Here is a 41352-nt window from a genome sequence, read left to right on the forward strand (position 1 = left end):
ATCGACTGGGGATCTCAGTCATGCCGGGCCCGGAGGCCGGGAGCCCCATTGCGGGGCCACGAAGAAGGTAACGGGATCCGAGGCCACCGGCCCGAACACGGCCGGCTCGGCGCGCAGCATCGCGATGTCGGCCAGGCAGTCACCGCCCAGCGTGGTCGCCAGAGCCAGGTCGAGCAGGATCTTGCCCGGATCGTGCACTGCCCTGGGCTTGCGCCACGGCGCGAGAGCAGCGGACAGCGCCGCGTCCAGCCCGGCCCGGCGGGCCGTTTCGACCAACAGCACCCCGCCGGCCTGCCCAACCACCCCGCAGCCGCCGCCCGACATCAGCACACGCGGGTACGACCCGATACGCTTACTCACCTGAGAAGTGCCTCCGGCGAACGCGTGAACAAGGGCCTAGACCAATCCTTATTCTCGCTGGTCAGAGGCATTTTTCGTATAGGTGATCACCTATCGGACAGTTCACCTCTTGGAGCTCGAGGTCAGCAGAGGGGAATGGGTGGGATGACGTTGCCAGGCTCTCAAGAAGCCACCACACGGGCCCGGCCGGTGTGGGTGCTCACCCCGCTGGAGAGCGTCGGGCCGTTGCAGTTCGGCATGAGTATGGATGAGGCAGCGATGGCGCTGCCGAAGACCGCTGAGCTACGTCGGTTCCAAGCCGAGCCCTATTTTCCAGAGGTCGTGGGTATACAGCTGGGGCTCAGCCCGGCGGAACCGACCGTCTACGAGTACTTCGACGGCTCCGGCCGACTGTTCTGCATTGCCATTGATGCCGTTCGCGGGCCGCAGGTGACACTGGACGGGGTGGAGCTGGTCGGTGGCAGCCCGGCTGAGCTGGAGGAATGGCTGTTCGATCTGCCCGACTCGATGGGCGGCGTGTCCTATGGGCCGCGTGGAAACCCCGGGATCAACGACCTGGGTCTGGTCCTGCGAGTGCAGAACGCCGCAAACGGACTGCTGACCCGGCCGGTGCTGGTAGGCCGCGACTACGCCGACCGCTGCACCGACGACTGGGAGGGTGCGATCCCAGAATGCGAATGGGTGGGCCACGTGTGGCCCCACCCGTCGTTCCCACAGGACCCCGTTTGGCCTCCAGCCGGGAATATGCCGACCTGGGCAGGACGTTGGTCGCCGCCGTTCTAACGGCTCGGCCCGCTCGCGCGGCTGTGCAAGTCCGGGCGTCATGCCAGCTACTCACCCGAGAAGTGCCTCCGGCTGGTGCAGGAAGCAGGACCTCGGCAATCCTCATTCTCGCTGGTCAGACACTCTCTTCAGAGAGCTGATCACCTACCGGACAGCACCTCGTGAAAGCGCGAGGCTAGGGCCTTGTGGGAAGGCGACGCCCGTGCCCGTCTCGTTCACACCTACGTTGTTGCCCCGAGAAGTCGGTGAGGTTAGGCACTTGCGTATGTCCACCAGCGATCCACGAAATGTCAGCCCTGAACCGAGATCGAGAAGGGTTGAGGGGTCCCTTCTTCGTACTTCATCCCTTCCTGATACATATCGAGGACGCTATCGGGGCCCTCGACTTCGAGGGCGATATCGACTGTCTTCCCTTCAGGCAATCCTTGCAGGACGAGCGTCGCGGTGTTCACAGCCCCAGAACCTCTTCGACTCCCAAGCGCAAGCCCCGATCCACAGTTACCAACCGCGTTTCGGGTGTAGTACGTCACCCCTTCGGGGACGTCCTTGATGGAAATCGTGACGGTATCGGGGTCGAACTTGCTGGAATCAACTTCCCAGCGTGGATCGTTTGTATTGATGACTTCGAATGTCACTGGAACAATCGACTTTCCAGGAAGAGCCCTCAGTCCGCACGTGTCGTCGCTTTGGGTGGGCTGACCAACCGTTGCGGTTACCTTCCCCCGAGAACGGTAGACGGTTTTATCGCCCCCGAGGTTGGTCCAAGTCCCCTGTATGTCGAAGTTGACTGTCTTGGCCTCTGGTGCTTTGGCGTCACCGACAGCAGAACTCTGCGGGTCGTCAGTTTCCCCTGAAACGGACGACTGGTCGTTCGCCTTGGTCCCGCCATCGCTGCCGGCCCACTGCGTGACTCCGTAGCCACCGAGGACGACAACAAGGAGGGCGAACGCTCCTAAGCCGATGCGGATGTTGCGCTTCTTGCTGTTGTCGATCTTGCCGATGCTGCCAGCAGCGATGCCCCCGCCGTTGGCAGTGATGGCCGTGTTACCGGCAGCGTCGTACGGTCTGGCATTCGGGCCTGCGGTAGCGCCGGGTACGGTCAGCCCTGATCCGGACCCGGCTGCTGAGGGTTTCCAGTGGACCCGAGCGTCACGTTCCCCATCGTCAGAGCGGCTGCCGAACCGCCCTCGGCGCGGATGTCCACGTTCCCGCCGATGGCCTGCCCTTCACTCGACGCCGACACTCCGCCTCCGGAACCGCTACTGACCTGAAGCTCCTTGACCAGCTTCTCCAACGCTTGGGCAAAGGCCCCGTCTCGTTCGGCGGCGTCCTCCAGGGAGTCCGCCAGCCGCCGCCGCGTCCGCTCCGAGGGCTCCGTCTGCCCGGCCTCGGCCTCCTCGCGGGCCCGCTCCAGCGCAGGGTCCTGCCCGAGTTTGCGGCTGACCAGGTCGTGCAGTCGGTCCATTCCGGTGTCCAGGCCGCGGTCGATCTCCGCATCGGCGCGACCTGCCACCCGGCGGCCCTTGGCCATCAGCCAGGCGAACACGTATCCAACCGCGATTTCCACACCCATCACCGCAACCTCCTGAAAACCGCCGTGCCATTGTCGATACGCCCGTTCCGACGGCCTGCACTCCCGCAAGCCCGCCACGGCATGACGAACAACGTCAACTCCCCTTCCGGTACACTGTTCTGCCCCTGTCAGAGACGGTCTCGCGAGCACAATCCGGTTGGACACGGAAGCAGGACGCGGCGCATTGGCCCCCTCGGGCGCCGAGGACTCGGACTGCTCCTGACCTTCAGCCAGACGTTCGACCGATACGGGAAACACCCAGCGCGCGCCCAGGCTCAGACACTCCTGCGTCGCACATCCCGTGAGCCGACCAACAACCGTGCTATCGGCTGCCAAGTCCGAAGTGGTCCTTGACTCCGTCGTCCTTGCATCCATGACCCCGTGGTCTCCGTCTCCTACTCGTGAAGTTTCCCTGCGGACAGCCCGACGGCCGTCATCCGCACATGCCTCTGCCTGCCCTCCCTGGGCCGGTAGAGCAGCCGCATCACGGCAGCGCGCGACAATTCCGACGCACCCCGCCTCGACCTCGGCTGCTCAGCGGAGCGATTGACCTTGAGCATCGGAGACGGCGAGGGTTGTTCGCCACTCTGCGAGAGCAGCCATAATCAACCAATCAATCTGAACTCCGGGGAGGTGGGCAGAGTTGGCAGGCAGGCCGGGGCGTCGGGAACAGCCGCTCGATCCACATGCGGGTCCACTGGAACGCTTCGCGCTGGGGTTGCGCTCACTCCGTGAGGGGGCCGGACTCACCTACTCGGAGATGGCCGATTCGGCTCATTTCTCTCCCAGTACCCTGTCTCAGGCCGCCGCTGGGCAGCGGCTGCCCACCCGAGAGGTACTCCGTGCCTACGTCCGCGCCTGTGGCGGGGATTCACACTCGTGGGACGAGCGCTGGGAGCAGGTGCGGCGTGACCTGCACGAGTCTGAGACGCAAGGGACTGCCGCCCATGTCATCCCGCATGGCTTCGGTGACGTGGAAGGCACCAGTTTCGTGGGCCGCGAATCTGAGCTGGCCGCCGGTGGTGACCTGCTGGAGCGATGCCGGCTGGTCACGCTGGTCGGGATCGGCGGTGTGGGTAAGACGCGGTTGGCCAAGCGAATCGTCCGTGAGGTGGCCGAGCGATTCACGGATGGTACGTACTGTGCGGAGCTGGCCGACCTCGGCAGCGACCAAGCCGTCGTCGAGGCGGTCGCCTCCGCAGTTGGCGTGGTTGCCGGGGCGAGGCAGGACCCCTTGTCCGCGCTTGCCGGGGCGCTGCGGGGACGTAGTGTCCTTCTCCTCCTCGACAACTGTGAGCATGTGCTGGACGGATGCGTGAGCACCGTCCGTGACTTGCTTGCGCTCTTGCCGGAACTGCGCGTCCTCGCCACCAGTCGGCAGCCCCTCGCTATCGGTGCCGAGCATGTGCTGCAGGTGAGACCGTTGGGCCTGCCTACCTTGGTGAATGGGCGCCTGTACGAGACAGGCGCCGTGGACGAGGGGCCCGTGACCTCACCGGCCATGGCCCTCTTCGTGGACCGTGCCGAGGCTGCCGCCCCCGGTTTCCGGGGCACCGAGGTGAACCGGCACACCGTTGCTCGTGTGTGCCAGAGGCTGGACGGCCTGCCCCTCGCCTTGGAGATCGCCGCACGAAGGCTGCGCACCCTGACCGTCGACGAGCTTCTGGAACGGCTCGACCAGCGGTTCCGCCTGCTCGGCCCCGGCGGCGGCGACCGCGCAGCGCACCCTCGCCATCAGGCGTTGCGCGCACTCTTCGACTGGAGCTACGAGTTGTGCACCGAGGCCGAGCGAACGGCCTGGCAGCAGCTGTCGCTGTGTTCCGGCGGTGTGCTGCTTACCGATGCCGAGCAACTCTGCGGACGTGCCGAAGAGGGCGAAGTGCTCGATGCCGCCGTAACCGATGACGCGTTCGAAGCCTTGGCCGGGCTCGTGGACAAGTCACTCCTCACCAGGGTCGAGACAGGCGGTCGCACCCGCCTGCACATGCTCGAAACCGTTCGTGCATACGGGCAGGAACGCCTGGCGGAGAGCGGTCGAGCGCAGCTCGCCCTGCGTCGCCATCGTGCGTGGTATCTCAATCTTGCCGCACAGGCCGGAATCGCTTACGGCTCCTCTGCACAGGCCGAGTGGCTGCGTCGCCTGCGCGCCGAACACCCCAACCTGCGGCAGATCGTCACCGCACCGCCGCCGACCGGTGAGCCCGCGGAGGCCGTGCTACGCGCGTCCCTCGGCTTCTGGCTGCACTGTCTGACATCGGCCAATGTGGGCGAGGGCGCACACTGGATGCGAACGATCCTCGAACGGCACCCGCAGCCCCCCTCCCCCGAGACCACCGCCGCATGGTGCCAAGCCGCATGGGTGGCCGGCTTCTTGCTGCTCCTCCACGGAGACCACAACGGCACCCACGAGGTGATCAACCGCAGCGAACAGGCCCTGGCCAACATACCCGCCGCTTCCGGCACTGCAGACCCCTCGGCTTACCGGGCGACCAGGGCCGAACTCACCGCTGCGTTTCTACAGCTGCGGAGCTTGGCTGCACTGGTCACCGGTGACACGGAGACCGCAGCACGGCACGCGAACTCTTCCCTGGCAACCGGGCATTGGTCCGCTCCGCTGTTGACACAGCAGCAGTGCATTGCCCAACTCGGCTTCGCCGCCGTTCTCCAGGGTGAGCGCACTCGCTCCACCACCCTGCTCGAAAAGGCCCTGGCGATGTCCGAGGCCCAAGGAAACACGTGGCACCAGTGCTACCTGCTATGGGCCCTCGCCGTCGACTACGGTGAAGCCGGGCAGCCGGAGATCGCCCTGCAACTCCTCCACCGTGCGCTCCGGCACACTAGGAAGATCGACGAACACCTGGGAGAAGCAACCCTCAGCGAGACTCTGGCCTGGGTGCTCTCCTTCTATGGCGACGCACGCTCGGCGGCGGTCTTGCTGGGAGCCGTGGACCGCGTGTGGCACCCGTCCGGCACTCCGCGGCTCTTCGGCTTCGCCCTCCTGACCGCCCACCGGGAACGCGGTCTCGAAAATGCCTGTAGGTCACTCGGCGAAATCGAGTACACCCGTGCGTACCAGGAAGGCCAGCGCCTCGGTCTACGCCACGCGCTGGAGAGGGCGATCCGAGACAATGAGCATTTCCACCACGGCGCTGATCCAGGGACGGCACATCGTGATGACTCGAAGAGAACAGAGCCGGGCACACAAGAGTGGGGCGGCGACTATGCCCCCTGAGGGGCGATGGCGCCCGTCGGTCCGACTCCCACCTCACCCGCTCGGCTGACGGGATCTGGAGTGCCGAAAGTGCGGACCGAGGCGGAAGTGGCTGAGGCCTTGGACATGCCGCTGCACACGTGGCGGTGAAAGCAGTGGGCGACGTTCAGAGCGTGCGTGACCCGGGTCGATGCGAGCGAAGGCCGTCTGTTCCTGCACGACGCAGAGCACGCTGACGCCCCTCCCAGCCGTTGCTCGGCGCTGTGACTCCGGGGCCCAGGCGATTGGCGACTTTCCGCGTGTAGTCGGAGAGGGCCCTGCGACGTCTTGGACTCGGTCGGGTGGGCAGGCGATGGCCGTGCTGACGTGCACGAGCTTGTCGCTCGCTTCCCACTCTCGCCAGCGTTGTTCCGCCTTCTTCTGGTCGGCGATCGCGTTGCGGGTGCTGTGCTCGATGCAGGCGACGTCCAGCCGGTCGGCGAGATCGGTGAGGGCCTGGGCGAGCGCCTGGGGGTGCAGCTCCGGGAGTCGTGTTGTGCATTCTGGTGCCGAACTCGATTGCCGAGAGCACCTTCGTGTGTGCTCCGAAGGTGCCTGGCGGTAGCTGGTCTCGACCTTGGCAGCGGCTACATCCTTCCTTGGCACGGACCGCCGAGGCCCGCATCGCGAGTGGCTCGATGGATGGTGGATAGTCAAGCAAAAGGACGCTGGCTCTGCAGATCGAGCACAACCGCTCCGCGCGGGGCCTCGTCGGGATGATCTTCACCCGGAGCGACCGCGCGGGCGAGGGCAAGCTGTCCTCGCGGCTCGGCCTGGTCACCGACGCCGTGGAGGTCGCGGACGACCAGGATCTGTACGCCTACCTCGTGGAGCACCTCTCCCAGGGCCGCCGGGCCGACTATGTGATCGCGGACGAGGCGCAGTTCCTCGCACCCGAGCAGATCGACCAGCTCGCGCGCGTGGTGGACGATCTCGGCCTGGACGTGTACGCCTTCGGGATCACCACGGACTTCCGCTCCAAGCTCTTCCCCGGCTCCCAGCGGCTGGTCGAGCTTGCCGACCGCATCGAGGTGCTCCAGGTGGAGGCGCTGTGCTGGTGCGGCGCCCGCGCCACGCACAACGCCCGCACGGTCGGCGGCGAGATGGTGGTCGAGGGCGCCCAGGTCGTCGTCGGCGACGTCGACCAGTCCACCGGCGAGGTCGGCTACGAGGTGCTGTGCCGCCGCCACCACCGGCGCCGGATGACCGCCGCATCGGCCCGCGCGGCGGCCCTGTCCCCGGACGTCCTGCCGGTCTCGGCCGACTGAAGCCCCAGAGCCGGCTGAAGCCCCGGAGCCGGCTGAAGCCCCAGTGCCGGCTGAATCTCCAGGGCCAACTGAGTCCCAGCGCTCAGCGCGGGTCCTGGAGCACCGAGAACACCGCGCCCTCCGGGTCCGCCACCGTCGCCACGCGCCCGTGCGGGCTGTCGTGCGCCTGCCGGACGACCCGGCCGCCCAGCTCCGTCACCTGGCGCAGCGTCAGCTCGGCGTCGGCGACTTCGAAGTACGTCTGCCAGTGCGGCCCCCGGTCCCGGGGCAGGCCGTGGCCCACGCCGTGCAGCCCGGCGACCGGACGGCCGTCGAGGTGCAGGGTCATGTAGTCGAAGTCGGCGGACACCACCGGCTCCGCCTCGTAGCCGAACACGGTCGTGTAGAACTTGGCGACGCTCTCCGTCTCGAACGTCACCAGCTCGTTCCAGGCCGGCGTCCCGGGCACACCGGTGATCGCGGTGCCGAGGTGCGCCGAGCCCTGCCAGATCCCGAACACCGCACCGGAGGGGTCGGCGGCGATGGCCATCCGCCCGGCCTCGGCGGCGTCCAGCGGGCCGACCGCCACCGTGCCGCCGCACTCCCGTACCGTGTCCGCCGTACTGTCCACGTCGTCCGAGGCGAAGTACGGCGTCCAGGCGATCGGCAGTCGGCGGTCCGGCGGCAGCTGGCCCATACCGGCCACCTCCTGCCCGTCGAGCAGCGCCCGCACATACGGGCCGAGCTGCTGTGGGCCCGGCCGGAACTCCCAGCCGAACAGCTCGCCGTAGAACTCCTCGGTGGCGGTCAGCCCGTGCGCCATCAGACTCACCCAGCAGGGCGTGCCGGGCGCGCGCCGCGCGCGCGGACCGGCCGACTCCCGTGCCTCGGTCATCGATCACTCTCTCCCCGGCCCCCTCACGGTGGCCGTGTCGCTTCCCCTCCCCCGCGGGGGAGGGGTGTCCACGCCGGCGCGGCGGGTACGCCCGTGCCGGTGCCCGCATCCTCCACGCCACGGCGGGCCATACCGCGCCGCCGCTCGGCGACACCTCCGGGAGGATGCCCGTTCTGCCGACTTTCGGCGCTGCCTCGCGGTGGCCGGTGGGTGTCCGTCGGCGGTACAGCACGTGCTCGATCCCCTACGCCTGGTGATCGAGCGTGTCCGGCCGAGCAGAGTAGCCGGACCTGGACGCCGCGGCCACCCCTGGCGTATCCATGGACGCCATGAACGCCATCATCACCGCAACCGATCTCGCACACGAGCTGACCGGCGACCGCCCGCCGGTGCTGCTGGACGTGCGCTGGCAGCTGAGCCTGGCGAAGGCGGCCAGCGCGCCGGCCTTCGACGGGCGGGCCGAGTACGCCGCCGGGCACATCCCCGGCGCGGTCTTCGTCGACCTGGACCGGGAGCTCGCCTCGGAGCCCGGGGAGAGCGGCCGTCATCCGCTGCCGGACATCGAGGAGTTCGGCGCCGCGATGCGCCGTGCGGGTGTGTCGGCGGGGCGGCCGGTCGTCGTGTACGACGGTGGCCAGGGCTGGGCCGCCGCGCGCGCGTGGTGGCTGCTGCGCTGGACGGGTCACCCGGACGTGCGGGTCCTCGACGGCGGGTTGCCGTCCTGGGAGGGCGAACTGTCCACGCAGTCCCCGGATCCGGCGGAGGGCGACTTCCGGCCGGAGCCGGCCGCCGGCGGGCTGCTGGACGCGGACGCGGCCGCCCTCCTGGCTCGTACGGGCGTGCTGCTGGACGCGCGCGCGGGGGAGCGGTACCGGGGCGAGGTGGAGCCGATCGACCGGGTCGGCGGGCACATCCCGGGCGCGGTGTCGGCGCCGACGACGGAGAACGTGGGCCCCGACGGCCGCTTCCTGCCCGCGGCCGAACTGCGTGACCGGTTCAAGGCCCTGGGTGTCGCAGCGGACGCCGAGGTGGGCGTGTACTGCGGCTCGGGCGTCTCCGCCGCCCACGAGGTCCTCGCGCTGGCCGTGGCGGGCATCCCGGCGGCCCTGTACGTCGGCTCCTGGTCCGAGTGGTCCGCCGACCCGGACCGCCCGGTGGCGGTGGGGGCGGACCCGCAGTAACGGCAGCCGGAAGCGGGGGCACGCACGCGTGCCCCCGCTGTCCATTTCTGGACGGCCGGTTACTCCTGTTTCTTGCGGCGCGTGCCGAACACGATCTCGTCCCAGCTCGGGACGGCGGCGCGGCGGCCGGGACGGACGCCGTCGGCCTCGGCCTGGCGGTCGGTGGCACCGATGAGCCGGTCGCGGTGGCTGCCGACGGAGCGGGGCATGAGGACGTCCGCGTAGGCCGAACCGGCCGAGGCGGCGGGTGCCGGCGGCTCCTCGGCCGCCGGTTCGTCGACGGGCTCTTCCACGGCCTCCGCCGGGCGCTCCGGGACCACCAGGTCGCCGCGGAAGCTCGGCACGGCCTCCAGGAGACTGGTGAGCGAGTCGCGTTCGCTCGTCGTCTCCTCGGGCGGCTCGGACGGCTGTGCGGGCAGGCTCGGTCGCTCGCGCTCACCGCGGTCGAGGGCGCGGTCCATCGAACGCTCGCGCGGCAGCCGGGCGATGCGTGGGACGAACGGGAAGCTCGGCTCGGGCACGGCGAGATCGTCGGACTCGCCGATCAGCGAGCGTGCCTCGGCGTCCACGGCCTGCACGAGCCGCCGGGGCGGATCGTACGTCCAGCTCGCCGAGTGCGGTTCGCCCGCGACCCGGTAGACGAGGAGCACCTCCCAGGTGCCGTCGTCGCGGCGCCAGGAGTCCCACTGCACGGTGTCCTTCTCGGCGCCGCGCAGCAGCAGCCGCTCCTGGACGGCCTCGCCGAGCAGCGGGCCGGAGTTCTCGCCGGGGCGGCGGACCGGGGTCTTGCGGGCGCGCTCGGCCATGAAGGCGCGCTCGGCCAGCACAGGACCCTCGAAGCGGCGGACCCGGTCCACGGGGATGCCGGCGAGTTGCGCGACCTCTTCCGCAGTGGCACCCGCGCGTATCCGCGCCTGGATGTCACGCGGGCGCAGATGGCTCTCGACCTCGATCTCGATCTGGCCGAGGCGGGGCCGGTCACCGCGTACGGCGGCGCGGAGCCGTTCGTCGATCGGAAGGGTGTACTCCGTCGCGTCGGCAGCTTTGAGCACCAGCCGTGTGCCGTCATTCGAGACGGCCACGACACGCAGTTCGGGCATGGGGACCTCCCGGGTGGTGCCTGCCGACGTCACGTGCGTCGCTGCTTCCGCTAGTCGAGTGTGGCCTGCCCGGGTGCAGCCTGCCACAACCTTGCCGAGTTGCCCGGCGTGTCGGGCACGGGCCCTGGGCCGCCGTTATGGCACGGTTACCTGTTCGCAACGCTAAGTGACCAACTCCGTCACCCTGTGCAACTAGCCCCCTCCCGGCGGTCCTGCAAGGCCCCGGACACCCTGGTGGGAGACCGGGCCCAGGGCTCGCAACAGTACTCCATTTGGACCATGTGCGTGGATGGGCGCGCCGCCCAACTTCTGGCAAGGGCCGCGACTTGGGGCCCGGCAAGCGGTTCCGCTGATCATGAACGTGGCGAACTTCACGCAATCCCCAGAAACGGAACTAATGGTTTCTGCTCTGCGTCCCTTCTCGTGTGGTCGGCCGGTCAATGTCGATCAAGTACGGGAAAGGCAGGCAAGTTCCGGGTATGCGTGAGACGCCCGATGCGGGTCGCAAGCGGATCGACCTGAGCGTGCCCCAGGTCGCGGGCAGTGCCCTGGCGGCGGTTGTGGCGGCCAAACTGGCGTCGTACTTCGGGGTGTACGGCACGATCCTCGGCGCGGGAATCGTCAGCGTCGTCGCCACCTGTGGCGGTTCGCTGTTCCAGCACTTCTTCAAGAGGACCGGGGAGCAGTTGCGGGAGGCGACGGTCGTGGCCCGTCCCAGGGAGCAAGTGGCACCGGCTCTGGGGGAGTTCACCGCGGGGACCGTCTACCGCGCGCGCGTGAAGAAGAGCTGGCGGCGGCCGGTCGTCGCGGCCGCACTGGTCTTCGGCGTCACGATGGCCGGCATCACGACGTACGAACTGGCCTCCGGCAGCAGCTTCAGCGGCGGTGCGGGTACGACGGTCAGCGACGCCGTTTCCGGACGGGGCGGGTCCTCCTCGACGTCCGGCACGCCTTCCCGGACCGACGAGGCACCGGCCCCCTCGGACACGCCGTCCCACGAGCACACACCGGGTTCCGGCGGTGCCACGACGCACAGCACGGCGCCGGTGCCCGGCGACTCCCCGAGCGGGCGGCCGAGCGAGTCCCCGGCCACCCCGACCCCGACACCCAGCGGGTCCGCCGCGACGCCTACGCCCCCAGAACCCTCCGCACGTAGTCGTTCTGGAACAGCCGATCCGGGTCAAGCCGGTCTCTCAGCGCAGTGAACTCGCCGAAACGCGGGTACACGCGCGCGAAGTACTCGGCGTCCCGGGTGTGCACCTTGCCCCAGTGCGGCCGGCCCTCGTGAGCAGTGAAGATGCGCTCGGCGGCGGTGAAGTACGCCTGGTAGGGCGTGCCCCGGAACATGTGGACGGCGATGTAGGCGCTGTCCCGGCCGGAGGCGGTGGACAGGGCGATGTCGTCGGCCGGGGCCGTGCGCACCTCGACGGGGAAGCTGACGCGCAGGCCCGAGCGGTCGACCATGGACTTCAGCTCGCGCAAGGTCTCCCCCAGGGCCGCGCGTGGCACGGCGTACTCCATCTCCACGAAGCGCACCCGGCGCGGTGAGGTGAAGACTTTGTAGGGGATGTCGGTGTACGTCCGCGCGGACAGGGCCTTGCTGGAGATCCGCGCGATGGTGGGAACGGTGGCGGGGACGGCGCGGCCGACCCACTGCGCCACCTGGAACACGCCGTTGGAGAGGAACTCGTCCTCGAACCAGCCGGCCAGCTGTCCCACCGGCTGCTCCGGGCCCGCGCTGCGATTGTTGCGCTTGGTGTTGGTGTTGCCGGTGTGCGGGAACCAGTAGAACTCGAAGTGCTCGTTCTCGGCCCACAGTTGATCGAACTCGGCGAGGACCCGCTCGAACGGCATCGGCTCCTCGCGCGCGGTGAGCAGGAAGAGGGGCTCCACGGCGAACGTGATCGCGGTGATGATGCCGAGGGCGCCGAGGCCTATTCGGGCGGCGGCGAAGACATCGGGGTTCTTCTTCTCGGAGCAGGCGAGCACCGAGCCGTCGGCCGTGACGAGTTCGAGCCCCTTGATCTGGGCGGCGATCGAGGCGGACTCGCGGCCCGTGCCGTGCGTGCCGGTGCTGGTGGCCCCGGAGACGGTCTGCTCCATGATGTCGCCCATGTTGGTGAGCGACAGGCCCTCGCGCGCGAGAGCGGCATTGAGCCTCTTGAGCGGGGTGCCCGCCTCGACCGTGACGGTCATGGCTTCCCGGTCGATGTTGCGGATACCGGTCAACAGTTGAGGGCGGATCAACACACCGTCGGTGGCCGCGATCGACGTGAAGGAGTGGCCCGTACCGACCGCCTTGACCTTCAGGCCGTCCTCCCGGGCCCGGCGTACCGCCTCGGCCAGCTCCTCCACCGAGGCCGGCTCGACCTGCCGGGCGGGCCGGGCGGTGACGTTCCCGCCCCAGTTACGCCAGGTGCCGTTCTTCCCGCTCGCTGTGCTGCTCAACGGTGCCTCCCCGACCCGCGGCCGGCCTGCGCAGCCGGCGGTACCCGAGGAAACCGACCGCGACCGCGACGGCCCCGGACACTGCCGGAACCCCGTACCCGGCCCGCGCCCCGGCTGCGTCGATCACCGAGCCGGCCACGGACGAGCCGAGCGCGACACCGACCGCGAGGCCGGTGCTCACCCAGGTCATGCCCTCGGTGAGTTTCGCGCGAGGTACGTGCTCTTCGATGAGGGACATCGTGGTGATCATCGTCGGCGCGACGGCCATCCCTGCAACGAACAGCGCCACGGCCAGAAGCGGCAAGTTTCCGACCAGTAGGAGGGGGATCATACTCACGGCCATCGCCGCCACGCCCAGCAGCCAGCGGCGTTCCGGTGCCCCGGCGAACCGCAGCAGCCCGAAGACCACCCCGGCCGCACAGGAACCGGCCGCGTACACCGCCAGTACGACGCTGGCCGCGCCCTTGTGGCCGCGCTCGTCGGCGAAGGCGACGGTGACCACGTCCACAGCGCCGAAGATCGCGCCGGTCGCCACGAAGGTGGCCACCAGCACCTGGAGCCCCGGCGAGCGCAGGGCCGTGCCACCGCCGTGGTGCTCGCGCGGATGCGGCTCCGGCTCGGTGGCGCGCTGGGCCGTGAGCCAGAAGACGCCGGCCGCCAGGAAGCCGGCTGCCAGCAGCGGAGCGGCCTCCGGGAACCAGGCCGTGGACAGCCCGATGGAGATGATCGGGCCGAAGATGAAGCACATCTCGTCCACGACCGACTCGAACGAGTACGCCGTGTGCAGCTTCGGGGTGCCCCGGTACAGGACCGCCCAGCGGGCCCGGATCATCGCGCCGAGGCTCGGCACGGAGCCGATCCCGGCGGCGCACACGAACAGCACCCAGTCCGGCCATCTCAGGTGTGCGGCGAGCAGCAGCCCGGCCGCCGCCGTGAGCGCGACCAGGGTCGCCGGGCGCAGCACCCGGCGCTGCCCGTGCCGGTCGACCAGCCGGGAGATCTGCGGGCCGATCGCCGCGGCGGACAGCGCGATGGTGGCCGAGAGCGCGCCGGCGAGGCCGTACCGGCCGGTCAGCTGGGAGATCATCGTGACCACGCCGATGCCCATCATCGACAGCGGCATCCGGCCGAGGAATCCAGCGGCGGAGAACGCCTTCGTGCCGGGCTCGGCGAACAGGGCTCTGTAGGGGCTGGGCACGTGGTCTCCGGCGGCTCGGTAAGGCGCGAATGCGGCCGATACAGATTACGAGTTAGGGAACCCTAAGCGCACCTCGATTACCGAGCGGGAGGGGCTGCGGGACAGGCGGCGGAGTAAAACGTCATAAACCCCCTGGAACCCGACTCGTCACCCGGCTGTTTCCCGGCCGTCAGCGGCGGGTGGGAGGATCGGGTCATGCCAGACGCGCTCGATGCCACCCCGTACGACGCCCTGCTCCTGCTCTCCTTCGGCGGCCCCGAAGGCCCGGACGACGTGGTCCCGTTCCTGGAGAACGTCACGCGCGGGCGGGGCATCCCGAAGGAACGCCTGAAGGAAGTCGGGCAGCACTACTTCCTGTTCGGCGGGGTCAGCCCCATCAACGACCAGAACCGCGCCCTGCTGGACGCCCTGCGCAAGGACTTCGCCGAGCACGGCCTGGACCTGCCGGTCTACTGGGGCAACCGCAACTGGGCGCCGTATCTGACGGACACCCTGCGCGAGATGGTCGCCGACGGCCGCCGCCGCATCCTCGTGCTCGCCACCAGCGCCTACGCCTCCTACTCGGGCTGCCGGCAGTACCGCGAGAACCTCGCCGACGCGCTGGCCGCCCTCCAGGCCGAGGGCCTTGAGCTGCCGAAGATCGACAAGCTGCGGCACTACTTCAACCACCCCGGCTTCGTCGAGCCCATGATCGACGGCGTGCTGCGCTCCCTCGCCGACCTCCCCGAGGACGTCCGCGCGGGCGCCCACATCGCCTTCACCACGCACTCCATCCCGACCTCCGCCGCCGACACCTCCGGTCCCGTCGAGGCCCACGGCGAGGGGGGCGCGTACGTCGAGCAGCACCTGGACGTGGCCCAGCTGATCGCCGACGCCGTCCGCGAACGCACCGGCGTGGACCACCCCTGGCGGCTCGTCTATCAGTCGCGTTCCGGCGCCCCGCACATCCCGTGGCTGGAGCCGGACATCTGCGACCACCTGGAGGAGCAGCACGAGGCGGGCGTCCCGGCCGTCGTCATGGCGCCCATCGGCTTCGTCTCCGACCACATGGAGGTCCTCTACGACCTCGACACCGAGGCCAAGGCCAAGGCCGAGGAGCTGGGCCTGCCGGTGCGCCGCTCGGCCACGGTCGGCGCCGACCCGCGCTTCGCCGCCGCCGTCCGTGAGCTGATCACCGAGCGTGCCGCCGTGGAGCGCGGCCAGGAGATCACCGCCTGCGCCCTGGGCGCGCTGGGCGCGAGCCACAACCTCTGCCCGGTCGGCTGCTGCCCCGCCCGCGCACCCCACCCGGCCGCCGCCGGTGCCGACAGCCCCTACGCGTGAGGAGCCCCGTGACCGACCCCCTGCACCGGGACCTGCTGGAACTGGCCCTGGAGGCCGCCCGCCGCGCCGGAGAGCTGCTGCGGGACGGCCGCCCGGCCGACCTGGCCGTGGCGAAGACCAAGTCGAGCCCGATCGACGTCGTCACGGAGATGGACATCGCGGCGGAGAAGCTGATCACCGACCTGATCTCCGGCCTGCGGCCCGACGACGGCTTCCTCGGTGAGGAGGGTGCCTCCGCCGAGGGTACGAGCGGCGTCCGCTGGGTCATCGACCCGCTCGACGGCACCGTCAACTACCTGTACGGACTGCCGACCTGGGCGGTCTCCATCGCCGCACAGCAGGACGGCGAGACCGTCGCCGGGGTCGTGGCGGCGCCGATGCGCGGTGAGACGTACCACGCCGTGCGCGGTGGCGGCGCGTGGGCGACGGGTGCATGGGAGGGCGAGCGGGCGCTCGCCTGCCGCCCCGCGCCCCCGCTGGACCAGGCGCTGGTCTCCACCGGCTTCAACTACGTCGCCGAGGTCCGCACCCACCAGGCCGAGGTGGCCGCCCGGCTGATCCCGCTGCTGCGCGACATCCGGCGCGGCGGCTCGGCGGCGATCGACCTGTGCGACGTGGCCTGCGGCCGACTGGACGGGTACTACGAGCGCGGGCTCAACGCGTGGGACTTCGCCGCGGGGGACCTCATCGCCCGGGAGGCGGGCGCGCTGGTGGGCGGGCGGCCCGGGGACGGCCCGTCGCGGGAGCTGACCATCGCCGGGTCACCGGGGGTCTTCGAGCCGCTCCAGGGGCTGCTGGAGGACTTCGGGGCGTGGCATGACTGAGCCGGCCTGAGGCCTCGGATGCGCAGGTAGGACAGACGGGACCCCCGGCGCTGGATTCGCCGGGGGTCCCGTCCTTGCGCTCAGGGTCGATCAGACGCGTGACGCGCCGACCTCCACACCGTGTTCGGCGGCGAGGCGTCGCAGGTCGTCGAGCTCTGCCTGCTCCACCTCGACGAGGAAGTCGTCGCCCTCGTCACGAGCCCGCGACAGGTCGGACTCGGTCGCCTTTATGCGCTGCAGAAGTCCTGCGGTGAAAGCGTCCATGCTGCGCCCCCTCGTCCTGGGTCGTGGGTCGGTGGCACGGGGGTGTGCCGTCGGGAAAGGGGCGATCACGGCTCTCGCGGGTGCCCAGCGCTGCCCTGCCGGGCGGCGACGGTGCCGGACACCCACGCCCACTCTGCGAGAAGCGGCGGCCGGGTACCGCATGGTGCTGCGGCACATGCAGAGCGTGATCGCGGGGTGTACCAGCCGTCCTCCCCCCGCTCCCTCACCCGGAAACCTCAACCGGAGGAGAAAATCTCGTATTCCCGCCCCGGAACGCCGGTCCCTGCGGTCCGCAACCCGCCTTACAGCCGACTTACGGCCGAAAAGGGCAGGATGGAGGTCACACCCCACGAACACTCCTGCCCGCACGCGCCCACGGCGCGCTACGCGGGTGGACATGAGGAAGGACAAGCGACGTGCGCGTACTCGTCGTCGAGGACGAGCAGCTGCTCGCCGATGCGGTGGCCACCGGACTGCGCCGGGAGGCCATGGCCGTCGACGTCGTGTACGACGGTGCGGCCGCCCTGGAGCGCATCGGCGTCAACGACTACGACGTGGTCGTCCTCGACCGCGACCTCCCGCTGGTGCACGGCGACGACGTCTGCCGCAAGATCGTCGAGCTGGGCATGCCCACGCGCGTGCTCATGCTCACCGCGTCCGGCGACGTCAGCGACCGGGTCGAGGGCCTGGAGATCGGCGCCGACGACTATCTGCCCAAGCCCTTCGCGTTCAGCGAGCTGATCGCGCGCGTGCGCGCCCTCGGCCGCCGTACGAGCGTGCCGCTGCCGCCCGTTCTGGAGCGCGCCGGTATCAAGCTCGACCCCAACCGCCGCGAGGTCTTCCGGGACGGCAAGGAGGTTCAGCTCGCGCCCAAGGAGTTCGCGGTCCTGGAGGTTCTGATGCGCAGCGAGGGCGCGGTCGTCTCGGCCGAGCAACTGCTGGAGAAGGCGTGGGACGAGAACACCGACCCGTTCACCAACGTGGTGCGCGTGACGGTGATGACGCTGCGCCGCAAGCTGGGCGAGCCGCCGGTCATCGTCACCGTGCCCGGCTCCGGCTACCGGATCTGATCCCCGTGGCCGCGACACCCGCGCCGCCTCAGGCGCCACCGAAGCCCACCTGGGACCCCAGGAGACCGCAGCCCCCGTTCCCCTGGCTGCGCCCCACCATCCGCATACGGCTCACGCTGCTGTACGGCGGCATGTTCCTGATCGCCGGCATCCTGCTGCTGTCGATCATCTACCTGCTGGCCGCGCAGGCGATCAGCACAGGCAACCAGCCGCTGTTCAAGATCGTCAGCTTCGACAAGCTCCAGGTCTCCAGCGGCAAGTGCCCCGCGATCAACACGACCAGCCTGCCGCTGTCGGACTTCAACGACGCGATCGCCCACTGCGTGGACCAGCAGCGCCAGGCGGCCTTGGACGACCTGCTCAGCCGCTCGCTGCTGGCCCTGCTGGGCCTCGCCGTGATCGCCTTCGCGTTCGGCTACGCGATGGCCGGCCGCGTGCTGTCCCCGCTCGGCCGCATCACCCGCACCGCCCGTCAGGTGGCCGGTTCGGACCTGTCCCGCCGGATCGAGCTGGACGGCCCGGACGACGAGCTGAAGGAGCTGGCCGACACCTTCGACGACATGCTGGAGAGGCTGCAACGGGCCTTCACCGCCCAGCAGCGCTTCGTGGGCAACGCCTCCCACGAGCTGCGCACCCCGCTCGCGATCAACCGCACGCTCCTCGAAGTGCATCTGTCGGACCCGAACGCGCCGGTGGAGCTGCAACAGCTCGGCAAGACCCTGCTCGCCACCAACGAGCGCAGCGAACAGCTGGTCGAGGGCCTGCTGCTGCTCGCCCGCAGCGACAACCAGATCGTCGAGCGCAAGCCGGTCGACCTGGCCGAGGTGGCCACCCAGGCCATCGACCAGGTGCACGCGGAGGCCGAGGCCAAGGGCGTGAAGATCCGCGGCGAGCGCAAGCCGGCCGTGGTGCAGGGCAACGGCGTACTGCTGGAGCGGATCGCGCTGAACCTGGTGCAGAACGCGGTGCGATACAACGTGCCCGAGGACGGGTGGGTCGAGGTGGCCACCGAGGTCCAGCACGGCCAGGCGGTGCTGACCGTCACGAACACCGGGCCGGTGGTGCCGGCGTACGAGATCGACAACCTCTTCGAGCCCTTCCGGCGGCTGCGAACGGAGCGCACGGGCAGCGACAAGGGCGTCGGCCTCGGCCTGTCCATCGTCCGGTCCGTGGCCCGCGCGCACGGTGGCCACATCGCGGCCCAGCCCCGCGAGGGCGGTGGCCTGGTGATGCGCGTCACGCTGCCGCTGTGACAGAGGACCGACACACGCGGAGGATGTTCGCTTTACGCGGAATTTTCAGGACCTCTCACGAGGTTCTTGCTGTGTGATCAATCACATGGGCGGATTTTCAGCCATGTACTCTCTGTGATCATGACACAAGGTGGAAAGCCGGGAAAGTCCTGGTTTTCGGGGGTCTTGATCACGGGAAGTACACGGTGAGGCGCCTTTGAGGTGCGACATTCGAACCGTGTACGGTCCTCACCGCCATCCAAGCCGATCACTCTTGAGGGGTCGGGTTGGGTGTCGATTGAGTAACAGACCTTGATGTGAGGCAAAATCTCCGCCTCAGGTCGGGCACAAGTCCGGCCTCTCACGCGTTACGTGCGCTGGAGACACCGCAGACACCCAGAGGGGGAGAGCGATATGGCAACCGATTACGACACTCCACGCAAGACCGACGACGACGTCGACTCGGACAGCCTGGAAGAGCTGAAGGCCAGGCGGAACGACAAGTCCACCTCGTCGGTCGACGTCGACGAGTTCGAGGCCGCCGAGGGCCTTGAGCTGCCCGGCGCCGACCTCTCGAACGAGGAGCTGGCCGTCCGGGTGCTGCCGAAGCAGCAGGACGAGTTCACCTGCATGAGCTGCTTCCTGGTGCACCACCGCAGCCAGCTGGCCCGCGAGAAGAACGGTCAGCCGATCTGCCGCGACTGCGACTGAGGACGGGTCGGCCATGACTGGCTCGACCCCTCCTCGGAAGCGCCGCTTCCGGGAGCGGAAAGCGGACCCAGGGCCGTCCGGCGGCCCGCACGGCACGCGTGAACAGGAGCGGGGCTCGTCCGGCAGGGGAGCCTCGCTCGCACCGATGGATGACCGGGAGGACATCCCGGCACCGGACGTGCAGTCCGCGCCCGTCGCCCGGACGGGCATGCCCGCTGCCCACGCGGAGCCGGGAGCCCGGGGGAGAGTCGTGGTGATGCGCGACAAGGCCGGGGACATGGCTCGGGAAGGGGCCCGTAAGGGCGCCAGCCGCGCCCGCGAGGGGCTGGCGTACCTCGCGGACCGGATCGTCGAGATCGCCCCGCGTGTCCCCGTACGCGACCTCGCGGCCCTGCGCCGGCAGTTCCCGGGCCTCGGCCCCGAGGAACTCGCCGACAAGCTCGTGGCGGGCGCAGCGGCCGGCACCTCGACGGTCGGGGCCGGGATCGGAGCGGCGGCGATGCTGCCCGTGCCGCCCGCCATGCCGACCGAGCTGGCCGCGGAGATCACCGGGGTCGCCGCGATCGAACTCAAGCTCGTCGCCGAACTCCACGAGGTCTACGGCGTCCGCCCGCCGGGAAACCTCGGCACCCGCAGCACCGCGTATCTGTCCTCCTGGGCGGGGGAGCGCGGGATCGACGTGATGAAGCCGTCGACGTACGACGCCGCCCTCGGCGTCCGCATGAAGCGCGAACTGCGCCAGCGGATCATGAAGCGCATGGTCCGGGACCTGCCCAACCTCATGCCGTTCATGGTGGGTGCGGCGGTCGGCGCGGTCATGAACCGCCGGGACACCAGAAGGCTCGCCGCCCGCATCCGCACCGACCTGCGCAAGATCCAGGTGCCCTGGGAGGAGCTGCCCGAGCAGCCGCCCCTGGAGCAGCCGGCGGAGCCCCTGGAGCTGCGCGACCTCCCCGACGAGCTCCGGGGAAGCAAGCCCTAGGCGTGCGCGGTGCGCGCCGCCTCGATCGCCGCCGCCAGCCGCTCCGGCTCACGCGTCGACAGGTACAGGTACGGCGTCGGGTCCTCGGGGTCGGTGACCTCCACCCGCAGCGCCGTGGGGATGTAGGCGCGCAGCAGCAGGAACGCGCGCGTGTCGGCCTTGTACGTACGCCAGGCGCGGGCCTCCTCCGGGTCCAGCACCTCCGACTCGCCGAGCGCCGCCACCGGGATCTTCGCCTCGCCCGCGATCAGTGCGTCGCCCACGACCCGGATGCGCGGCGAGCCGTACGCGCTCGCCACCACCGCCGCGGCCGCCGTACCGCCGACCAGACCGCCGAGCAGCGGCAGCGTGCCGAACGGAAGCAGGATCAGGGCGAAGGAAACGCCTACGAGGAAGCTGACGAACCACCACGAGCGGGGGGCGGTGAGGCGTTCTTCGTACGGGGTGGCGGAGAGCTGCATGAAGCCAAGCTTGGCACGGGATCCGTATTGCGCCGACGCGCGGGTAAGGTCTGCGCCTGTGAGTGGTAGTTCCGCAACCCTTCAGCCTCCCGCCGACGCGGTGAAACCGGTACGGCACCCCGACGCGCCCGCACCCGGGGAGCTCCTCGGTGCCCACTACGAACACTGTTTCGGCTGTGGCCCCGGGCAGCCGCACGGACTGCACCTGGAGGCGCGGGCCGGCGAGGACGTCTCGCTGACCGCCGAGTTCACCGTCCAGCCCGCCCACCAGGGCGCGCCGGGCCTCGCGCACGGCGGAGTGCTGGCCACGGCCCTGGACGAGACCCTCGGCTCGCTGAACTGGCTGCTGCGGACCATCGCCGTGACGGGACGCCTGGAGACCGACTTCGTGCGGCCCGTTCCGGTCGGCACCGTGCTCCACCTTCAGGCCGAGGTCACCGCCGTCGCCGGGCGGAAGATCTACTCCACGGCCACCGGACGCATCGGCGGCCCCGACGGGCCCGTCGCCGTCCGCGCCGACGCCCTCTTCATCGAGGTGAAGGTCGACCACTTCACCGACCACGGCCGCCGGGAGGAGATCCAGGCCGTCATGAGCGACCCGGACCAGATCCGGCGCACCCGCGCCTTCGAGGTGAACCCGTGAGCCGTAGCCCCCTCGACGTACTGATCCGCCGCGTCGACCCCGACGTACCGCTTCCGGCGTACGAGCACCCCGGGGACGCCGGAGCCGATCTGCGCACCACCGAGGCGTGCGAGCTGGCGCCCGGCGAGCGGGCCGTGCTGCCCACCGGGGTGTCGATCGCCCTCCCGGAGGGGTACGCGGCCTTCGTGCACCCACGTTCCGGTCTGGCCGCCCGCTGCGGTGTCGCCCTCGTGAATGCCCCGGGGACGGTTGATGCCGGGTACCGTGGGGAGATCAAGGTGATCGTGGTGAACCTCGACCCGCGCGAGTCCGTGCGGTTCGAGCGCTTCGACCGGATTGCCCAACTGGTCGTCCAGCAGGTCGAGAGGGTCCGCTTCCTTCCGGTGGCGGAGCTTCCCGGCTCGGCGCGGGCCGAAGGGGGCTTCGGGTCCACCGGTGGCCATGCCGCGGTGGGCGGCGAGAGCGGCACAAGCGGTCAGGCCGCCGTAGGCGGTCCGACGGGTGGGAATCGATACGCTTCGGTCGTATCCGACCGGGAAGGACAGTGACGTGTTCGGACGTCGCAAGAAGAAGGGTGCCGCCGAGGACGCGGCCGGCGAGGCCGAGCAGGTCGTCGACAGCGTCGACACCGAGGCGGACGAGGAAGAAGAGGCCGAGCGCGAGCGCGTCCGGCTGGAGCCCGGGCCCCGCCCCGACGGGCCCTGGGACAGCACCGAGGTGCGCGAGCCGGCCGAGGGCCGGGTGGACCTCGGCGGTCTGTTCGTCCCCGGCGTGGACGGCATGGAGCTGCGGGTCGAGGTCGCCGGTGACGCGATCGTCGCCGCCACGGTCGTGCTGCGCGACAGCGCCATCCAGCTCCAGGCCTTCGCCGCGCCCAAGCGCGAGGGCATCTGGGGCGAGGTCCGCGAGGAGATCGGGGCCGGCATCACCCAGCAGGGTGGCATCGTCGACGAGGTCGAGGGCCCGCTCGGCTGGGAGCTGCGCGCCCAGGTGCCGGTGCAGCTGCCCGACGGCACCGGCGGCTTCCAGGTCGTGCGGTTCGTCGGCGTGGACGGCCCGCGCTGGTTCCTGCGCGGTGTGATCTCCGGCCAGGGCGCGGTGCAGCCGCAGGCTGCCGGGCTGCTGGAGCAGATCTTCCGCGACACGGTCGTGGTCCGCGGCGAGGGGCCGATGGCGCCCCGCGACCCGATCGTCCTCAAGCTGCCCAACGACGCGCAGATGGTCCCCGAGGGCGTGCAGCAGGAGGAGTCCCGCTTCTCGGGTGGCATGGGGCAGCTGGAGCGAGGGCCCGAGATCACCGAGGTGCGGTAGGCGGCGTGGCCGACGAAGGGCCGTACCCCGGGGTGCGGCCCTTTCCCGCGTGTTTTCGCACGCGTGGACGGCGAGACGCTCATCAGAGTTACGTCAAAGTTGCCCGCTGCCGACCTTCCTGTCCTGTTTGCCGTGATTGTTGGCCGTAAGGTCGACGCTGCGTATGCGGCAGTCACCGGAAGACAATGGAGCCATGGCACGCGGCAAGCTTCGGATCTACCTCGGCGCGGCACCGGGTGTCGGCAAGACCTACGCCCTGCTGTCCGAGGCACACCGCCGTGCGGAGCGTGGCACCGACTGTGTCGTGGCCTTCGTGGAGCACCACGACCGGCCGCGCACCGAGGTGATGCTGCACGGCCTGGAGGAGATCCCGCGCAAGCGCCTGCGGTACCGCGACGCCTTCTTCGACGAGATGGACGTCGACGCCGTGCTGCGCCGGGCGCCCGCCGTCGCCCTGGTGGACGAACTCGCCCACACCAATGTCCCGGGCTCGCGCAACGCCAAACGCTGGCAGGACGTCGAGGAGTTGCTGGCGGCCGGGATCGACGTGATCTCGACTGTCAACATCCAGCACCTGGAGTCACTCGGCGACGTCGTGGAGTCGATCACGGGGGTCCGCCAGCGCGAGACCGTCCCGGACGAGGTGGTACGGCGGGCCGACCAGATCGAGCTGGTCGACATGTCGCCGGAGGCGCTGCGGCGCCGGATGGCGCACGGGAACATCTACCAGCCGGACAAGGTCGACGCGGCCCTGTCCAACTACTTCCGCCCCGGGAACCTGACCGCGCTGCGGGAGCTGGCGCTGCTGTGGGTGGCGGACCGGGTCGACGAGTACCTGACCGCCTACCGCAGCGAGCACCGGGTCTCCAAGATCTGGGGCTCCCGGGAGCGGATCGTGGTCGGCCTGACCGGCGGCCCCGAGGGGCGCACGCTGATCCGGCGGGCGGCCCGGCTCGCCGAGAAAGGCGCCGGCGGCGAGGTGCTCGCTGTGTACATAGCCCGCAGCGACGGGCTGACCTCGGCCTCCCCGAAGGAGCTGGCCGTCCAGCGCACCCTCGTGGAGGACCTGGGCGGCACCTTCCACCATGTGGTCGGCGACGACATACCGGCCGCTCTGCTGGACTTCGCGCGCGGTGTGAACGCCACCCAGATCGTCCTCGGCTCCTCGCGCCGCAAGGCCTGGCAGTACGTCTTCGGACCCGGCGTCGGCGCCACGGTCGCCCGGGACTCCGGCCCCGACCTCGACGTCCACATCGTCACCCACGAGGAGGTCGCCAAGGGCCGGGGACTGCCCGTGGCCCGGGGCGCCCGGCTCGGGCGGGCCCGGATCATCTGGGGCTGGGCGGTGGGCCTGGTGGGCCCCGCCGTGCTCGCGGTGCTGCTGAACACCGTCGACCTCGGCCTCGCCAACGACATGCTGCTGTTCCTGAGCGTCACCGTCGCGGCGGCACTGCTCGGCGGCCTGCTGCCCGCCCTCGCCTCGGCGGCCTTCGGCTCGCTGCTGCTGAACTACTTCTACACCCCGCCCCTGCACCGGTTGACCATCGCCGACCCCAAGAACATCGTCGCCATCGCGATCTTCTTCGGCGTCGGCATGTCGGTCGCCTCGGTGGTGGACCTCGCCGCCCGGCGTACCCACCAGGCCGCCCGGCTGCGCGCCGAGTCGGAGATACTCTCCTTCCTCGCCGGGAACGTACTGCGCGGCGAGACCAGCCTGGAGGAGCTGCTGGAGCGGGTCCGGGAGACCTTCGCGATGGAGTCGGCCGCGCTGCTGGAGCGGGCGGGCGACGTCGAGCCGTGGACCTGCGCCGGCCGCGCCGGATTCGGGCGCCCGCTGGAGCGGCCCGAGGACGCCGACGTCGACATGCCCGTCGGCGACCACATGGCGCTCGCGCTCACCGGCCGCGTGCTGCCCGCCGAGGACCGCCGGGTCCTCGCCGCCTTCGCCGCGCAGGCCGCGGTCGCCCTGGACCGCCGGCGCCTGCAGGAGGAGGCCGACCAGGCCCGCGCGCTCGCCGAGGGCAACCGCATCCGCACCGCCCTGCTCGCCGCCGTCAGCCACGATCTGCGCACCCCGCTGGCCGGCATCAAGGCCGCCGTCTCCTCGCTGCGCTCCGACGACGTGGCCTGGTCCGAGGAGGACCGGGCGGAGCTGCTGGAGGGCATCGAGGAGGGCGCCGACCGCCTCGACCACCTCGTGGGCAACCTGCTGGACATGTCCCGCCTCCAGACCGGCACGGTCACCCCGCTGATCCGCGAGATCGACGTGGACGAGGTGGCCCCGATGGCGCTGGTCGGTGTGCCCGAGGACAGCGTCGAGCTGGAGGTCCCCGAGACGCTGCCCATGGTCGCGGTCGACCCCGGGCTGCTGGAGCGGTGCATGGCGAACCTGGTGGAGAACGCCGTCAAGTACAGCCCGCGCGGACGGCGCGTGCTGGTCACCGCCAGCGGCATAGCCGACCGGGTCGAGGTGCGCGTGGTGGACCGCGGGCCGGGCGTGCCGGACGAGGCGAAGGACCGGATATTCGAGCCGTTCCAGCGGTACGGTGACGCCCCGCGCGGCGCCGGGGTCGGGCTCGGTCTCGCCGTCGCCCGCGGCTTCGCGGAGGCCATGGGCGGCACCCTCAACGCCGAGGACACGCCCGGCGGCGGACTGACCATGGTGCTCAGCCTCCGCGCGGCAGGATCACGTCCCGAGGCCCTCGACACGGGCCGGGACCTCGTAGAACCAGAAAGGCAGACGACTCTATGACCCGGGTGCTCGTGGTCGACGACGAGCCGCAGATCGTGCGCGCCCTCGTGATCAACCTCAAGGCACGCAAGTACGAGGTGGACGCGGCCCCCGACGGCCGTACCGCCCTCGAACTCGCCGCGTCCCGCCACCCCGATGCCGTCGTGCTCGACCTGGGCCTGCCCGACATGGACGGTGTCGAGGTGATCAGGGGCCTGCGCGGCTGGACCCGCGTGCCCATCCTGGTGCTGTCCGCCCGCCACTCCTCCGACGAGAAGGTCGAGGCGCTGGACGCGGGCGCCGACGACTACGTCACCAAGCCCTTCGGCATGGACGAGCTGCTGGCCCGGCTGCGCGCCGCTGTACGCCGGGCCGAGCCGGTCGGACCCGGCGAGGACGACCTGACCACCGTGGAGACCGAGGGCTTCACCGTCGATCTGGCTGCCAAGAAGGTCAACCGCGCGGGCAAGGACGTCCGGCTCACCCCGACCGAGTGGCACCTGCTGGAGGTCCTGGTCCGCAACACCGGCCGCCTGGTCGGCCAGAAGCAGCTGCTCCAGGAGGTGTGGGGGCCGTCGTACGGCACCGAGACCAACTATCTGCGCGTGTACATGGCCCAGCTGCGCCGCAAACTGGAGACGGATCCCTCGCACCCGAAGCACTTCATCACGGAGCCGGGGATGGGGTATCGGTTCGAGAAGTGAGCGGTCCTGCGGTTTCGAGGTGTGATCGGGGCTACGGCGGTGTCGGTGTGCCCCGGTACGCTTCAGGTATGAGTGCTGTTCCCCGTTCCGAGAAGCCGGCCGGCCGGTTCCGGCGCATGCTCGACCGGCTTTCCTCGTCGCAGGAGGACCTGGAGTCCGCGGAGCTGCGGGAAGACGCCGAGACCACGGGCTGCACCAGGATCGGCGACTGCCAGGACCGGCAGATCGTCACCGTAACTGGTACCTTGCGCACGGTCACCCTGCGTCCGCGCGCCGGAGTCCCGGCCCTGGAGGCCGAGCTGTTCGACGGCTCCGCGGCACTGGACGTGGTGTGGCTCGGCAGGCGTTCCATCGTGGGCATAGAACCGGGACGCAAGCTGATCGCATCGGGCCGGATCTCCATGAGCCGAGGCCGCCGGGTGCTGTTCAACCCCAAGTACGAACTGCGACCCCTCGGACGGGAGTAGCCGGTGACGTCCCTCGACAAGCCGACCGAAGACGCCGGTCAGGCGCAGACCGACGACGCCCGGGCGGTGACCGAGGCCGCCCTGTTCGAGGCGTTCGGCGGGGTCCGCGGCATGGTCGAGACGGTCGTGCCGGGCCTGCTCTTCGTCGCGATCTTCACGATCGACAAGAACCTGCACGTGTCGGCGATCGCCGCGCTGATCGTCTCCCTGGTTCTGGTCGTGGTCCGCCTCGCCATGAAGGACACCGTCAAGCACGCCTTCAGCGGCGTCTTCGGCGTGGCCTTCGGCGTCGTCTTCGCGATGTTCACCGGCAACGCCAAGGACTTCTACCTCCCCGGCATGCTCTACACGCTGGGCCTCGCGGTGGCGTACATCGTCACGACCCTCGCCGGTGTGCCCCTGATCGGACTGATCCTGGGCCCGGTCTTCAAGGAGAACCTCTCCTGGCGCACCCGCAACCTCGACCGCAAGAAGGCCTACGCGAAGGCGAGTTGGGCCTGGGGCCTGATCCTGCTGGCGAAGTGCGCGATCCTCTTCCCGCTGTACTGGTGGTCCGACACCACCAAGCTCGGCTGGGTCCTGGTCGCCCTGAAGATCCCGCCGTTCCTGCTGGCGGTCTGGCTCACCTGGGTCTTCCTGGCGAAGGCGCCCGCACCGATCGACGTCTTCGCGGAGATGGAGGCGGAGGAGAAGGCGGCCGAGGAGAGGAAGGCGGCGGCCACGGAGGCGGCCGGCCGGCATCGCCGGGACGCATAGCGAGCCGTCTACGACGCATAGCGAGCCGTCGTACGACGCGAAAAGGGCGCCCTTGGCAGCAAGGGCGCCCTTCGTCGTGCGCGTCAGCTTTCTTCGCGCCGCACCGACAGCAGCTCCTCCAGCTGCTCCTCCCGGGCCTGCGCGGCCACGAACAGCAGCTCGTCGCCCGGCTCCAGGGAGTCCTCCCTGGAGGGGGTGAGGACGCGGGTGCCGCGGATGATCGTGACCAGCGAGGTGTCCTCCGGCCACTGGACGTCGCCGACCTGGGTGCCGGCCAGGGCCGACTCCTCGGGCAGGGTCAGCTCCACGAGGTTGGCGTCGCCGTGGCTGAAGCGGAGCAGCCGGACCAGGTCGCCGACGCTCACCGCCTCCTCCACCAGGGCGGACATCAGGCGCGGGGTGGAGACCGCCACGTCCACGCCCCAGGCCTCGTTGAACAGCCACTCGTTCTTCGGGTTGTTGACGCGGGCGACGACGCGCGGGACGCCGTACTCCGTCTTGGCGAGCAGCGAGACGACCAGGTTGACCTTGTCGTCGCCGGTCGCGGCGATGACGACGTTGCAGCGCTGCAGCGCCGCCTCGTCCAGGGACGTGATCTCACAGGCGTCGGCCAGCAGCCACTCCGCCTGCGGCACCCGCTCCACCGAGATGGCGGTCGGGGCCTTGTCGACGAGCAGGACCTCGTGGCCGTTCTCCAGCAGCTCGGCCGCGATCGAGCGGCCGACGGCGCCGGCTCCGGCAATGGCGACCCTCATCAGTGACCGCCCTCCTCTTCCGGGCCCTGGGCGAACGACGCCTCGACCTTGTCCACGTCGTCCGTCCGCATCATCACGTGCACAAGGTCGCCCTCCTGCAGCACCGTCTGCGAGGTCGGCAGGATCGCCTCGCCCAGCCGGGTCAGGAACGCCACGCGGACGCCCGTCTCCTCCTGCAGCTTGCTGATCTTGTGGCCGACCCACTTCGGGGAGGCGTGCACCTCGGCGAGCTGCACCCCGCCGGTGGGGTCGCGCCAGAGCGGCTCGGCGCCCGACGGCAGCAGCCGGCGCAGCATCTGGTCGGCGGTCCAGCGGACCGTCGCCACGGTGGGGATGCCCAGGCGCTGGTAGACCTCGGCGCGGCGGGGGTCGTAGATCCGGGCCGCCACGTTCTCCACGCCGAACATCTCGCGGGCCACGCGCGCGGAGATGATGTTGGAGTTGTCACCGCTGGAGACGGCGGCGAAGGCACCGGCCTCCTCGATGCCCGCCTCGCGCAGGGTGTCCTGGTCGAAGCCGACACCGGTGACCCGGCGGCCCCCGAAACCGGGGCCGAGCCGACGGAAGGCGGTGGGATCCTGGTCGATCACGGCGACTGTATGGCCCTGTTGCTCCAGGGTCTGGGCGAGAGCGGAACCCACTCTTCCGCAGCCCATGATGACGATGTGCACGACCGTCCTTCCGGTGTCCAAAAGTTACTGCTCAGCATCAGGGTCTCAGACCGACGCCCAAAGCTACACAGCGGCGCCACGGGGTGGGCACCCCCGTGCGGGGGTTCGCCATGATCACCGTCCGCGATCATGCGCGCGAGCAGGGTCAGCGAGCATGTGGATGCGCGGGGAGTGATGATCAGGGCGGTGCTCAGGGCGATGGTCCGAGCGATGGCCAGGGCGGTGCTCAGGTGCGACGGTCGGGCGTACGCGCTTGTCGATGATCCCGCGTGCGGGTCGCGGATCACTCGCGTGCGGATCGGTGACCGCTCGCGGCCGGGGCGCGTGGATGCGCGTACCGGGCGCGCGGTCAGGTGTGTACAGGTTGCCGTTCCACCTCAGCGATCGCCGGGTGCGGGCGCCGGCGAGTGATGCTGCGCACGCTGCACAGGGTGAGGATTCCGACGCCGAGGAGGGCGAACGTCGCCCCGATCAGCTCCGCGGTCGCGGGCATGCAACCTCCGAGGTGTGATGACAGGCGGGGTCTGCCATCTAGGCACGGGGAGCGCGCGGACCACGGAATCCGCAGTCGTTCGCGCCTGTGATTTCACTCATGAGGCAGATCCGTGACACCGGGTGGGCGGCTGCCTGTTCGAAGGCCTACGATCCTCTGTCGTGTCCAAACTGACCGACGTGCCCAAACGGATCCTGATCGGGCGCGCACTGCGCAGTGACCGGCTGGGCGAAACCCTGCTGCCGAAGCGCATCGCACTCCCCGTCTTCGCCTCCGACCCGCTCTCCTCCGTCGCCTACGCGCCGGGCGAGGTCCTGCTGGTCCTGTCCATCGCGGGCGTGTCGGCGTACCACTTCAGCCCCTGGATCGCCGTCGCGGTCGTCGTGCTGATGTTCACGGTGGTCGCCTCGTACCGGCAGAACGTCCACGCGTATCCGAGCGGCGGCGGCGACTACGAGGTCGCCACCACCAACCTGGGTGCCAAGGCCGGCCTCACGGTCGCCAGCGCCCTGCTCGTCGACTACGTCCTCACCGTCGCCGTCTCCATCGCCTCCGGCATCGAGAATCTCGGCTCCGCGATCCCCTTCGTGGTCCAGCACAAGGTGCTGTGCGCGATCGCCGTGATCGTGCTGCTGACGCTGATGAACCTGCGCGGCGTGAAGGAGTCGGGCAAGCTCTTCGCGATCCCGACGTACGTCTTCGTCGGCGGCGTCTTCATCATGATCGCGTGGGGCGCCTTCCGCGGTCTGGCCCTCGGCGACACCATGCACGCCCCCACGGCCGACTATCACATCAAGGCCGAGCACCAGGGCCTGGCCGGCTTCGCGCTCGTCTTCCTGCTGCTGCGCGCCTTCTCCTCCGGCTGTGCCGCGCTCACCGGTGTCGAGGCCATCTCCAACGGCGTCCCGGCCTTCCGCAAACCGAAGTCGAAGAACGCGGCGACGACGCTCGCGATGATGGGCCTGCTGGCCGTCACCATGTTCTGCGGCATCATCGCCCTTGCCATGACGACCAAGGTCCACATGGCCGAGAACCCGGCCACCGACCTGATCCACAACGGCGTCCCGCTCGGCTCCGGTTACGTCCAGAACCCGGTGATCTCCCAGGTCGCCGAGGCGGTCTTCGGCAAGGGCAGCTTCCTGTTCGTCGTCCTGGCGGCGGCCACGGCCCTGGTCCTCTTCCTCGCGGCGAACACGGCGTACAACGGCTTCCCGCTGCTCGGTTCGATCCTCGCCCAGGACCGCTACCTCCCGCGCCAGCTGCACACCCGCGGCGACCGTCTCGCCTTCTCCAACGGCATCGTGCTGCTCGCGGGCGCGGCGGCCATGCTCACGATCATCTACGGCGCGGACTCCACGCGGCTGATCCAGCTGTACATCGTCGGTGTGTTCGTGTCCTTCACGCTCAGCCAGACCGGCATGGTCCGGCACTGGAACCGCCACCTCGCGGTCGAGAAGGACCAGGCCAAGCGCCGGCACATGATCCGCTCCCGCGCGATCAACGCGTTCGGCGCCTTCTTCACCGGCCTGGTGCTCGTCGTCGTCCTGGTCACCAAGTTCACGCACGGCGCCTGGGTCGCCCTGCTGGGCATGTGCATCTTCTACGCGACGATGACCGCGATCCGGAAGCACTACGACGGCGTGGCCGAGGAGCTCGCGGCTCCCGAGGACCCGGCGGACGACGACATGACCCGGCCGTCGCGGGTGCACTCGGTGGTGCTGATCTCGAAGATCCACCGCCCGACGCTGCGCGCCCTGGCGTACGCCAAACTGATGCGCTCGGACGGACTGGAGGCGCTCACGGTCAACGTCGACGCGGCCGAGACCAAGGCGCTGCGCGAGGAGTGGGAGCGGCGCGGCATCGACGTACCGCTGAAGGTGCTCGACTCGCCGTACCGCGAGGTCACCCGCCCGGTCATCGAGTACGTGAAGAGCCTGCGCGCGCAATCGCCCAGGGACGCGGTGTCGGTGATCATCCCCGAGTACGTCGTCGGCCACTGGTACGAGCATCTGCTGCACAACCAAAGCGCCCTGCGCCTGAAGGGCCGCCTGCTCTTCACCCCCGGCGTGATGGTCACCTCCGTGCCCTACCAACTGGCCTCCTCCGAGGCGGCCAAGCTGCGGGCCCGCAAGCGGCAGGAGTGGAACGCGCCCGGCGCGGTGCGGCGGGGGCCGACGGCGGAGCGGGCCAAGGAGCCGTCGCCGGCGAAGGACTGAGCGCGAGGACCGGGAGCTCGGCTCCTGGGCCTGGGTTCGGGGCTTGGGGCCTGGGCCTGGGGCCTGAGCTCGGCGACTGAGCCGGGGTTCGGCCTGTGGTGAACGGCCGGGTGGCAGCCACGTAGACTGGTGGGCTGTTGTCCGGCCGTTTCCCGTTCCCGATCTGGAGTCACCCCGCCATGCAGGCAGAACCGAAGAAGTCGCTGGTCGGGGAGGAGTACGAGGTCGAGATCGGCCCCGTCGCCCACGGCGGCCACTGCATCGCCCGTACGGCCGAGGGCCAGGTGCTGTTCGTCCGGCACGCGCTGCCCGGCGAGCGGGTGGTGGCGAGGGTGACCGAGGGCGAGGAGGGAGCCCGCTTCCTCCGCGCGGACGCCGTGCGGATCATGGAGCCCTCCAAGGACCGCGTCGAGGCCCCCTGCCCCTTCGCCGGCCCCGGCCGCTGCGGCGGCTGCGACTGGCAGCACGCCAAGCCCGGTGCCCAGCGTCGGCTGAAGGGCGAGGTGATCGCCGAACAGCTGGAGCGGCTCGCGGGCCTCACGCCCGAGGAGGCCGGCTGGGACGGCACGGTGATGCCGGCGGAGGGCGACAAGCTGCCGGCGGGGCAGGTCCCGCAGTGGCGCACGCGCGTGCAGTACGCGGTGGACGCCGCGACCGGCAAGGCGGGCCTGCGCAGGCACCGGTCGCACGAGGTCGAGGAGATCGACCACTGCATGATCGCGGCGGCCGGGGTGTCCGAGCTCGGCATCGAGCGGCGGGACTGGACCGGCATGGAGTCGGTGGAGGCGATCGCGGCGACGGGTTCCCAGGACCGCCAGGTGATCCTGACCCCGCGCCCCGGCGCCCGCCTCCCCCTGGTCGAACTGGACAAGCCGGTCTCGGTTCTCCGGGTGGACGAGAAGTCGGGCGGCGTGCACCGCGTCCACGGCCGCCCCTTCGTCCGCGAGCGCGCTGACGGCCGTACCTACCGCGTCGGAAACGGCGGCTTCTGGCAGGTCCACCCGAAGGCGGCCGACACGCTGGTGACAGCCGTGATGCAGGGCCTGCTGCCCCGCAAGGGCGAGATGGCTCTCGACCTCTACTGCGGAGTGGGCTTGTTCGCGGGCGCGTTGGCCGACCGACTCGGCGAGAAGGGCGCGGTCCTCGGTATCGAGTCCGGCAAACGAGCGGTCGAGGACGCCCGCCACAACCTCGCCGACTTCCCCCGCGTCCGCATCGAACAGGGCAAGGTCGAGTCGGTCCTCCCGCGCACGGGCATCACCGAGGTCGACCTGATCGTCCTCGACCCGCCCCGCGCCGGCGCGGGCCGCACCACGGTCGCCCACCTCGCATCCCTGGGCGCCCGCAGGATCGCCTACGTCGCCTGCGATCCCGCCGCGCTGGCCCGGGACGTGGCGTACTTCCGGGACGGCGGATACCGGGTGCGGACGCTTCGGGCGTTCGATCTGTTTCCGATGACGCATCATGTGGAGTGCGTGGCGATTCTTGAGCCCGCAGCAAAGGGCGTCTGACCTGCTGTTCTTCTGGTTTCCCAGGGTGCGCGCGGGTCGTGCCGACATGTTTCCGTAGGTCCACCGCGTGGAGCATGATGCAGGTTCCTGCCACGTGTCTCACCTGCGGTTTCGCAGCGAGCATTCCGATCGCGAGGTCGCCGCCAGCACGGCGGCGACCCGGGACCGTCAACGATGTCCTTGCGGAGGGGCGGGAGAAGCCGCACCGTGGGCTGTCACGGCTTCACCCCTTCGTTTGTGGCAGGCCCCTCAGGTACGGGTCCAGAGTTGGTTGTTGCCGTTCGAGCAGGAGTAGAGCTGGATCAGGGTGCCGTTGGCGGTGCCGCCTGAGACGGCGTCGAGGCAGAGGCCGGACTGGACGCCGACGATGGATCCGTCGGAGTTGAGGCGCCATTTCTGGTTGTCGCCGCCCCAGCAGCTGTAGATCTGGACTTTGGAACCGTTGCCTGTGCCGGCGGCGTCAAGGCATTTGTTGCCGTAGACCTTGAGCTCGCCGGCGTCGGTGTACGTCCACTGCTGGTTGGTGCCGCTGTGGCAGTCCCACAGCTGGAGCTGCGTGCCGTCGGTGGTGCCGGCTCCGGGCACGTCCAGGCAACGGCCCGAACCGACGCCCTTGATCTGTCCGCCATCCGCGGGGGGTGTCGTGGAGCCGCCGTTGAGTGCGTTGAGGACGGCGGTGTAGGCAGGCTTCTTGCTGCCGTCGCCGTTGAACAGCAGCGGCGTGTCCCCCGATCGCCAGGAGTCGGTGTCGCGCACACCCCAGACGGTGATGCCGAGGCAGCGCGAGACGGCCAGGCAGTCGTTGGTCACGTTGGCGTAGGTCGAGGCCGAGGCGCCCTGTATGTCGAGTTCGGTGATGGCCACGTCGACGCCGAGGGCGGCGAAATTCTGCAGGGTGGTGCGGAAGTTGCTGTCGTAGGGGCTGCCGCTGTTGAAGTGCGACTGGAACCCGACGCAGTCGATCGGCACGCCGCGCTGCTTGAAGTCCCGGACCATGGCGTACACGGCCTGCGTCTTGGCCCAGGTCCAGTTCTCGATGTTGTAGTCGTTGTAGCAGAGCTTGGCCGCCGGGTCGGCGGCGCGCGCGGTGCGGAAGGCGACCTCGATCCAGTCGTTGCCCGTGCGTTGCAGGTTGGAGTCCCGCCGAGCTCCCGAATTGCCGTCGGCGAAGGCCTCGTTCACGACGTCCCACTGGGCGATCTCGCCCTTGTAGTGGCCCATGACGCCGTTGATGTGGTCGATCATCGCTTGGCGCAGTGAGCTGCCGCTGAGGCTCTGCATCCAGCCGGGCTGCTGGGCGTACCAGGCCAGTGTGTGGCCACGCACCCGCTTGCCGTTCTGCACCGCCCAGTTGTAGACGCGGTCGCCGGCGCTGAAGTTGAACTGGCCCCGCTGTGGTTCGGTGGCGTCGATCTTCATCTCGTTCTCGGCCGTCACCATGTTGAACTCACGGCTTGCGATCGTCGTGTACGCCGAGTCGCCCAGCCTGCCGGAGGCGATGGCGGTGCCGAAGTAGCGGCCGCTCTGTGCCGCCGCGGCGCCAAGCGTGTTCTCGGCGGCGTGTGCGGTCGGCGGTGCGGCCAGTGCGGTGACCGCACCGAGGACGCCGACGACCAGCGCCAGCAGCAGGCTGCGGATCTTCCGGCGGGTAACGGATCTGGGAAGGGCATACGAGCCCATGACGGTGCCTCCGAGGTAGAAGTCGCTGATCGACTGAAGCGCAGGGGATTGCGGCGTCCGGCCCCGTCCGGCAGACGGAGGGGGCAGGTCGGAGCCCGGGCAGGACGGAATCACCGGACACCGCAGTCATGGGGACCGGGATGACGCCAACGGCACGGGCGCCGCACCCGGTCGGCCGTCGGGCGACGTACGGCGGGCGGCGGGCGTGTTCCACGTCTCGACACAGGCATGGGGTACTCCAGCGCGGCTCAGCCGGGGGATCGTCACACGGCGTCGCATGCCTCTCCAACTGCGGGAAGAGCCAGGATGCGCTGGTGCGAACCTCACCGGAACGGAACGGGGTTGCGCAGGTGATGTGGTGCGCGGGTCTGCCGTGCAGCTGGTCGCTGATCTGCCGTGCAGCATGGATTGCCCAGGCCGATACAGCCCGGAATCGCGAACCAGGCCCGGTTTCTCAGACAGGGATGATTGAGGCGTGACCGTGGATCGTCAATACTCTCGGGCGAAGAAATTTCCGATTGTCGGACGAAACTTTCGGTAAGTAGGCGGGCGGCGGCCCCCGGTGCTGGCGTCGGCGGCGTGCGGATTTCGTTGTCAGGGACGTTGGGGCAGGGTCGATCGAGTGTCTGCACCGTCCGCACATCGCTCCCTTCTGGGGTCAAGTCGCTTACGAGCCAGCCATTTGACGGTGTGGCGTGCGCTGGTCGGCGCGTGATGGAGCGAATGTTTCGACGTTTGATGCGATACATGCGAGAGGTATTGACGGTGTTCACCGGTTCTCTATCATCGGGTTGCTCGATGGTTCGACCTTTGTTCGACATGACGAACACTTCGGGCCGCTCCATCGCACCGTAGGACCATGCCGGGCAGCACCGGCTGAAGTCGGAATCGCAAGGGCCATGCCGCATGTGTATGTAACGCATGCATATGTCATGGACTCATCAACCGCCAGGGTCTAGGGAGTATCCATGCGCAGAGGAAGTTCCAGCCGCAGGCATCCGTCAGTGGTGCTCGCCGCCGTGGTTGCGGCCCTGGCCGCGTTGGCGGCGATGCTCGTCGCCGCCCCGGCTCAGGCGGCTTCCAGCGGCGCCTTGCGCGGTGTTGGTTCGGGCCGGTGCCTCGATGTTACGGGCTCCGGTACGGCCAACGGCACAGCGGCCCAGATCTGGACGTGCAACGGGGGCAGCAACCAGAAGTGGACCGGCCTGTCCGGGACGACCCCGCCGGGGGACGGCACGTGTTCTCTGCCGTCGACGTACCGGTGGACGTCGACGGGTGCGCTGGCGCAGCCGGCGAACGGGTGGGTCTCGCTGAAGGACTTCACCAACGTGACGTACAACGGCAAGCACCTGGTCTACGCGTCGAACGTGTCGGGGTCGTCGTACGGCTCGATGATGTTCAGGCCCTTCACGAACTGGTCGGACATGGCGTCGGCCGGCCAGACCGGGATGAGCCAGTCCGCGGTGGCTCCCACGCTGTTCTACTTCGCACCCAAGAAGATCTGGGTGCTGGCGTACCAGTGGGGTGCGTGGCCCTTCATCTACCGCACTTCCAGCGACCCCACCAACCCCAACGGCTGGTCCGCGCCGCAGCCGCTGTTCACCGGCAGCATCCCGGGCGCCGCCCCGATCGACCAGACCCTGATCGCCGACGGCCAGAACATGTACCTGTTCTTCGCCGGTGACAACGGCAAGATCTACCGGGCGAGCATGCCGATCGGGAACTTCCCGGGCAACTTCGGCTCGTCGTACACCACGGTCATGAGCGACACGGTGAAGAACCTGTTCGAGGCGCCGCAGGTCTACAAGGTCCAGGGCCAGAACCAGTACCTCATGATCGTCGAGGCCCGGGGTGCGAACGAGCAGCGCTACTTCCGCTCGTTCACCGCCACCAGCCTGAACGGTTCCTGGACCCCGCAGGCCGCCAGCGAGAGCAACCCCTTCGCGGGCAAGGCCAACAGCGGTGCCACCTGGACCAACGACATCAGCCACGGTGACCTGGTCCGCAACAACCCCGACCAGACCATGACCATCGACCCCTGCAACCTGCAGTTCCTCTACCAGGGCAAGTCCCCCTCCGCGAGCGGCCCCTACGACCAGCTGCCCTGGCGGCCGGCTGTCCTCACCCTGCAGCGCTGAACTGGCCTGTGTACCTCGCCGACGGCCGGCCTCACCCAGATCGGGCCGGCCGTCGCCTTTGCCACCATGAAGCAGCGCCGGGGAAGCCGATGAACCCTGACGAGCGCCGAGCCGGACACGGTGCTCTGCTGGAGGCTCTATGCGTTGACTCCAGCCGCCGGTCCGGGCTGGTGTTGAGCATGTCACCCGCCGCCGTGCTCCGTCTCCACCCATGAGCTGTCGAGGAACGGGCTGGGCCTGCCGTGCCAGAAGACGCCACGCTGTCGCGTGCCCGGGTCGCGGCCACTGCCGCCGCACCCTCGGTGGCCTTGGCCGGTCTGATCCTGACGGTCGTGTTCAAGGGCGATCACGAGGCCCTGGACGCGACCCGGGGCATGCTGGCCCGAGCGCTCGCCTTCACCGTCTACTGCCTGGTCGACGTGCCGGCCCTGGGACGACTCGGAGCCGAGCGCGGCTCAGTGGTGGCTCTTGTCGTATGGGGCGTGGTAGCGGCGGCCGTTGCGTTCGCGGTGGCATCATGAGCGGTTCGGCAGGGCACGGAGGCGGTCGAGAGCGGCCGCAGAACGCCGACCGGGTACGCATGGAACTGCGCAGGGCCCGGGAGATGCCGCGCGAGGACCTGCTCATCCGGTTCTTCTTCGGCGCGGGTGTGTCCTTGCTGGCTGCTGTCGTGTCGAAGCTGGTCGGCCTGTTCGTCGGCGGGATCTTCCTCGCCTTTCCGGCCATCCTGCTGGCCAGCCTGACCCTCGTGGCCAAGGAGGAGGGTCTGCGCAGCGCCCGCCACGACGCCCGCGGCGCCGCCCTGGGAACCATCGGCCTTCTGGCGTTCGCACTGACCACCGCTCTCCTCCTGCGCCACCACTCGGCATGGCTCGCCCTGGCGGTGGCGACGGCAGCCTGGACCGTGGTGTCGCACGGTGGGTATGCCGTCGTCCGCGCGGCAGGAGCGGGAAGCGACGAAACCGGACCCGAAGAACCTGGTGCGTAGTGCGCCTCAGGCCCGCTCCGCCGGGCGATCAGCGGGTGGAGCGCGGCTACACCTCGATGTGTGAGCCCATGATGACGGTGCGGTCGCGGGGAAGGCCGAAATACTCGGCGGCGTCGGCCGTGATGTAGGAGGTGGCGATGAACAGCCGCTTGCGCCAGGGAGCCATCGTGGGTGCCTTTCCCCGTCGCAGGTCGATCTTCGACAGGAAGTAGGACGCGTGATCGAGGTCCAACGGCCCTTCGGTCTGGGCGGGGGTGAGCATGGCCAGGGTGCCGGGCACGTCCGGTGTCTCCATGTAGCCGAACCGAGCGGTGACGTGGATGATCCCGTCGTCGGTGTAGCCGAGGTCGTCGACGGTGATCCGCTGGTCGGCCGGGACACGGGGCATGGGCTCTGTCTCAAGCGAGAGGATCACGACCTGGTCGTGGCGCACGTGGTTGTGCTCGACGTTGGCCCGCATGGCCAATGGAGCAGTCTGCTTGCCCCGGTTGAGGAACACGGCCGTGCCCGGGATCCGGAGCGTCGACACCCTTTCCGAGCGCAGATCGTCGACGAACTCGGGCAGCGGGCCTTCCAGCCGTGCTCGTTCGGCGGTGACGATCTCCCGGCCGCGCTGCCAGGTCGTCATGACGGTGAACGCGGTGATGCCGATCAGCAGCGGCAGCCACGCACCGTGGACGAGCTTGGTCATGTTGGCCGCCACGAACAGCAGGTCCACGAAGAGCAACACGGTGGCGCCGATGGCGACCAGCCACCTGGGCGTGCCCCATTTCGCCCGGGCGACGTAGAAGAACAGCAGGGTGGTGATGGTGATGGTGCCGGTGACCGCCATGCCGAACGCGAAGGCCAGCGCCGCGGAGCTGCGGAAGGCGAAGACCAGGGTGAGGACCGAGACCATCAGCAGCCAGTTGATCCAGGGCACGTAGATCTGGCCGATGGTGGATTCGGAGGTGTGCGCGATCCGCAGCCTCGGCAGGTAACCCAGTTGGGCTGCCTGGGAGGTCACCGAGTACGCGCCGGTGATCACGGCCTGCGAGGCGATCACGGTGGCCGCCGTGGCCAGCACGACCATCGGCAGCCGTCCCCAGCCGGGCGTGAGCAGGAAGAACGGGCTGCTGATGTTGTGCGGACCGGCGAGGATCAGCGCGCCCTGCCCGAAATAGCTCAGGATGCAGGCGGGGAAGACGAGGAACATCCAGGCCCGGGTGATCGCCCGGCGGCCGAAGTGCCCCATGTCGGCATACAGCGCCTCGGCGCCGGTGACCGCCAGTACGACCGCGGCCAGGGCGAAGAAGGCGGTGCCGAAATGGCCGAAGAGAAAGCCCAGGGCGTACGTCGGTGACAGTGCCCTGAGGATGGCCGGGTGGTCGGCGATGCCGGCGATGCCGCAGGCGCCGATGGCGACGAACCAGGCGATCATGACGGGGCCGAACACCCGGCCCACCGCCGCTGTTCCCCTGCGCTGGACGAGGAACAGCAGCACGATGATGACCGCGGTGATGGGCACGACCGCGCTCTCCAGCGACGGCTGGACGACCTTGAGTCCCTCGACTGCGGACAGTACCGAGATCGCCGGGGTGATCATGCTGTCGCCGAAGAACAGCGACGCGCCGAAGATGCCCAGCGCGGCCAGCACGGCGGCGGTCCGGCCGGCCGGCCGCGAGGTCCATCGCCGTACCAGGGTGATCAGTGCCATGATGCCGCCCTCGCCGTCGTTGTCGGCACGCATCGCCAGCAGCACATAGGTGACCAGCACGATGATCACCACCGACCAGAACACCAGCGACACCACGCCGTACACGTTCTGCGTGGTGACCGGGACGGGGTGCGGGTCGCCCGGGTTGAACACGGTCTGGAGGGTGTAGATCGGGCTTGTCCCGATGTCACCGAAGACCACCCCCAGGGCGCCGATCACCAGCGCGAGACGTGCCGTGTCGTGAGCGCTCGCGCGACGAGCCTCCGGGGCCCGAGAGGGGAACCCGTCGTCCGGTGCGGCACCCTGCCGGTGATCGGCCATCTGGACCTCCTCCTCGCGGGCCGCTGTGGGGAAGGCCCGGCGCGTCGGACGATACCGATCATCAGCGCGAATACCGGTAGGTGGGGCCGGGTCGCTTCGACTCAAGGTTGTCTGCGTGCTGTGGATCTCCACGGCGCCTCGTCGTCTCGGGTCCGGCCGACGCCCCTGCCTCGTCCCGATCCGCCTGATGCTCCTGGGCTCGACCGGTGCCGTGCCCCTTCGTTCCGGTGGTCGGAGGTCAGGAAAGCCCCGACGCGCGGAGCACCGCCTGCACCGCCTGCACCGTCTCCCCGTCGGCGGTCCGCTCCGTCGCATGACGCCGACGCTGAGCGGCCGTGCGGGGTGCGACGACCGCTGCTTACGGGCTCCCAGCGCCGAACGGGTGAATCCTGACGGATTCCTGACGCGGGCGGCGGACTGGCCTGGTTCTCAGCCGGTGTGTACGCGAGGGCGTCGGGCGCGGTTCGGTTCCGCCTCGCGCAGGACCTCGCGGGTGACCGGGGCGACCTCGCCCTGGCCGAAGAGGAAGAAGCGCAGGAAGTTGGCGAAGGGGCCGCCCTCGGTCCATTCGAAGTAGATGTGCGGGGTGCAGCCTGTCATGTCGCGGGCGTGCAGGAGGAGGGCCGCCAGGGCGTTGGAGATGGAGGCGGACTCCAGGGTCAGCACCCGGTAGCGGTCGTGCAGCACCTCGCCGCGCACGGTGAGGCCGGCCTCGAACTCGGAGGGGTCGGTGACGGTGACCTCGACGAAGACGAAGTCATCCTGCTCGGGCATGTCGTTGTCGGCGCGGATCTGCTCGATCTTGTCCCGGTACTGGGCCTTGTCGCGGTGGCCGGGCTCGTTGGCGATGAACCGCATCTTGCGGCTGGCCATGTCCCGGATGAATCGTTCCGCCAGCGGATCGAACTCCACGCTGGTCACGCGCAGTTCGAAGGCGCGAGCCAGCCGGGACAGCAGCGAGACGAGGATGATGCCGGCGATGAAGCAGGCACCGATCTTCACACCGTCCGGGCGTTCGATGACGTTCACGACGGTCGTGTAGAGGAATACCGCGGAGATCACGCCGAAGCCGATGACCCACTTGCGCTGCCCGGCCTTGCGCGCGGCGATGGTCACCGCGATCGCCGCGGAGCTGATGAGCACCAGCACGCCGGTGGCGTAGGCGCCGCCCTGCGCGTCGACGTTGGCGTCGAAGAGCCAGGTGACCAGGAAGGCGACGAGCGTGAAGACGATGACCATCGGGCGCACCGCGCGGGCCCAGTGCGGGGCCATGCCGTAGCGGGGCAGATAACGCGGCATCAGGTTCAGCAGACCGGCCATGGCGGAGGCGCCGGCGAACCACAGGATGGCGATGGTCGAGATGTCGTAG

36 protein-coding genes and 3 pseudogenes are annotated in these 41352 nt (G+C 69.7%); 24 read left to right on the forward strand and 15 right to left on the reverse strand.

The features are described 5' to 3' along the window. Positions 1–72 precede the first annotated feature (72 nt). Positions 73–360, reverse strand: a pseudogene (locus tag LE548_RS40240) (transposase); the annotation flags it as partial. 144 nt (positions 361–504) lie between these two features. Here LE548_RS40240 and LE548_RS40245 point away from each other — a divergent pair. Then, the gene (locus LE548_RS40245; protein WP_225102007.1) at positions 505–1143 is read left to right on the forward strand and encodes a hypothetical protein; all 639 of its coding nucleotides are present in this window, start codon (positions 505–507) and stop codon (positions 1141–1143) included. A 290-nt stretch (positions 1144–1433) separates the two neighbouring features. Here the strand turns inward: LE548_RS40245 and LE548_RS40250 are convergent, their stop codons facing one another. Together LE548_RS40250 and LE548_RS40255 are read right to left on the reverse strand one after the other, a co-directional pair. Then, on the reverse strand, positions 1434–1778 hold the full coding sequence (locus tag LE548_RS40250) for a hypothetical protein (protein ID WP_225102008.1): 345 nt from the start codon (positions 1776–1778) through the stop codon (positions 1434–1436). A 464-nt stretch (positions 1779–2242) separates the two neighbouring features. Further along, on the reverse strand, positions 2243–2794 hold the full coding sequence (locus LE548_RS40255) for a hypothetical protein (RefSeq protein ID WP_225102009.1): 552 nt from the start codon (positions 2792–2794) through the stop codon (positions 2243–2245). Between the two features lie 640 nt (positions 2795–3434). Here LE548_RS40255 and LE548_RS46790 point away from each other — a divergent pair. The 3 genes and pseudogenes from LE548_RS46790 to LE548_RS40270 form a co-directional block, all read left to right on the forward strand. Continuing rightward, positions 3435–3578, forward strand: a pseudogene (locus tag LE548_RS46790) (helix-turn-helix domain-containing protein); the annotation flags it as partial. Positions 3579–3617: 39 nt separating this feature from the next. Continuing rightward, positions 3618–5948 carry an AAA family ATPase gene (locus LE548_RS40265; protein WP_225102037.1) on the forward strand — a complete coding sequence of 777 codons (2331 nt, stop codon included), beginning with the start codon at positions 3618–3620 and terminating at the stop codon, positions 5946–5948. A 686-nt stretch (positions 5949–6634) separates the two neighbouring features. Further along, complete coding sequence (locus LE548_RS40270) at positions 6635–7234, forward strand: thymidine kinase (protein ID WP_225102038.1); 600 nt, start codon at positions 6635–6637, stop codon at positions 7232–7234. A gap of 82 nt (positions 7235–7316) precedes the next feature. Here the strand turns inward: LE548_RS40270 and LE548_RS40275 are convergent, their stop codons facing one another. After that, on the reverse strand, positions 7317–8108 hold the full coding sequence (locus LE548_RS40275; protein ID WP_225102010.1) for a VOC family protein: 792 nt from the start codon (positions 8106–8108) through the stop codon (positions 7317–7319). Positions 8109–8437: 329 nt separating this feature from the next. On the opposite strand from LE548_RS40275, the gene LE548_RS40280 reads away from it, so the two are divergent. Continuing rightward, on the forward strand, positions 8438–9289 hold the full coding sequence (locus tag LE548_RS40280) for a sulfurtransferase (protein ID WP_225102011.1): 852 nt from the start codon (positions 8438–8440) through the stop codon (positions 9287–9289). A gap of 59 nt (positions 9290–9348) precedes the next feature. Here the strand turns inward: LE548_RS40280 and sepH are convergent, their stop codons facing one another. Next, positions 9349–10389 carry a septation protein SepH gene (gene sepH, locus LE548_RS40285; RefSeq protein ID WP_225102012.1) on the reverse strand — a complete coding sequence of 347 codons (1041 nt, stop codon included), beginning with the start codon at positions 10387–10389 and terminating at the stop codon, positions 9349–9351. A gap of 479 nt (positions 10390–10868) precedes the next feature. Here sepH and LE548_RS40290 point away from each other — a divergent pair, with 479 nt between their 5' ends. Next, a complete protein-coding gene (locus LE548_RS40290; RefSeq protein WP_225102013.1) occupies positions 10869–11594 on the forward strand; it encodes a hypothetical protein in 726 nt (241 codons plus the stop codon). Here the strand turns inward: LE548_RS40290 and LE548_RS40295 are convergent. Together LE548_RS40295 and LE548_RS40300 are read right to left on the reverse strand one after the other, a co-directional pair. Further along, complete coding sequence (locus LE548_RS40295; protein WP_225102014.1) at positions 11518–12837, reverse strand: D-arabinono-1,4-lactone oxidase; 1320 nt, start codon at positions 12835–12837, stop codon at positions 11518–11520. The two genes, LE548_RS40290 and LE548_RS40295, sit on opposite strands and share 77 nt — an antisense overlap. Beyond that, positions 12797–14035, reverse strand: coding sequence for an MFS transporter (locus LE548_RS40300; RefSeq protein WP_225102015.1), 1239 nt, complete (start codon positions 14033–14035; stop codon positions 12797–12799). The genes LE548_RS40295 and LE548_RS40300 overlap by 41 nt, the downstream gene beginning before the upstream one ends. Positions 14036–14230: 195 nt before the next feature. Here LE548_RS40300 and LE548_RS40305 point away from each other — a divergent pair, with 195 nt between their 5' ends. Together LE548_RS40305 and LE548_RS40310 are read left to right on the forward strand one after the other, a co-directional pair. After that, positions 14231–15358: a ferrochelatase gene (locus LE548_RS40305; RefSeq protein ID WP_225102016.1), complete on the forward strand. Its 1128-nt coding sequence runs from the start codon at positions 14231–14233 to the stop codon at positions 15356–15358. A gap of 8 nt (positions 15359–15366) precedes the next feature. Continuing rightward, positions 15367–16182: an inositol monophosphatase family protein gene (locus LE548_RS40310; protein WP_225102017.1), complete on the forward strand. Its 816-nt coding sequence runs from the start codon at positions 15367–15369 to the stop codon at positions 16180–16182. 90 nt (positions 16183–16272) lie between these two features. On the opposite strand, the gene LE548_RS40315 is transcribed toward LE548_RS40310, so the two are convergent. Then, positions 16273–16446 (reverse strand): hypothetical protein, encoded by a 174-nt coding sequence (locus LE548_RS40315; RefSeq protein WP_167381439.1) that lies wholly within the window; start codon positions 16444–16446, stop codon positions 16273–16275. 416 nt (positions 16447–16862) lie between these two features. Between LE548_RS40315 and LE548_RS40320 the strand changes: the two genes are divergently transcribed. The 4 genes from LE548_RS40320 (at position 16863) to LE548_RS40335 (ending at position 20441) form a co-directional block, all read left to right on the forward strand. Then, positions 16863–17516, forward strand: coding sequence for a response regulator transcription factor (locus tag LE548_RS40320; RefSeq protein ID WP_003993508.1), 654 nt, complete (start codon positions 16863–16865; stop codon positions 17514–17516). Between the two features lie 5 nt (positions 17517–17521). Continuing rightward, on the forward strand, positions 17522–18769 hold the full coding sequence (locus LE548_RS40325; RefSeq protein ID WP_225102018.1) for a HAMP domain-containing sensor histidine kinase: 1248 nt from the start codon (positions 17522–17524) through the stop codon (positions 18767–18769). A gap of 393 nt (positions 18770–19162) precedes the next feature. Beyond that, positions 19163–19459, forward strand: a complete 297-nt coding sequence (locus LE548_RS40330) for a DUF4193 domain-containing protein (RefSeq protein ID WP_003997302.1) — start codon at positions 19163–19165, stop codon at positions 19457–19459. Between the two features lie 13 nt (positions 19460–19472). Further along, on the forward strand, positions 19473–20441 hold the full coding sequence (locus LE548_RS40335; protein WP_225102019.1) for a hypothetical protein: 969 nt from the start codon (positions 19473–19475) through the stop codon (positions 20439–20441). Here the strand turns inward: LE548_RS40335 and LE548_RS40340 are convergent. Continuing rightward, complete coding sequence (locus LE548_RS40340; protein ID WP_225102020.1) at positions 20438–20902, reverse strand: DUF3093 domain-containing protein; 465 nt, start codon at positions 20900–20902, stop codon at positions 20438–20440. The two genes, LE548_RS40335 and LE548_RS40340, sit on opposite strands and share 4 nt — an antisense overlap. A 58-nt stretch (positions 20903–20960) precedes the next feature. Between LE548_RS40340 and LE548_RS40345 the strand changes: the two genes are divergently transcribed. The 7 genes from LE548_RS40345 (at position 20961) to LE548_RS40375 (ending at position 27514) form a co-directional block, all read left to right on the forward strand. Next, entirely contained in the window at positions 20961–21545 is a 585-nt protein-coding gene (locus LE548_RS40345) for a PaaI family thioesterase (protein WP_225102021.1), read from the forward strand. Next, on the forward strand, positions 21542–22093 hold the full coding sequence (gene dut / locus LE548_RS40350) for a dUTP diphosphatase (protein WP_225102022.1): 552 nt from the start codon (positions 21542–21544) through the stop codon (positions 22091–22093). The genes LE548_RS40345 and dut overlap by 4 nt, the downstream gene beginning before the upstream one ends. A gap of 1 nt (position 22094) precedes the next feature. Next, positions 22095–22856: a DUF3710 domain-containing protein gene (locus LE548_RS40355; RefSeq protein ID WP_225102023.1), complete on the forward strand. Its 762-nt coding sequence runs from the start codon at positions 22095–22097 to the stop codon at positions 22854–22856. Between the two features lie 193 nt (positions 22857–23049). Beyond that, positions 23050–25608, forward strand: a complete 2559-nt coding sequence (locus LE548_RS40360; protein WP_225102024.1) for a sensor histidine kinase KdpD — start codon at positions 23050–23052, stop codon at positions 25606–25608. Next, on the forward strand, positions 25605–26291 hold the full coding sequence (locus LE548_RS40365) for a response regulator (RefSeq protein ID WP_225102025.1): 687 nt from the start codon (positions 25605–25607) through the stop codon (positions 26289–26291). Before LE548_RS40360 ends, LE548_RS40365 begins: the two co-directional genes overlap by 4 nt. A gap of 68 nt (positions 26292–26359) precedes the next feature. Further along, positions 26360–26758, forward strand: a complete 399-nt coding sequence (locus LE548_RS40370) for an OB-fold nucleic acid binding domain-containing protein (RefSeq protein ID WP_225102026.1) — start codon at positions 26360–26362, stop codon at positions 26756–26758. Between the two features lie 3 nt (positions 26759–26761). Then, positions 26762–27514 (forward strand): DUF3159 domain-containing protein, encoded by a 753-nt coding sequence (locus LE548_RS40375; RefSeq protein WP_225102027.1) that lies wholly within the window; start codon positions 26762–26764, stop codon positions 27512–27514. An 83-nt stretch (positions 27515–27597) separates the two neighbouring features. Here the strand turns inward: LE548_RS40375 and LE548_RS40380 are convergent, their stop codons facing one another. The 3 genes from LE548_RS40380 to LE548_RS40390 all read right to left on the reverse strand — a co-directional run bounded on the left by LE548_RS40380 (position 27598) and on the right by LE548_RS40390 (position 29433). Next, entirely contained in the window at positions 27598–28269 is a 672-nt protein-coding gene (locus LE548_RS40380; RefSeq protein ID WP_225102028.1) for a TrkA family potassium uptake protein, read from the reverse strand. Beyond that, a complete protein-coding gene (locus LE548_RS40385) occupies positions 28269–28940 on the reverse strand; it encodes a TrkA family potassium uptake protein (RefSeq protein ID WP_225102029.1) in 672 nt (223 codons plus the stop codon). The genes LE548_RS40380 and LE548_RS40385 overlap by 1 nt, the downstream gene beginning before the upstream one ends. Before the next feature lie 349 nt (positions 28941–29289). Then, a complete protein-coding gene (locus tag LE548_RS40390) occupies positions 29290–29433 on the reverse strand; it encodes a hypothetical protein (RefSeq protein WP_225102039.1) in 144 nt (47 codons plus the stop codon). A gap of 161 nt (positions 29434–29594) precedes the next feature. On the opposite strand from LE548_RS40390, the gene LE548_RS40395 reads away from it, so the two are divergent. Together LE548_RS40395 and LE548_RS40400 are read left to right on the forward strand one after the other, a co-directional pair. Then, positions 29595–31649: an APC family permease gene (locus LE548_RS40395; protein ID WP_225102030.1), complete on the forward strand. Its 2055-nt coding sequence runs from the start codon at positions 29595–29597 to the stop codon at positions 31647–31649. 179 nt (positions 31650–31828) lie between these two features. After that, positions 31829–33160 (forward strand): class I SAM-dependent RNA methyltransferase, encoded by a 1332-nt coding sequence (locus LE548_RS40400; RefSeq protein WP_225102031.1) that lies wholly within the window; start codon positions 31829–31831, stop codon positions 33158–33160. A gap of 249 nt (positions 33161–33409) precedes the next feature. Here the strand turns inward: LE548_RS40400 and LE548_RS40405 are convergent, their stop codons facing one another. Continuing rightward, the gene (locus LE548_RS40405) at positions 33410–34840 is read right to left on the reverse strand and encodes an endo-1,4-beta-xylanase (protein ID WP_225102032.1); all 1431 of its coding nucleotides are present in this window, start codon (positions 34838–34840) and stop codon (positions 33410–33412) included. A 968-nt stretch (positions 34841–35808) separates the two neighbouring features. Here LE548_RS40405 and LE548_RS40410 point away from each other — a divergent pair. The 3 genes from LE548_RS40410 (at position 35809) to LE548_RS40420 (ending at position 37966) form a co-directional block, all read left to right on the forward strand. Continuing rightward, entirely contained in the window at positions 35809–36978 is a 1170-nt protein-coding gene (locus tag LE548_RS40410) for a non-reducing end alpha-L-arabinofuranosidase family hydrolase (RefSeq protein WP_225102033.1), read from the forward strand. A 308-nt stretch (positions 36979–37286) separates the two neighbouring features. Continuing rightward, complete coding sequence (locus tag LE548_RS40415) at positions 37287–37499, forward strand: hypothetical protein (protein WP_225102034.1); 213 nt, start codon at positions 37287–37289, stop codon at positions 37497–37499. Beyond that, on the forward strand, positions 37496–37966 hold the full coding sequence (locus LE548_RS40420; protein ID WP_225102035.1) for a DUF3147 family protein: 471 nt from the start codon (positions 37496–37498) through the stop codon (positions 37964–37966). Before LE548_RS40415 ends, LE548_RS40420 begins: the two co-directional genes overlap by 4 nt. A gap of 46 nt (positions 37967–38012) precedes the next feature. Here LE548_RS40420 and LE548_RS40425 read toward each other — a convergent pair whose 3' ends face one another. Continuing rightward, entirely contained in the window at positions 38013–39983 is a 1971-nt protein-coding gene (locus LE548_RS40425) for a potassium transporter Kup (protein ID WP_225102036.1), read from the reverse strand. A gap of 429 nt (positions 39984–40412) precedes the next feature. Then, positions 40413–41352 (reverse strand): annotated as a pseudogene (locus LE548_RS40430) (amino acid transporter); the annotation flags it as partial.

Origin of the sequence: Streptomyces sp. CoH27 (genome assembly GCF_020181035.1) — a bacterium.
Taxonomy (GTDB): Bacteria; Actinomycetota; Actinomycetes; order Streptomycetales; family Streptomycetaceae; genus Streptomyces; species Streptomyces camelliae.

Bases quoted from the DNA above. Each gene is read 5' to 3' on its own strand.
- LE548_RS40245 (WP_225102007.1), top strand. From the start codon at position 505: ATGACGTTGCCAGGCTCTCAAGAAGCCACCACACGGGCCCGGCCGGTG.
- LE548_RS40275 (WP_225102010.1), bottom strand. From the start codon at position 8,108: ATGACCGAGGCACGGGAGTCGGCCGGTCCGCGCGCGCGGCGCGCGCCC.
- LE548_RS40280 (WP_225102011.1), top strand. From the start codon at position 8,438: ATGAACGCCATCATCACCGCAACCGATCTCGCACACGAGCTGACCGGC.
- sepH (WP_225102012.1), bottom strand. From the start codon at position 10,389: ATGCCCGAACTGCGTGTCGTGGCCGTCTCGAATGACGGCACACGGCTG.
- LE548_RS40290 (WP_225102013.1), top strand. From the start codon at position 10,869: ATGCGTGAGACGCCCGATGCGGGTCGCAAGCGGATCGACCTGAGCGTG.
- LE548_RS40305 (WP_225102016.1), top strand. From the start codon at position 14,231: ATGCCAGACGCGCTCGATGCCACCCCGTACGACGCCCTGCTCCTGCTC.
- LE548_RS40315 (WP_167381439.1), bottom strand. From the start codon at position 16,446: ATGGACGCTTTCACCGCAGGACTTCTGCAGCGCATAAAGGCGACCGAG.
- LE548_RS40330 (WP_003997302.1), top strand. From the start codon at position 19,163: ATGGCAACCGATTACGACACTCCACGCAAGACCGACGACGACGTCGAC.
- LE548_RS40335 (WP_225102019.1), top strand. From the start codon at position 19,473: ATGACTGGCTCGACCCCTCCTCGGAAGCGCCGCTTCCGGGAGCGGAAA.
- LE548_RS40340 (WP_225102020.1), bottom strand. From the start codon at position 20,902: ATGCAGCTCTCCGCCACCCCGTACGAAGAACGCCTCACCGCCCCCCGC.
- LE548_RS40360 (WP_225102024.1), top strand. From the start codon at position 23,050: ATGGCACGCGGCAAGCTTCGGATCTACCTCGGCGCGGCACCGGGTGTC.
- LE548_RS40365 (WP_225102025.1), top strand. From the start codon at position 25,605: ATGACCCGGGTGCTCGTGGTCGACGACGAGCCGCAGATCGTGCGCGCC.
- LE548_RS40370 (WP_225102026.1), top strand. From the start codon at position 26,360: ATGAGTGCTGTTCCCCGTTCCGAGAAGCCGGCCGGCCGGTTCCGGCGC.
- LE548_RS40380 (WP_225102028.1), bottom strand. From the start codon at position 28,269: ATGAGGGTCGCCATTGCCGGAGCCGGCGCCGTCGGCCGCTCGATCGCG.
- LE548_RS40390 (WP_225102039.1), bottom strand. From the start codon at position 29,433: ATGCCCGCGACCGCGGAGCTGATCGGGGCGACGTTCGCCCTCCTCGGC.
- LE548_RS40400 (WP_225102031.1), top strand. From the start codon at position 31,829: ATGCAGGCAGAACCGAAGAAGTCGCTGGTCGGGGAGGAGTACGAGGTC.
- LE548_RS40405 (WP_225102032.1), bottom strand. From the start codon at position 34,840: ATGGGCTCGTATGCCCTTCCCAGATCCGTTACCCGCCGGAAGATCCGC.
- LE548_RS40410 (WP_225102033.1), top strand. From the start codon at position 35,809: ATGCGCAGAGGAAGTTCCAGCCGCAGGCATCCGTCAGTGGTGCTCGCC.
- LE548_RS40420 (WP_225102035.1), top strand. From the start codon at position 37,496: ATGAGCGGTTCGGCAGGGCACGGAGGCGGTCGAGAGCGGCCGCAGAAC.
- LE548_RS40425 (WP_225102036.1), bottom strand. From the start codon at position 39,983: ATGGCCGATCACCGGCAGGGTGCCGCACCGGACGACGGGTTCCCCTCT.